General features: G+C 73.1%; 56 protein-coding genes (1 of these 56 running past the window's edge). 19 read left to right on the plus strand and 37 right to left on the minus strand.

From position 1 onward, the window contains the following. Nucleotides 1-88: 88 nt before the first annotated feature. From AC2TEW_RS11390 to AC2TEW_RS11420, 7 genes are all read right to left on the minus strand, one after another. On the minus strand, nucleotides 89-1207 hold the full coding sequence (locus AC2TEW_RS11390) for a hypothetical protein (RefSeq protein WP_484623253.1): 1119 nt from the start codon (nucleotides 1205-1207) through the stop codon (nucleotides 89-91). Nucleotides 1208-1389: 182 nt separating this feature from the next. Next, nucleotides 1390-1881, minus strand: coding sequence for a DUF3180 domain-containing protein (locus AC2TEW_RS11395; RefSeq protein WP_484623254.1), 492 nt, complete (start codon nucleotides 1879-1881; stop codon nucleotides 1390-1392). Between the two features lie 208 nt (nucleotides 1882-2089). Next, on the minus strand, nucleotides 2090-2689 hold the full coding sequence (folK, locus tag AC2TEW_RS11400; protein WP_484623255.1) for a 2-amino-4-hydroxy-6-hydroxymethyldihydropteridine diphosphokinase: 600 nt from the start codon (nucleotides 2687-2689) through the stop codon (nucleotides 2090-2092). Between the two features lie 61 nt (nucleotides 2690-2750). Continuing rightward, entirely contained in the window at nucleotides 2751-3110 is a 360-nt protein-coding gene (gene folB, locus AC2TEW_RS11405) for a dihydroneopterin aldolase (RefSeq protein ID WP_484623309.1), read from the minus strand. Between the two features lie 226 nt (nucleotides 3111-3336). Continuing rightward, nucleotides 3337-3840, minus strand: a complete 504-nt coding sequence (locus AC2TEW_RS11410; RefSeq protein ID WP_051812962.1) for a nuclear transport factor 2 family protein — start codon at nucleotides 3838-3840, stop codon at nucleotides 3337-3339. Between the two features lie 3 nt (nucleotides 3841-3843). Continuing rightward, nucleotides 3844-4701, minus strand: coding sequence for a dihydropteroate synthase (gene folP, locus AC2TEW_RS11415; protein ID WP_484623256.1), 858 nt, complete (start codon nucleotides 4699-4701; stop codon nucleotides 3844-3846). Between the two features lie 105 nt (nucleotides 4702-4806). After that, the gene (locus AC2TEW_RS11420) at nucleotides 4807-6675 is read right to left on the minus strand and encodes a phosphatidylglycerol lysyltransferase domain-containing protein (protein ID WP_484623257.1); all 1869 of its coding nucleotides are present in this window, start codon (nucleotides 6673-6675) and stop codon (nucleotides 4807-4809) included. Between the two features lie 565 nt (nucleotides 6676-7240). Between AC2TEW_RS11420 and AC2TEW_RS11425 the strand changes: the two genes are divergently transcribed. Then, on the plus strand, nucleotides 7241-8434 hold the full coding sequence (locus AC2TEW_RS11425) for an alpha/beta hydrolase (protein WP_484623258.1): 1194 nt from the start codon (nucleotides 7241-7243) through the stop codon (nucleotides 8432-8434). A 199-nt stretch (nucleotides 8435-8633) separates the two neighbouring features. On the opposite strand, the gene folE is transcribed toward AC2TEW_RS11425, so the two are convergent. The 6 genes from folE to dacB all read right to left on the minus strand — a co-directional run bounded on the left by folE (nucleotide 8634) and on the right by dacB (nucleotide 16517). Next, the gene (gene folE / locus AC2TEW_RS11430) at nucleotides 8634-9239 is read right to left on the minus strand and encodes a GTP cyclohydrolase I FolE (RefSeq protein WP_033821760.1); all 606 of its coding nucleotides are present in this window, start codon (nucleotides 9237-9239) and stop codon (nucleotides 8634-8636) included. 201 nt (nucleotides 9240-9440) lie between these two features. Beyond that, on the minus strand, nucleotides 9441-11480 hold the full coding sequence (ftsH, locus tag AC2TEW_RS11435) for an ATP-dependent zinc metalloprotease FtsH (protein ID WP_484623259.1): 2040 nt from the start codon (nucleotides 11478-11480) through the stop codon (nucleotides 9441-9443). Nucleotides 11481-11714: 234 nt separating this feature from the next. After that, complete coding sequence (gene hpt, locus AC2TEW_RS11440; protein WP_199520378.1) at nucleotides 11715-12269, minus strand: hypoxanthine phosphoribosyltransferase; 555 nt, start codon at nucleotides 12267-12269, stop codon at nucleotides 11715-11717. Between the two features lie 65 nt (nucleotides 12270-12334). Beyond that, on the minus strand, nucleotides 12335-13471 hold the full coding sequence (gene tilS, locus AC2TEW_RS11445) for a tRNA lysidine(34) synthetase TilS (protein WP_484623260.1): 1137 nt from the start codon (nucleotides 13469-13471) through the stop codon (nucleotides 12335-12337). 313 nt (nucleotides 13472-13784) lie between these two features. After that, complete coding sequence (locus tag AC2TEW_RS11450) at nucleotides 13785-14951, minus strand: zinc-dependent metalloprotease (protein WP_484623261.1); 1167 nt, start codon at nucleotides 14949-14951, stop codon at nucleotides 13785-13787. A gap of 126 nt (nucleotides 14952-15077) precedes the next feature. Further along, a complete protein-coding gene (dacB, locus tag AC2TEW_RS11455; protein WP_484623262.1) occupies nucleotides 15078-16517 on the minus strand; it encodes a D-alanyl-D-alanine carboxypeptidase/D-alanyl-D-alanine endopeptidase in 1440 nt (479 codons plus the stop codon). A gap of 76 nt (nucleotides 16518-16593) precedes the next feature. Between dacB and AC2TEW_RS11460 the strand changes: the two genes are divergently transcribed. Together AC2TEW_RS11460 and AC2TEW_RS11465 are read left to right on the plus strand one after the other, a co-directional pair. Continuing rightward, a complete protein-coding gene (locus AC2TEW_RS11460; RefSeq protein ID WP_484623263.1) occupies nucleotides 16594-17085 on the plus strand; it encodes an inorganic diphosphatase in 492 nt (163 codons plus the stop codon). Between the two features lie 218 nt (nucleotides 17086-17303). Further along, nucleotides 17304-17975 (plus strand): biliverdin-producing heme oxygenase, encoded by a 672-nt coding sequence (locus AC2TEW_RS11465; RefSeq protein ID WP_484623264.1) that lies wholly within the window; start codon nucleotides 17304-17306, stop codon nucleotides 17973-17975. A 156-nt stretch (nucleotides 17976-18131) separates the two neighbouring features. Here the strand turns inward: AC2TEW_RS11465 and AC2TEW_RS11470 are convergent, their stop codons facing one another. Further along, nucleotides 18132-19667, minus strand: a complete 1536-nt coding sequence (locus AC2TEW_RS11470; RefSeq protein ID WP_484623265.1) for an HtaA domain-containing protein — start codon at nucleotides 19665-19667, stop codon at nucleotides 18132-18134. A gap of 35 nt (nucleotides 19668-19702) precedes the next feature. Then, nucleotides 19703-21175, minus strand: coding sequence for an HtaA domain-containing protein (locus AC2TEW_RS11475; RefSeq protein ID WP_484623266.1), 1473 nt, complete (start codon nucleotides 21173-21175; stop codon nucleotides 19703-19705). A 170-nt stretch (nucleotides 21176-21345) separates the two neighbouring features. Between AC2TEW_RS11475 and AC2TEW_RS11480 the strand changes: the two genes are divergently transcribed. The 3 genes from AC2TEW_RS11480 to AC2TEW_RS11490 are packed head-to-tail and all read left to right on the plus strand — an operon-like array spanning nucleotide 21346 to nucleotide 24295. Beyond that, on the plus strand, nucleotides 21346-22353 hold the full coding sequence (locus AC2TEW_RS11480) for a heme/hemin ABC transporter substrate-binding protein (protein ID WP_484623267.1): 1008 nt from the start codon (nucleotides 21346-21348) through the stop codon (nucleotides 22351-22353). Then, the gene (locus AC2TEW_RS11485; RefSeq protein ID WP_484623268.1) at nucleotides 22350-23408 is read left to right on the plus strand and encodes a FecCD family ABC transporter permease; all 1059 of its coding nucleotides are present in this window, start codon (nucleotides 22350-22352) and stop codon (nucleotides 23406-23408) included. The genes AC2TEW_RS11480 and AC2TEW_RS11485 overlap by 4 nt, the downstream gene beginning before the upstream one ends. Continuing rightward, a complete protein-coding gene (locus AC2TEW_RS11490; RefSeq protein ID WP_484623269.1) occupies nucleotides 23405-24295 on the plus strand; it encodes a heme ABC transporter ATP-binding protein in 891 nt (296 codons plus the stop codon). The genes AC2TEW_RS11485 and AC2TEW_RS11490 overlap by 4 nt, the downstream gene beginning before the upstream one ends. Nucleotides 24296-24304: 9 nt before the next feature. On the opposite strand, the gene AC2TEW_RS11495 is transcribed toward AC2TEW_RS11490, so the two are convergent. The 3 genes from AC2TEW_RS11495 to AC2TEW_RS11505 form a co-directional block, all read right to left on the minus strand. Beyond that, the gene (locus AC2TEW_RS11495; protein ID WP_484623270.1) at nucleotides 24305-24520 is read right to left on the minus strand and encodes a dodecin; all 216 of its coding nucleotides are present in this window, start codon (nucleotides 24518-24520) and stop codon (nucleotides 24305-24307) included. Nucleotides 24521-24639: 119 nt separating this feature from the next. Then, nucleotides 24640-25593, minus strand: coding sequence for an asparaginase (locus AC2TEW_RS11500; RefSeq protein ID WP_484623271.1), 954 nt, complete (start codon nucleotides 25591-25593; stop codon nucleotides 24640-24642). Between the two features lie 79 nt (nucleotides 25594-25672). Next, complete coding sequence (locus tag AC2TEW_RS11505; protein ID WP_484623272.1) at nucleotides 25673-26233, minus strand: RsiG family protein; 561 nt, start codon at nucleotides 26231-26233, stop codon at nucleotides 25673-25675. Nucleotides 26234-26597: 364 nt separating this feature from the next. On the opposite strand from AC2TEW_RS11505, the gene dtd reads away from it, so the two are divergent. Then, nucleotides 26598-27035 (plus strand): D-aminoacyl-tRNA deacylase, encoded by a 438-nt coding sequence (gene dtd, locus AC2TEW_RS11510; protein ID WP_484623273.1) that lies wholly within the window; start codon nucleotides 26598-26600, stop codon nucleotides 27033-27035. Between the two features lie 46 nt (nucleotides 27036-27081). Here dtd and ygfZ read toward each other — a convergent pair whose 3' ends face one another. The 3 genes from ygfZ to AC2TEW_RS11525 all read right to left on the minus strand — a co-directional run bounded on the left by ygfZ (nucleotide 27082) and on the right by AC2TEW_RS11525 (nucleotide 29243). Beyond that, a complete protein-coding gene (gene ygfZ, locus AC2TEW_RS11515) occupies nucleotides 27082-28047 on the minus strand; it encodes a CAF17-like 4Fe-4S cluster assembly/insertion protein YgfZ (RefSeq protein WP_484623274.1) in 966 nt (321 codons plus the stop codon). A gap of 60 nt (nucleotides 28048-28107) precedes the next feature. Further along, nucleotides 28108-28593 (minus strand): Fur family transcriptional regulator, encoded by a 486-nt coding sequence (locus AC2TEW_RS11520; RefSeq protein WP_484623275.1) that lies wholly within the window; start codon nucleotides 28591-28593, stop codon nucleotides 28108-28110. A gap of 65 nt (nucleotides 28594-28658) precedes the next feature. After that, entirely contained in the window at nucleotides 28659-29243 is a 585-nt protein-coding gene (locus AC2TEW_RS11525) for a heme-binding beta-barrel domain-containing protein (protein ID WP_033821770.1), read from the minus strand. Between the two features lie 272 nt (nucleotides 29244-29515). Here AC2TEW_RS11525 and AC2TEW_RS11530 point away from each other — a divergent pair, with 272 nt between their 5' ends. Beyond that, nucleotides 29516-29878, plus strand: coding sequence for a DsrE family protein (locus tag AC2TEW_RS11530; protein ID WP_033821771.1), 363 nt, complete (start codon nucleotides 29516-29518; stop codon nucleotides 29876-29878). A gap of 12 nt (nucleotides 29879-29890) precedes the next feature. Here AC2TEW_RS11530 and AC2TEW_RS11535 read toward each other — a convergent pair whose 3' ends face one another. The 6 genes from AC2TEW_RS11535 to AC2TEW_RS11560 form a co-directional block, all read right to left on the minus strand. Then, nucleotides 29891-30163, minus strand: coding sequence for a DUF3099 domain-containing protein (locus AC2TEW_RS11535; protein ID WP_033821772.1), 273 nt, complete (start codon nucleotides 30161-30163; stop codon nucleotides 29891-29893). A gap of 64 nt (nucleotides 30164-30227) precedes the next feature. Continuing rightward, nucleotides 30228-30518, minus strand: coding sequence for a DUF1416 domain-containing protein (locus AC2TEW_RS11540; RefSeq protein ID WP_033821773.1), 291 nt, complete (start codon nucleotides 30516-30518; stop codon nucleotides 30228-30230). Between the two features lie 35 nt (nucleotides 30519-30553). Next, complete coding sequence (locus AC2TEW_RS11545; RefSeq protein ID WP_033821774.1) at nucleotides 30554-31390, minus strand: sulfurtransferase; 837 nt, start codon at nucleotides 31388-31390, stop codon at nucleotides 30554-30556. Between the two features lie 218 nt (nucleotides 31391-31608). Continuing rightward, nucleotides 31609-31689: a putative leader peptide gene (locus AC2TEW_RS11550; RefSeq protein WP_350637490.1), complete on the minus strand. Its 81-nt coding sequence runs from the start codon at nucleotides 31687-31689 to the stop codon at nucleotides 31609-31611. 279 nt (nucleotides 31690-31968) lie between these two features. Next, complete coding sequence (locus AC2TEW_RS11555; protein WP_484623276.1) at nucleotides 31969-32640, minus strand: LmeA family phospholipid-binding protein; 672 nt, start codon at nucleotides 32638-32640, stop codon at nucleotides 31969-31971. A gap of 151 nt (nucleotides 32641-32791) precedes the next feature. After that, on the minus strand, nucleotides 32792-33121 hold the full coding sequence (locus AC2TEW_RS11560; protein ID WP_484623277.1) for a MoaD/ThiS family protein: 330 nt from the start codon (nucleotides 33119-33121) through the stop codon (nucleotides 32792-32794). Between the two features lie 681 nt (nucleotides 33122-33802). On the opposite strand from AC2TEW_RS11560, the gene AC2TEW_RS11565 reads away from it, so the two are divergent. The 5 genes from AC2TEW_RS11565 (at nucleotide 33803) to AC2TEW_RS11585 (ending at nucleotide 39416) form a co-directional block, all read left to right on the plus strand. Then, nucleotides 33803-34537: a response regulator transcription factor gene (locus AC2TEW_RS11565; RefSeq protein ID WP_033821776.1), complete on the plus strand. Its 735-nt coding sequence runs from the start codon at nucleotides 33803-33805 to the stop codon at nucleotides 34535-34537. Between the two features lie 132 nt (nucleotides 34538-34669). Then, nucleotides 34670-35713, plus strand: coding sequence for a LacI family DNA-binding transcriptional regulator (locus AC2TEW_RS11570; protein WP_033821777.1), 1044 nt, complete (start codon nucleotides 34670-34672; stop codon nucleotides 35711-35713). 126 nt (nucleotides 35714-35839) lie between these two features. After that, the gene (locus AC2TEW_RS11575; RefSeq protein WP_484623278.1) at nucleotides 35840-37060 is read left to right on the plus strand and encodes a S1C family serine protease; all 1221 of its coding nucleotides are present in this window, start codon (nucleotides 35840-35842) and stop codon (nucleotides 37058-37060) included. Nucleotides 37061-37146: 86 nt separating this feature from the next. Then, nucleotides 37147-37920: a response regulator transcription factor gene (locus tag AC2TEW_RS11580; protein ID WP_484623279.1), complete on the plus strand. Its 774-nt coding sequence runs from the start codon at nucleotides 37147-37149 to the stop codon at nucleotides 37918-37920. Beyond that, complete coding sequence (locus tag AC2TEW_RS11585; RefSeq protein WP_484623280.1) at nucleotides 37917-39416, plus strand: sensor histidine kinase; 1500 nt, start codon at nucleotides 37917-37919, stop codon at nucleotides 39414-39416. The genes AC2TEW_RS11580 and AC2TEW_RS11585 overlap by 4 nt, the downstream gene beginning before the upstream one ends. 115 nt (nucleotides 39417-39531) lie before the next feature. Here AC2TEW_RS11585 and AC2TEW_RS11590 read toward each other — a convergent pair whose 3' ends face one another. The 6 genes from AC2TEW_RS11590 to AC2TEW_RS11615 form a co-directional block, all read right to left on the minus strand. Then, nucleotides 39532-41349, minus strand: a complete 1818-nt coding sequence (locus AC2TEW_RS11590) for a bifunctional metallophosphatase/5'-nucleotidase (RefSeq protein WP_484623281.1) — start codon at nucleotides 41347-41349, stop codon at nucleotides 39532-39534. 275 nt (nucleotides 41350-41624) lie between these two features. Next, nucleotides 41625-42974, minus strand: coding sequence for an ATP-binding protein (locus AC2TEW_RS11595; protein ID WP_484623282.1), 1350 nt, complete (start codon nucleotides 42972-42974; stop codon nucleotides 41625-41627). A 19-nt stretch (nucleotides 42975-42993) separates the two neighbouring features. Further along, nucleotides 42994-44568, minus strand: a complete 1575-nt coding sequence (locus AC2TEW_RS11600) for an SCO6880 family protein (protein WP_484623283.1) — start codon at nucleotides 44566-44568, stop codon at nucleotides 42994-42996. Between the two features lie 7 nt (nucleotides 44569-44575). Next, nucleotides 44576-45850 carry a hypothetical protein gene (locus AC2TEW_RS11605; RefSeq protein WP_484623284.1) on the minus strand — a complete coding sequence of 425 codons (1275 nt, stop codon included), beginning with the start codon at nucleotides 45848-45850 and terminating at the stop codon, nucleotides 44576-44578. Beyond that, nucleotides 45840-46676 (minus strand): hypothetical protein, encoded by an 837-nt coding sequence (locus AC2TEW_RS11610; protein ID WP_484623285.1) that lies wholly within the window; start codon nucleotides 46674-46676, stop codon nucleotides 45840-45842. Before AC2TEW_RS11610 ends, AC2TEW_RS11605 begins: the two co-directional genes overlap by 11 nt. Nucleotides 46677-46779: 103 nt before the next feature. Next, nucleotides 46780-47130: a DUF8827 family protein gene (locus AC2TEW_RS11615; RefSeq protein ID WP_051812970.1), complete on the minus strand. Its 351-nt coding sequence runs from the start codon at nucleotides 47128-47130 to the stop codon at nucleotides 46780-46782. Between the two features lie 240 nt (nucleotides 47131-47370). Here AC2TEW_RS11615 and AC2TEW_RS11620 point away from each other — a divergent pair, with 240 nt between their 5' ends. Beyond that, a complete protein-coding gene (locus AC2TEW_RS11620; protein ID WP_484623286.1) occupies nucleotides 47371-48648 on the plus strand; it encodes a C40 family peptidase in 1278 nt (425 codons plus the stop codon). Nucleotides 48649-48797: 149 nt separating this feature from the next. Next, nucleotides 48798-49547, plus strand: a complete 750-nt coding sequence (locus AC2TEW_RS11625; protein WP_484623287.1) for a phosphatase PAP2 family protein — start codon at nucleotides 48798-48800, stop codon at nucleotides 49545-49547. A gap of 66 nt (nucleotides 49548-49613) precedes the next feature. Here AC2TEW_RS11625 and AC2TEW_RS11630 read toward each other — a convergent pair whose 3' ends face one another. After that, complete coding sequence (locus AC2TEW_RS11630) at nucleotides 49614-49928, minus strand: hypothetical protein (RefSeq protein ID WP_484623288.1); 315 nt, start codon at nucleotides 49926-49928, stop codon at nucleotides 49614-49616. A gap of 159 nt (nucleotides 49929-50087) precedes the next feature. Between AC2TEW_RS11630 and AC2TEW_RS11635 the strand changes: the two genes are divergently transcribed. After that, nucleotides 50088-50957 carry an SCO4651 family lipoprotein gene (locus AC2TEW_RS11635; protein ID WP_484623289.1) on the plus strand — a complete coding sequence of 290 codons (870 nt, stop codon included), beginning with the start codon at nucleotides 50088-50090 and terminating at the stop codon, nucleotides 50955-50957. Between the two features lie 148 nt (nucleotides 50958-51105). Next, nucleotides 51106-51294, plus strand: a complete 189-nt coding sequence (locus AC2TEW_RS11640) for a hypothetical protein (protein ID WP_082526716.1) — start codon at nucleotides 51106-51108, stop codon at nucleotides 51292-51294. Nucleotides 51295-51337: 43 nt separating this feature from the next. Here AC2TEW_RS11640 and AC2TEW_RS11645 read toward each other — a convergent pair whose 3' ends face one another. Continuing rightward, nucleotides 51338-51778, minus strand: coding sequence for a metal-sensitive transcriptional regulator (locus tag AC2TEW_RS11645; RefSeq protein ID WP_484623290.1), 441 nt, complete (start codon nucleotides 51776-51778; stop codon nucleotides 51338-51340). Between the two features lie 253 nt (nucleotides 51779-52031). Between AC2TEW_RS11645 and AC2TEW_RS11650 the strand changes: the two genes are divergently transcribed. After that, the gene (locus AC2TEW_RS11650; protein WP_033821786.1) at nucleotides 52032-52652 is read left to right on the plus strand and encodes a DUF47 domain-containing protein; all 621 of its coding nucleotides are present in this window, start codon (nucleotides 52032-52034) and stop codon (nucleotides 52650-52652) included. Between the two features lie 5 nt (nucleotides 52653-52657). Next, the gene (locus tag AC2TEW_RS11655) at nucleotides 52658-53653 is read left to right on the plus strand and encodes an inorganic phosphate transporter (RefSeq protein WP_484623291.1); all 996 of its coding nucleotides are present in this window, start codon (nucleotides 52658-52660) and stop codon (nucleotides 53651-53653) included. Nucleotides 53654-53890: 237 nt separating this feature from the next. Here AC2TEW_RS11655 and pstB read toward each other — a convergent pair whose 3' ends face one another. Then, nucleotides 53891-54667: a phosphate ABC transporter ATP-binding protein PstB gene (gene pstB, locus AC2TEW_RS11660; RefSeq protein ID WP_033821788.1), complete on the minus strand. Its 777-nt coding sequence runs from the start codon at nucleotides 54665-54667 to the stop codon at nucleotides 53891-53893. 41 nt (nucleotides 54668-54708) lie between these two features. Further along, nucleotides 54709-55229, minus strand: the final stretch of a protein-coding gene (gene pstA / locus AC2TEW_RS11665; protein ID WP_484623292.1) for a phosphate ABC transporter permease PstA. It continues 550 nt past the right edge of the window; the window shows 521 of its 1071 coding nt (coding positions 551-1071); the start codon falls outside the window, past its right edge; its stop codon occupies nucleotides 54709-54711.

Consider the following 55229-nt stretch of genomic DNA (forward strand, 5'->3'; position numbering starts at 1 on the left):
CACCTTTGTTTTGGGGAGCAGTGGGGGTTTCCCGCCCTCTGGGGGTCCGGCCCACCGCCCGTCCGTCGTGCGCGCCGCGCCCGGCCGCTCAGGCCCGGCCGGACCTCAGCTCGGGCAGCTCCAGCAGCTCGGTCTCGTCCTCCGGGGTCAGGTCGACCACCTCGGGGCGGCCGTGGTCCGGCTCGGCCTCCTCGGAGCGCCGGGCCGGCTGCTCGGCCGGCTGCTCGCCCGCCAGGGCCGGCGGCACGGCGTAACGGGCACTCGCGGCGAGCGCCTCGTCGCCGACCACGTCCGCCAGGTCGCCCACCGAGGGTGCCGGGGCGGCGGCCCGGACCGCGGCCGCGCGGGCCGCGCCCTGGCGGCCGAAGAAGCTGAAGCCGGAGCCCCGGCCGCCACCCGCCTGGGCGGGGCGCGGCCGCTGCCGCTCGGCACCGCCCGCCGCCGCCGTCGCGGCGGGGGTGAGCCCCTGGCCCGCCGTGGCGGCGCCGGGGGCCGCCAGCACCGGCCGCTCGGGGGCGGCGGCGACCGCCGGGCGCTCGGCGCGCTCACGGACCGGGGCCGCCGGGGCCGCCGGGGCCGTCCGGGCCACCGCGCCCGCGGCGACCAGCTCCGGCAGGTAGGGGCGGGTCGCGAGCGCGGCCCGGCTCTCGCTCTCCCGGCGCGCCTCGGCCGCGCCGGCCTTGCGCTCCAGCTGCCGCAGCACGGCCGCGGCGCGCACGTACGCGGCCGGGGTGACGGGGTGGGCGGGCCGGGAGGCGGCCAGCGCGCGCTGGGCCGCCTCCGCCTCCTTGAGCGCCTGCTCGGCGACGGCCACCGCGCGTTCGCGCAGCAGCCGGGCGATCTGGGTCTCGGCCTTCGCCAGCCGCGACTTCTCCGCCGTCAGCCGGCGTCCGAACCTGGTCGCCCGCTCCTCGGCCACCTCGGCCGCGTACTCGGCCTCGGCGAGCTGCTCCTCGTACCGCTCCTCGGCCCGCAGCCGCTGGACGATGGCGAGCTGGGCGGCGGCCCGGGCGGCCTTGTCGCGCTGGCGCAGCACCATGCCGAGGCCGATCGCGGCGAAGACCGCCGCGACACCCACCGACCGGGCCACGATCTGGTCCGGACTCGCCACCAGGGCGGCGAGCGCCGCGATGACGAGAACACCGGTGGCGGCCGGGGGCAGCGACCGGCCGAGGAACGAGGAATGACGGTGGCGTCCGCGAGACATGCCAAAGAAACTAGCGTGCGAATTGGGCCGCTGTCAGCCGCGCCACTCATTCAGCCCTTGACATTTCCGCGCCACTACTCCGCGCCCCGACCGGACTACGGTCGGCGACCGGCGCCGGGCGGGCGGGCCCGGGCGGGACCGGTCCGGACCGGGCGGCGGCGGACGGCGGTGGGCGCCCGGGGTCAGCGGTGGGCGGCGGGACGGCCGGGCGGGGCGCCGTTGTGGTCCTCGGGGAGCCGGCAGATGTGCTGGAGCCAGAGCGCCACCGCGATCACCGCCGCACCCGCCAGGACCGCGAAGCCGGCCGTGATCGCCTGCGAGCGGCGGACCGCGATGTCCAGCTGGCCGAGCAGCACCACCCCGATGCCCGCGTAGACGCCCGACACCACCGCCGACACCAGCGCGCTGGCCTGGCCGAGCACCAGGGCCCGGGCCGCCCCCAGCGGGTCGACGCCCTTGGCGTCCGGCCGCCGCTCGCGCACCGCCTTCAGGCGGGACCGCAGCGAGAGCGCGGTCGCCAGCAGGACCACCGCGATCCCGGCGAGCACGATGGGCGCGAAGACCGGCACGCCGGGCAGCGTGCCGCGCGCGTCCCACACCTTGGCACCGGCCCAGGACAGCACCGCGGCCACTGCGGCGATACCGAGCAGCAGGCGGAGACGGAGCGGCTTCACGCGGAGGGGGTCCTTCCCGACGATCCCGGCGGCCGGGGGCGGGCCCCCGGCCAGGACACCGTACCGGGCCGAGCCCCCGCAGTACTTACTCGTACGGCCGTGACCGGTCGAAGGTTCCCGGGCCGCCCGCGGGCGGGGCCACCGGGCCCGCGGGCGGCCGGCGCACGGCCGCCCGGCGCACGGCCACCCGGTACCGGACGCGGACGCCCTACTCGGGGAGGGTGAGCCGGATGTCCTCGCGGCGCCACACCACCTGGCCGGGCTGGCCGGCCAGCGCGTCCAGCAGCGGGCCGACCGGGCCCTGGCCCGGCACCTCGGCGGACGGGTCGGCGTCCTGCCAGGGCGCGAGCACGAACGCCCGCTGGTGCGCCCGCGGGTGCGGCAGCAGCAGGACCGGGTCCTCGCTCACCACCCCTTCGTAGGACAGGATGTCGACGTCCAGGGTGCGCGCGCCCCAGCGGACCTCGCGGACCCGGCCGAAGGCGTCCTCGACCGCGTTGGCGCGGTCCAGCAGGTCGCGCGGCGGCAGGCTGGTGCGCAGCACGGCGACGGCGTTGAAGTAGTTCGGCTGCTCGGCGGGGCCGCCGAGGGCCTCGGTCTCGAACACGGCGGACACCGCGGTGATCCTGATGCCGGGGGTGTCCGCGAGCGCGTCCACGGCGCCCTGCAGGGTCTCCAGCCGGTTGCCGAGGTTGCTGCCGAGGGCGACCACGGCGGAGCGCGTGGTGTGCAGGGTGGATTCGGCGCAGTCCACCCGGCGCTCCAGGTCGAACGTGGTCGGCGTGGCGGTCGGGTCGCTGGTGCTCATCAAGATCCCTCTGCTCGGGGCGGCGGGAGGCTGCGGCCGCTGGAGATGGGGGCGGCGCACGTCATGCGCGGCCCCGGTGAATGGTGACGGTGACGTCGTCGAACGGGACGGTGATCGGGGCGTCCGGCTTGTGCACGGTCACCTCGACCTCCTCGACGGCCTCGTGGGTGAGGCACTGGTCCGCGATCCGCTGGGCGAGGGTCTCGATCAGATCGACCGGCTCACCGGCGATGACGGCGGTGACCTCCTCCGCGATGACGCCGTAGTGGGCCGTGCGCGTGAGGTCGTCGCCCGCGGCGGCCGGCCGGGTGTCCAGGTGGAGCACGAGGTCGACGACGAAGGTCTGGCCCTCGATCCGCTCGCGCTCGAAGACGCCGTGGTGGCCCCGGGCACGCAGGCCCCGCAGGGTGACGCGGTCCAGCAAACGAATCACTTCTCCCAGATTCGGCCCCTGCGCAGGGCAGGGTGGTGGCGGGCTCCGTCGCCCGCTGCCCCCGAATCTACCCGCGAGCAAGGACACCGCCTGACCGTCTACCCGGCACGGCGGGGCGCCACGCACGCCGAATCGGCGATTGACGTGAACGTTCGGTGCCGCCCGGCGGACATCCGCGCGGCCTACGGCACCCGCTCGGGTACGGCCGCCCGGGTCAGTCCTCGTCCTCGTCGTCGCCGCTGGTCAGGACGGGTGAGCCGTGGTGCGACCAGAGCCGCCAGCCGTCGGCCGTGCGGCGGAACAGGTTGGTCGAGACGACCTTCCCGCCGACCAGCGGGCCGAGCTCGCCCTCCTCCTCGGCCTCGCCGCCGGAGAGGATGTTCTCGGTGCAGGTGACCAGCGCCACGTCACCCTGGACCTCCACCTCGACGTCGGTCAGGAAGAACTGGATGTACTCCGTGTTCATCATGATCAACATGTACGAACGGGTGACCTGCGCCCGCCCGCGCAGCACCGGCCAGCCGGGGTGCACGCAGACCACGCCGGTCTTGTCGTCCGCGTCGGACGGGCCCAGCCAGATCGACTCGACGGCCTCCAGGTCGCCGGTCTCCAGCGCCTCGTAGAGGGCCCGGTTGGCGGCCAGGACCGCCTCGCGGTCCGACTCCGGAGCCGCGGCCGGGTTGCTGCTCCGGTCGTTGCCGCTCGCCGCTTCTGCCACGCCTTACCCCCTCTGTGCGGCCCGTTCCCAGGCCGCGACCACTCGTACGGCGTCGGCCGTGCCGGCGACGTCGTGCACCCGGACGGCCCAGGCGCCGGCCCGGGCGGAGAGCACCGACACGGCCGCCGTGGCGTCGTCGCGCTGCCGGGCCGGGCGAGGCTCCCCGGTTTCCGGGTTGGCGAGCAGCGTACCCAGGAAGCGCTTGCGGGATGCGGCGACGAGGACGGGGCGGCCGAGCGCGGTCAGCGCGTCGAGCCGACCGAGCAGCGCCCAGTTGTGCTCGCTGGTCTTGGCGAAGCCGAGGCCCGGGTCGAGGATCAGCTGCTCCTCCTTGACGCCCGCGGCCAGCAGCGCCGCCATCCGGGCGGCCAGCTCCGCGGTGACGTCGGCGACCACGTCGCCGTAGACCGCGAGGCTGTCCATGTCCGCCGACTGGCCGCGCCAGTGCATCACCACGAACGGCGCGCCGGTGGCGGCCACCACCTCGGCCATCGCCGGGTCGGCGAGGGCGCCGGAGACGTCGTTGACCAGGCGGGCGCCGGCGGCGACGGCCTGCTCGGCGACGCGGGCCCGCATGGTGTCGATGGAGACCGTCACCCCGGCGGCGGCCAGCTCCCGGACCACCGGGACCACCCGGCGCAGCTCCTCCTCCTCGGTGACCCGCTGCGCGCCCGGGCGCGTCGACTCGCCGCCGACGTCCACCAGGTCCGCCCCACGGGCCGTCAGTGCCAGGCCGTGGGCGACCGCGGCGGCCGGGTCGAGCCACAGGCCGCCGTCGGAGAAGGAGTCGGGGGTGACGTTGACGACGCCCATGACGGCGCAGCGTCCGAGTGCGGGGAGACCGGGGAGAGGGTTGTTCATGGGGTCATTATCGAGCGGCGGGTGGGGGGAGGAGCGAAAACGGACGACGGATGACAGATTCTGAAATCTGTCATCCGTCGTCCGTTTTCCGTCCTTCGGTGCCCGTCAGGCCGCCTCGGTCACCGCACCGACCGTCGCCGTCTCCGGCATCAGCCCCTGCCGCTGCCGCTTGCGTCCGAACCGCGGCATCCCCAGCGTGATGAAGGCCTCCGCCTGCATCGCCGCGAAGCCGATCCGCGGCAGGTCCCGGGTCTGCGGGTAGACCAGGAACCGCGGCTCCCACTCCGGCTGGAACTTGGCGTTGAACTTGTACAGCGACTCGATCTGGAACCAGCGCGAGAGGAACACCAGCAGCCCGCGCCAGGCGCGCAGCACCGGCCCCGCGCCGATCCGCTCACCGCGCGCCAGCGCCGAGCGGAACATCGCGAAGTTCAGCGACACCCGCCGCACACCGAGCGCCGGCACCTCCTGCAGCGCCGCCACGATCAGCAGCTCGTTCAGGCCCGGATCGGCCTCCCGGTCACGCCGCATCAGCTCCAGCGAGATCCCGTCCGGCCCCCACGGCACGAAGTGCAGCACCGCCTTGAGGTCGTCGCCCGGCGCGCCGGAGGCGGCCGTACCGGCGTCGCCCTCGGCCGACTCGGGCGCCTTGTGCGCGGTGACCACCACGCAGTCGTCGTCCCCGATGTCGCCGAAGCGTCCGAGCGCCATCGAGAACCCGCGCTCGGTGTCGGTACCGCGCCAGCGTGCCGCCGCGTCCGCGATCTGCCGCTTCTCCGCCTGCGTCAGGTCGCCGACCCGGCGCACCTTGCAGGAGTAGCCGTTGCGCTCGATCCGCTTGACCATCTGCCGCACGTTGCGCATCGCGCGACCCGACAGCGAGAAGGCCGAGGTGTCGACGATCGCCTCGTCGCCGAGCTCCAGCGCGTCCAGCCCCGCCTCGCGGGTCCAGACCTCGCCGCCGACCTCGCTGCACCCCATCACGGCCGGCACCCAGGCGTGCTCGCGCGCCTCGGCCATGAAGACCTTGATCGCTCCGGGCCAGGCCTCCACGTCACCCACCGGGTCCCCGGAGGCCAGCATCACGCCGGACACCACCCGGTAGGAGATCGCCGCCTTGCCGGAGGGCGAGAACAGCACGCTCTTGTCCCGGCGCAGCGCGAAGTACCCGAGCGAGTCCCGCTGCCCGTGCCGGGCCAGCAGCTCGCGGACCCGGACCTCGTCCTCGGGGGTCAGCTCGGGCTCGGGCTTCTCCGGCCGCAGCGCCAGGTACCCGGTGGTGAAGGCGGTCAGCAGCCCGAGGGCGCCGAGCGAGTACGCCACCAGGTCGCTGATCCGGTCGCTGCCGTACCGGATCGGGCCGTCGAAACCGAACAGCCCGTAGAGCGTCTCCTGGAAGCGTTCGACCAGGCTCGGGTCACCGAGCTCGGACTTCGGGTGGACCGAGACGATCAGCAGGCCGAGGCCGATGCTGACCATCCCCATCACGACCAGGTTGGCCACCGCCCGCCAGCGGGTGCGCGGGTCGGCCTTCGCGTAGAACTCCCTGCGGTGCACGAGCACCACGGCGAACAGCACCAGTGCGACCACGCACGGCCCGGGCTGGTGCCAGCGCAGCGCCTGCAGCGCGGCGCCGAGCGGCAGCAGGACGCAGACCGCCCGCCAGGCCCGGCGCTTGCGGCGGCGCAGGGCGTGCGCCAGCAGCACCAGCAGGATGCCGATCATCAGGGTGCCGACCGCGGCCAGCGTGGTGGTCGTCCCGGGCAGCTGCCCGGCGAAGGTGTGCACCTTGGTGTGGCGCAGCTTGGGGAAGACCGCGCTGCAGATGTCCAGCAGCCCGATCAGCAGGCAGGCGTAGCCGATCGCGCCCGGCAGCCAGGCGCGCGGGACGGAGGCGGCTTGGGTACGGAGCGTCTGCAGACCCCGGCGGCGGGGCTGCTCGGACGACGGCTCAACGGACACGGGAACGCTCATGGAAGCTCAGCCTAGAGGCTGTCCGGGACTGTCCTGTCACTCCGGAGGAGGAACTGTGATGGACCTTCATGGCTATTCCTTGGTCTGGCAAACCGCACGTCAAGAAAGCCCCAACGGCCGGTACGGACCGGCCCGGGACGCGGGGCTCCCCGGCCGTCGGAGCCTGGGGACGGGTGATGCCGGGTCCGCTCCGGACCGGCGGGACGGCCGGTCCGGGACGCACTTCGGCAGCGCGAAAAACAGGAGACAGGTGCCACCGGCGATGGCACCGGCATGGGTCCAGCATGGCCGCACCGGCACCGAAAGACCCCCGCCGACGCGTTTCCACACGGTGGACGACGCATTCTAGGGGTTCGGTTGCGCCCGTTCGCAGGCGGCGACCCCCCGGCCCGCGACCGACGCCCCACCGACGCCCCACCGGCGCCCCACCGGCGCCCCACCGGCCCCGCCGGCACCGGTCGGCCCACACCTGACGCCCGGTCAGACCAGCCCCGCTGGCCGCACCCCACCACCCGGCGCACGATGAACCCTGGCCCGACAACTTCCCCAGGGAGGGCGACCCCGGATGAAACTGACCAGCACCGCGCTGGTGTACTCGCTGAGCGTACTGGCCGTCGTCGGCCTGGTCGCCACCCTCTGGCTGTGGCCCCGGCTGGCCGGGCAGCGCCCGCTCCCGATGCTCGGCCGGCTCGGCCTGCTGACCGTGGTTCAGGTCTCGGTGCTGGCCGTGCTCGCGCTCTCGGTGAACAACTCCTTCGGCTTCTACACCTCCTGGGACGACCTGCTGCGCCCCGGCGGCGCCCCGCTCGCGCTGGCCGGGTCCTCGTCCCCCCGCGGCGCCCCGCCCGACCCCGCGAAGCTGGTCGAGCCGACCACCGAGGGCGGCATGGAGACCGTGAAGGACCTGCTCCCGCCGGGCACTCCGGAGGAGGTGGGCAAGGTGGAGTCGGTCCGGGTGAACGGCCCCGAGTCCGGCCTCTCGGACCAGGTGTTCGTCTACCTGCCCCCGGAGTACTTCTCCCCGCAGTACGCCAAGGTGCGCTTCCCGGCCGTGCTGGCGATCGGCGGCTTCCCCGGCACGTCCCTGCACCTGCTCGACAGCCTGCAGCTGCCGCAGACGGAGTCCGCGCTGCACAAGGCCGGGCGGACCCTGCCCGCCGTCGTGGTGATGGCCCGCCCGACCGTCGCACCGCCCCGCAACACCGAGTGCGTGGACGTCGTCGGCGGTCCGAAGACCGAGACCTGGTTCGGCAAGGACCTGCCGACCGCGATCCGCTCCGCCTACCGGGTCGGCCACTCGGAGGCCACCTGGGGGGTGCTCGGGTACTCCACCGGCGGCAGCTGCGCGCTGCGCCTGGCGATGCGGCACCCCGAGTACTTCTCCGCGGCGGCCGCCCTGCACGCGGACTACGAGGTGCCCAACGACAGCTTCACCGGCGGGGACCTCTTCCACGGGGACACCGCGCTGGCCAACCAGTCGGACCTCACCTGGCGGCTGCAGAACCTGCCGGCCCCGCGGACCTCGCTGCTGGTGGTCAGCACCAGGACCGAGGAGAACTACAAGGCGACCGAGGACTTCCTCGCGGTGGCCAAGCAGGTGGCCGACGCCCACCCCGAGTTCAAGGTCGAGTCGAACTTCCTGGACGACGGCGGCCACAACTTCGACGCCTGGAAGCGCGAGCTGCCGGCCGCCCTGGAGTGGATGAGCGACCGGCTGAGCACCTTCGAGTGGATCAGCGAGCGCGACGGCGCCCAGTAGCGGATCCTCCCCACCACCCGGCAGTGGGAGGGCTGCTTGTAGCTGACTAGGATCTCTATGAGGCGTGTTGGACGACGACGTTGGGCGGATCCCCCCCACCACGCGGCGTGGCCCGGCCGCTTCGAAGCGGCCGGCCACTGCCGTCGGGTGTACGGGCCATCGCCGTCGGGTGTACCGACCGCAGGCCGGCCCGGCCGGGTCAGCGGCCGATGATCAGGCTCATCGCCTCGGCACGGGTGGCCGGGTCACGCAGCTGGCCGCGGACGGCGGAGGTGGTGGTGGTCGCGCCGGGCTTGCGGATGCCGCGCATCGACATGCACATGTGCTCGCACTCGATCACCACGATGGCGCCGCGCGGCTCCAGGATCCGCATCAGCGAGTCGGCGATCTGGCTGGTGAGCCGCTCCTGCACCTGGGGGCGGCGGGCGAACACGTCGACCAGCCGGGCCAGCTTGGACAGCCCGGTGATCTTGCCGGTGACGGCGGGGATGTACCCGACGTGGGCGACGCCGCGGAACGGCACCAGGTGGTGCTCGCAGGTGGAGAACACCTCGATGTCCTTGACCAGCACCAGCTCGTCGTGGCCGAGGTCGAAGGTGGTGGTCAGGACGTCCTCCGGGCGCTGCCGCAGCCCCGCGAATATCTCCTGGTAGGCCCGGGCAACGCGGGCCGGGGTCTCCAGCAGGCCCTCGCGGTCCGGGTCCTCGCCGACCGCGATCAGCAGTTCGCGGACCGCGTTCTCGGCACGCTTCTGGTCGAAGGGCCCCACGACGGCTTCGCCCTCAAGGGTCACCGGGTCGATCATTCGTGCCTCGCTTGGCAGACGGAGTGGAGGGGGACGGTCCGGCGGAGGCGGTCCGACACGAGCGGTCGGGCCGGGGCCCACCGGGCCCGGTATCGGCCCGACATCGGGCCGAGCAGCACGGATGCCGCGCCTCCAGGGTACAAACCCCGGTGACGCGGCATCCATTCCGTACGGCCGGCCCGCGGTGGCGGGCCGGGTGGCTCAGCTCTCGGCCGGGCCCTCGGGCAGCTTGTGCACGTCCACCGACGGGGAGTCGACGGCCGGCACGGCGATGCCGTTGCTGAGCGCCAGCTCCTTCGGCGACTGCACCGGCGGGCGGGTGGAGGGGGTACGCCGGGAGGAGCCCGTCCAGGCCGGACGGTGCGGGCGCTTGATCACGTGGGTGAAGACCTCCGCGATCTGCTCCTTGTTCAGCGTCTCCTTCTCCAGCAGCTCCAGGACGAGGTTGTCGAGCACGTCGCGGTTCTCGACCAGGATCTCCCAGGCCTCGTTGTGCGCCGTCTCGATCAGCTTCTTGACCTCCTCGTCCACCAGCCCGGCGACCTCTTCCGAGTAGTCGCGCTGGTGACCCATCTCACGGCCGAGGAAGGGCTCGGACTCGCTGGAGCCGAACTTGATCGCACCCAGGCGCTCGCTCATGCCGTACTGGGTGACCATGGCCCGCGCGGTGGCGGTGGCCTTCTCGATGTCGTTCGAGGCGCCGGTGGTCGGGTCGTGGAAGACCAGCTCCTCCGCCGCCCGGCCGCCCAGCATGTAGGCCAGCTGGTCGAGCATCTCGTTGCGGGTGGTGGAGTACTTGTCCTCGTCCGGCAGCACCATGGTGTAGCCGAGCGCCCGGCCCCGGGACAGGATGGTGATCTTGTGCACCGGGTCGGAGTAGTTGCACGCCGCCGCCACCAGGGCGTGGCCGCCCTCGTGGTACGCCGTGATCTTCTTCTCCTTGTCGGACATGATCCGGCTGCGCTTCTGCGGGCCGGCCACCACGCGGTCGATGGCCTCGTCCAGGATGAGGTTGTCGATCAGCTTCTTGTCCGAGCGGGCGGTCAGCAGGGCCGCCTCGTTCAGGACGTTCGACAGGTCGGCACCGGTGAAGCCGGGGGTGCGCTTGGCGACGGCCGAGAGGTCGACGTCGGGCGCGATCGGCTTGCCCTTCTGGTGCACCTTGAGGATGTCCAGCCGGCCCTGCAGGTCGGGCCGGTCGACCGCGATCTGCCGGTCGAAGCGGCCCGGGCGCAGCAGCGCCGGGTCGAGGATGTCCGGGCGGTTGGTGGCGGCGATCAGGATGACGCCGCCCTTGACGTCGAAGCCGTCCATCTCGACCAGCAGCTGGTTGAGGGTCTGCTCGCGCTCGTCGTGGCCGCCGCCGAGGCCCGCGCCGCGGTGCCGGCCGACGGCGTCGATCTCGTCGACGAAGATGATCGCCGGCGCGTTCGCCTTGGCCTGCTCGAACAGGTCGCGGACCCGGGAGGCACCGACACCGACGAACATCTCGACGAAGTCGGAGCCGGAGATCGAGTAGAACGGGACGCCCGCCTCGCCGGCCACGGCGCGCGCGAGCAGGGTCTTGCCGGTGCCGGGCGGGCCGTAGAGCAGCACACCCTTGGGGATCTTGGCACCGACGGCCTGGAACTTCGACGGCTCCTGCAGGAACTCCTTGATCTCCTGGAGCTCCTCCACCGCCTCGTCCGCGCCGGCCACGTCGGAGAACGTGGTCTTCGGGGTGTCCTTGGTGAGCAGCTTGGCCTTGGACTTGCCGAACTGCATGACCCGGGAGCCGCCGCCCTGCATCTGGTTCATCAGGAACAGGAAGACCAGGACGATGATGACGATCGGCAGCATCGACAGCAGCAGACTCATGAAGGTCGACTGCTTCTCGGGGCTGATGGTGTAGTTGTCGGGCAGCTGACCGGACTTGAACTGGTCCTGCAGCGTGTTCGACACGTTCGTGGCCTGCGTGTCGGACACGTAGGAGGCCTGGAACTTGGCGCCCGAGGGCTGCTTGCCGGAACCGTTGGCCGGGAGCTTCTGCCCGTCCTTGAGCTGGATCTTGATCAGATTCGAGTCACCAGTGGTGATCTCCGCCGACTTCACCTGGTTGCCGTTGATGGCGGCAATCACCTGGCCGGTGTCCACCGTCTTGTAGCCGCCCGAGTCGGAGACGACCTGCATCAGCACAACGACGGCGAGAGCGGCCAGCACGATCCACATGATCGGCGCACGGAAGTATCGCTTGACGTCCATCCATGCGGGGCGTTGCCGCCCCGTCCCTCCTGCCACTCAACGGCGCTGCGCGGCCGAGGGGCCGCGGGCGCATACCGGGTATGTGCTCATGAGAAGAGCGGTTTATTGGACCGTACCGCAGTCCCACTCGCCTGCGGCGAGAGCACGACGACACGACGTATTTTCCTACCCCGGCTCAACGGGTGGGAACGGTGCACCGTTCCCACCCGTAGCCCGAACGGTTCAGCGGGTCGTTCAGCCGCCGTAGACGTGCGGCGCCAGGGTCCCGATGAAGGGCAGGTTGCGCAGCTTCTCCGCGTAGTCCAGGCCGTAACCGACCACGAACTCGTTCGGGATGTCGAAGCCGACGTACTTGACGTCGATGGTGACCTTCGCCGCATCCGGCTTGCGCAGCAGGGTGCAGACCTCGAGCGAGGCCGGGCCGCGCGAGCCCAGGTTGCCCAGCAGCCAGGACAGGGTCAGGCCGGAGTCGATGATGTCCTCGACGATCAGGACGTCCCGGCCGGCGATGTCGGTGTCCAGGTCCTTGAGGATCCGCACCACGCCGGAGGACTTGGTGCCCATCCCGTACGAGGAGACGGCCATCCAGTCCATGGTCACCTGCGAGTGCAGGGCCCGGGCCAGGTCGGCCATCACCATCACGGCGCCCTTCAGCACGCCGACGATCAGCAGGTCCTTGCCGGCGTAGTCGCGGTCGATCCGCTCGGCCAGCTCGGCCAGCTTGGCGTCGATCTCGTCCTTGCTGATGAGCACCTTCGCCAGGTCGGCGCCCATGTCGTTCTGATCCACCGGGGATACGTCCTCAAACGTTCGGGGTCTGGGTTCGGCGGCGGCCCTGGGACCGGCGGACGGGCTCACGCCCGCCGGTCGCCCTGTCGCCGAAAGACCAGCGTGCCACACCGGCGGACGGCTTCCACTCCCCCGGGTAGGTGCAGCGGGCCCTGACCGCGCCAGCCGGTGACCAGCAGGTCCACCGCTTCGAGGTGACGGGCGAACAGGTCCCCGGCCGGGCAGCCCGCGCGCAGCGCCGCCCGGCGCAGCACCCGGCGGCGCACGGCGGGGGGCAGCGCGGTGAGTTTGCCGACGTCCAGGGCGCCTTCGGCGGTCCGCAGGTCCGGCTCGGCGAGGGCGGCCCACTGGTCGAGGGCGTCGGCGTCGTCGCGGAACAGGCGGGCGGTCCGGGCCAGCGCCTCGACCACACCGCCGCCCAGGTGCTTCTCCAGCACCGGCAGGACTTCGTGGCGGACCCGGGACCGGGTGTAGGCGGGGTCGGTGTTGTGCGGGTCGTCCCAGACCGGGATCGCCTGGGCGGCGCAGGCCTGCCGGGTGGCGGCGCGGTCCAGTTCCAGCAGCGGGCGGCGGTAGCGGCCCTTGTGGGCCGGCATCCCGGCCAGCGAGCGGGCGCCGGAGCCGCGGGCCAGCCCCAGCAGGACCGTCTCGGCCTGGTCGTCGCGGGTGTGGCCGAGCAGCACGGCGAGCGCCCCGAGCCGGTCGGCGGCCTCGTCGAGGGCGGCGTAGCGGGCGTCGCGGGCGGCGTTCTCCGGGCCGCCGTCCCGGCCGACCCGGACGGTGACCGCCTCGACCGGCTCCAGCCCGAGCTCGCCGAGGCGTTCGGCCACCTGCCCGGCGCGCTCGGCCGACCCCGCCTGCAGGCCGTGGTCGACGGTGACGGCGCCGACCCGCAGGCCGAGCTTGGGCGCCTCGAAGGCGGTGGCGGTGGCCAGCGCCATCGAGTCGGCGCCGCCGCTGACCGCGACCAGCACCAGCGGGGAGCCCGGCGCGGCGGGCGTGCGGGGCAGGCCGGAGGGGTGGCGGCGGGCGTTGCCGATCAGGGTGGTGGCGCCGGCCAGCGCGGCCTCGGGCGCGGTGGCCGGCCGCAACCGGGGGGCGCGGGGCGGCGAGCCGGGTACGACGCCGGCCTCGGCGGCGAGCTCGGCGAGGGTACGGCGGACGGCGAGGCGTATCGCCGCGACAGCAGGATGTGGGCCCACGGGGATGCACTCCTTGGCGGAGGGGGGAACGGGCAGGCCGGAGGCAGCGCCGCCGGGTACGGGGAGACCCGGTCAGCTCTCTGTCACCATGCGCTCACAGATGGTCGCAGAATCCGGTCACCGGCTACGCCACCCGCGCCACCGGTACGACCACCGTCCCACGTACGGGTGAATGGAAAAACGTTCATTCGGACTCCGTCTGTACGGCTGAGCCACCCTGGTGGGCGTCCGGCGCCACCCGTTCGGCGGGCCCGGCCCGGCGGACCGGTTGACCGGCCGCGGGCACCGGGCACCGGGCACCGGGCGCGGAGGTTCAGCCGACCACCCGGGCCACCCAGGCCGCCGGGTCGTGGATCTCGTCCTTGGTCGGGAGGGTGTTCGGCGAGGTCCAGACCCGGTTGAAGCCGTCCATCCCGGCCCGGTCCACCACACCGCGGACGAACACCGCGCCGTCCTGGTACTGGCGCAGCTTGGCGTCCATCCCCAGCAGCCGGCGCAGCACCAGGTCGAGCCGGCCGGCGCCGCGGTCCCGGCGCTGCTGGAACTTCTCCCGGATCTCGGCCACCGAAGGCACCACGGCCGGGCCGACCCCGTCCATCACCACGTCGGCGTGGCCCTCCAGCAGCGACATCACCGCGGTGAGCCGGGAGAGGATCTCGCGCTGCGCGGGGGACTGGACGGCCTCCAGCAGGGTGCCGGGCCCCGAGCCGTCGCCGCGGCCGCCGAGGCCCGGGACGGCGCCGCCGAACGCCTCCCTGGCCCGCTCCAGCAGCGCGCCCGGGTCGACGTCGGCCTGCGCCAGGAAGGCCTGCACCTCGGACTGGATGTGGTCGCGCAGCCAGGGCACCGCGGTGAACTGGGTGCGGTGGGTCTCCTCGTGCAGGCAGACCCAGAGCCGGAAGTCGTGCGGGTCGACGTCCAGCTCGCGCTCGACGTGCACGATGTTCGGCGCGACCAGCAGCAGCCGCCCGGGGCCCGGCAGGTCCGGCCCGCGGCGGGGCTTGTCGAACAGGCCGGCCGGGCTGTCCGGCGGCGCCGGCAGCTCGGCGGGGGCGAAGGTCTCGTACTGGCCGAGCACCTTGGTGGACAGGAACGCCAGCACCGCGCCGACCTCGACGCCGGTGGCCTTCTCCCCCAGCGAGCCGATCATCGCCGTGCCGGCGCCGTCGCCCCGGCGGGCCTGCAGCTTGTCCACCAGCGGCTGGACGATGGTGCGGAAGCCCGCCACGTTGGCCCGCACCCAGCCCGGCCGGTCGACCACCAGCACGGGGGTGGCCGGGGCGTCCGCCAGCACGCTGGAGTTCATCCGGGTGAACGCCCGGACGTGCTCCTCGGCCTCCAGCGCGTGCCGGCGCAGCTCGGCGACGACGGTCCTGGCCTCTTCCCGGGAGACCGCCGGGCCGGGCCGGACCAGCCGGGTCGCCGTCGCGACCGCGAGATCCCAGTCGACCATGTCTGCCCTGCCGCTCGCGCTCGTCATGCCCTCACGGTACGTGCTGGGGCGCGCCCGGGGGAGGGAGCGGGCACCGGGACACCCCAGGGCCGGGCCCGGCGCCGTCCCCGCGGGCCCCGGCGCGGGCGCAGGGAGGGCGGCGGGGACGGGGCGTCAGTGGCAGCCGCACCCGGCGAGCTTGGCGACGATCCGGTCGACGGCGGCCCGGGCCTGGTCGGCCCCGGCCGGCGTCCTGGTCATCATCGCGAACACCAGGACCCGCCCGTCGGTGTCCACCACGGTGCCGGCCAGGGTGTTGACGAAGTCCAGGGTGCCGGTCTTGGCCCGGACGATGCCGGACGCCTCGGCCGCGCCCGACCTGGGCCCGAACCGGCTGAGCAGGGTGCCGGTGAAGCCGGCGATCGGCAGGCCGGTGAGGACCGGCCGCAGCTCCGGGTGGTCGGGGGCGGCGGCCAGCGAGAGCAGCTTGACCAGGGTGGCCGGCGGGATCAGGTTGGCCTTGCTCAGCCCGCTGCCGTCGTTGAGCTGCAGGCCGGCGGTGGACACCCCGAGCTTGGCCAGCGCCTGGGTGACGGCCCCGGCGGCGCCCGGGAAGCTGGCGGGCTGCTGGGCGGCGATGGCGACCTGCCGGGCGACGCCCTCGGCGATGGTGTTGTCGGAGTGGGTGAGCAGCCGTTCGATCAGCCGGGCCAGGGTGGGCGAGGCGACGTCGGCGAGCGGCTTGGCGTCGGCGGCCGCGGCGGCCTGGGCGGGGCGGCCCTGGACCGTGACGCCCTGCGCCTTTAGCTGGGCCACGAAGGCGTCCGCCGCCTGGGCGGCCGGGTCGGTGACCCGGGCGGGCGCCTCGGACAGCGACCTCGGCTCGACCTTGCCCTCGTCCACCATCAGCGGGCTGACCGGCGCGACGTTGTAGTCGTCGTTCTCCATGTGCCGGAGCTGGCCGGTGTAGAGCGAGGTGTCGTAGCCGAGCTTCACCGAGGTGACGCCGGCCGCCTTCAGCGCGGCGGCGGTCTGCGCGGCCAGGTCGGTCAGCGAGGCGGGGGCGTTGTCCGGGTCGACCGGGAGGCCGCCGATCTGCACCTGGTCGGCGGGGAGCGCGGTGAGGGTCGGGTCGCCGCCGCCGACCAGGGTGATCTCGTCCGGCTTGGCGCCGGTGACCACCCGGGTGTGGATCCGGTGGTCCGCGGGGAGCAGCGACAGCGCCGCGACCGAGGTGGCGAGCTTGGTGGTGGAGGCCGGGGTGGCCGGGGTGTTCTCGCCGGAGCCGTACAGGAACGTGCCGGTGGCGGCGTCGCCGACGGCGAAGTTCAGGGTGCCGAGCGACTTGTCCTGCAGCAGCGGCGCGAGCGCCTGCTGCAGGCCCTGGGTGGTGGGCAGGGTGTCGGCGGCGTCGGCCACCGGTGCCAGCACGGCGCTGCCCGGCGGCGGCGCCGCCTCGGCCGACGGCTTCGCGCTGCCGGCGGCCGGCGGGGGCGACGGTGCGGCGAGCGCCCGCTGCGTGCCCGCCGTCAGGCCCGAGGTAACGAGCGCCGCCCCCAGTACACCCGCGACGGCCGCCCTGCGCCCTCGCCCCACCCCAGCACCAGCGTTCACCGACAGGCCCCTTTCCTGAGCACACCTTGACGTAGGAGACACTTGGATTCTGTCAGTACCTACCTTGGAGGAACCGTTGGAGTTCGACGTCCTGATCGAGATCCCGAAGGGCTCGCGGAACAAGTACGAGGTCGATCATGAGACCGGCCGCCTCCGCCTGGACCGCATGCTCTTCACCTCGACCCGCTACCCGGCCGACTACGGCTACGTCGAGGGCACCCTGGGCGAGGACGGCGACCCGCTGGACGCCCTGGTCATCCTGGACGAGCCGACCTTCCCCGGCTGCCTGATCAAGTGCCGCGCGATCGGCATGTTCCACATGACCGACGAGGCCGGCGGCGACGACAAGCTGCTCTGCGTCCCGGCGACGGACCCGCGCTGGGAGCACCTGCGCGACATCCACCACGTGTCGGAGTTCGACCGCCTGGAGATCCAGCACTTCTTCGAGGTCTACAAGGACCTGGAGCCCGGCAAGTCGGTCGAGGGTGCCAACTGGGTCGGCCGCGTCGAGGCCGAGGCCGAGATCGTCGCCTCGATCCAGCGGCTGAAGGACCAGGGCGGTCACTGAACCGCCGTCCCCTCGGCCCGCCGAGGTGGCCCGGAAGGCCGGGGTGAGCTGCGTGCTCACCCCGGCCTTCCGCGTTGTCCGGCGCCTTTCCGCGCCGCCCGGCGCCTTTCCGGTGCCTTCCCGGCGTTTACCGACAGGGTGTCGGCAAGATGTTGACTTAGGTAACCCTAACCAGAACAATCGGGGGGACAGTCGACCCGGACCCCGGAGGCCACCGCATGTCCAGCTCCGAGCAGCCCGTCCCGTTCTCCACCGTGCTGCGCACCGCGAGCAGCGAGGAGCACGCGGCCGCCGAGACCTCGTCGTTCATGGCCCACCTGCTGGGCGGCCGGCTCGGCGTCGAGGCGTACGCCGAGCTGTCGGGCCAGCTCTGGTTCGTCTACCGGGCGCTGGAGGGCCGGGCCGCGGCGCTCGCCGGGGACCCGGTGGCCGGACCGCTGATCGACCCGGCGCTGATGCGGACCGCCGCGCTGGAGCGCGACCTGGCCCACCTGCTCGGCCCCGACTGGCGGGCCGGCCTCACCCTGCTGCCCGCCACCGCCGCCTACGCGGCCCGGCTGGAGGAGCTCGCCGAGCAGTGGCCGGGCGGCTACCTCGCCCACCACTACACCCGCTACCTGGGCGACCTGTCGGGCGGTCAGATCATCCGCGGCGCCGCCGAGCGGACCTGGGGCTTCGAGCGCAAGGGCGCCGGGGTGGAGTTCTACGTCTTCGCCGAGGTCGCCAACCCGGCCGCCTACAAGCGGGAGTACCGGGAGAAGCTGGACGCGGCGGGCCTCGCGATGGACGAGGTCGAGCGCCGCCGGGTGGTGGAGGAGTGCAAGCGGGCGTTCACCCTGAACGGCGCGCTCTTCGCCGACCTGGGCTCCCGGTACCCGCTGAGCGCCTGACGGACCGCCGCGACGGCCGATCCCCCGGCGGGCTGCCCGCCGGGGGATCGGCCGTTGCGGCGTCGGGCCGGCCGACGTCACGTCAGCGGGTGCCGGGCCGGCCGGTGTCACGTCAGCGGGTGCCGGGCCGGCCGGTGTCACGTCAGCCGCGTCGGGTCAGCCGGCGTCGCCGGTGCGGCGGCGGCGCAGCAGGAAGGTGGTGCCGCCGCCGAGCAGCAGCAGCCCGGCCGCGGTCGCCACCAGCGGGACGAACGGGGTGTCGGTGCCGGTGGAGGCGAGCACGCCGCCGGTGCCGTACGTGGTGTCGGAGCCGCTGGTGACGGTGACGCCGGTGACGGCCGGGGTGGCGCTCGCCGACGGGCTCGGCCGGTCGGTGGCCGGGGCGGACGGGTCGGCGCCCGGCAGCACGGCGCCCTTCTCGAAGGCGAGCGCGATGGTGACCGGGTCCAGTGCGGCGCCGGCCTGGTAGAAGCCGCCGAAGGCAGGGGCGCCCTGCTCGGTGAGGGTGGCGGGCAGGGCGGTCAGCGTCACCACGCCGTCGACCGGGGTGAAGCTCGCCTTGGAAAGGTCCAGCTTGGCCACCGGGACGGCGGTCAGGGTGCTGGTGGAGCCGTCCATGCCCTTGGCCTTGACGTCCGCGACCAGGAAGGCCCCCGCCTGGTCGACCTTGAGGGTGAGCTTCTCGAAGGCCAGGTCGAGCTGGTAACCGGAGCCGTTCGGGTGGCCCAGGAAGCGCACCGAGCCACCGAAAGCGGTGGTGACGCCGTGGGTCGCGGTGTCGTACGCGCCGGTGCCGCCGCCGAAGCGGTAGCCGGCCGCGCCGCCGCCGAACTCGACCTTGCCGGCCGCCGCCGGGGAGGCCAGGTAGGTGCGGAAACTCTCCTTGAAGCCCCAGCTGAGCGCGCCGTCGAGGATCGGCAGCTTGGTGGGGGCGGGCACGCTCGCCGAGGCCGAGGCCGACGCCGAGGCGGGGGCGGATGCGGAGGCGCTGGTGGAGGCAGAGGCGGAGGCACTCGTGGAGGCCGAGGCGCTCGCCGACGAGGAGGGCGTGGTCGGCGGGGTGGCCGTCAGCAGCAGGTTCAGCGGGTCCATCACGGTGCCCGCCGGGTAGAAGCCCGCGAAGACCTTGGCGCCCTCGGCCGTCAGCGCGGTCGCCGTGTCGCCGCCGGCGGTGGTGTCGCGGCCGACCGGGAAGGTCACCAGCGGGACGTCCTGGCGGCTGACGATCTCGCTGGTGGGCGAGCCCGCCGGGGTCTCCCTGGTGGCGGTGTCGGCGGTCAGCGTGCCGGTGGTGCCGGTGGTGCTCAGCTTGAGGTCCGTCAGGGTGATGTCGAGCGCGCCCTGGTGCGCGGTCAGGTGCACCCCGCCGGTGAAGGCGGCGGACAGGGTGTGCGTCCCCGTGTCGTAGCGGCCCGAGCCGAGGCCGAAGTGCAGGGCGCCGGCGGCGGTGCGGGTGGCCCCGCCGGTCGGCTCGATCTTCCCGCCGTCCGAGGCGGGGCCCTCCAGGTAGGCCCGGAAGCTCGCCTTGATGCCCCAGTCCAGCGAGCCCTGGTCGTAGACGACCTCGCTCGGGCCGGCGCCGAACGCCAGGCTCGGGGCGCCGAGGGCGGTGAGCCCGAGGCCGACGACGACGGCCAGCGCGGCGAGCGGGGTCCGGTTGCGCCGACCGGGGTGCAGGGGACGGGAGTTCATGGAACAGGTGCTCCTTGTGACGGGGGATCGGGGGATCAGGAGGTGCGGCGACGGCGCCGCAGGTGGAGCCCGCCGGCCACCGCGAGCGCCACCACGAGCAGCGCGCAGACGGCCAGGACGGCGGGCAGCGCCGAGGAGCCGGCGGCGGTGGCGGTGGCCACCGGGGAGGCCGCGGGCGCGGACGGCGCGGGGGTGGCCGGGGGTGCGCTGCCGATGTCGGGCAGCGGCGGCAGGACGGCGGCCGGATCGAGCGCGACGGCGAAGCTCAGCGGGTCCATCGCGGTGCCCGCCGGGTAGAGCGCGCCGAACGCCTCGGCGCCGCCCTCGGTGAGCTGCAGCGGCAGTTCGACGGCCTTCAGCAGCCCGCCCTCGGCCTTGAGCCCGGCCGGGTCGAACCCGGCGAGCACGACCTCGGACGGCTGCCGGGTGCTCCCGTCCGGGGTCCGGCCCGAGACGTGGGCGGCGAGCGTTCCCTTGCCGTCGGCGACCGTGACGACCGGGTCGGCGAAGGTCAGGTCGAGCCCGTAGCCGTCGCCGCCCGGCAGCCCGCGGAACTGCACCCGGCCGGTGAAGGCGGCGGTGAGCGCACCGGTGGCCGGGTCGTACGAGCCGTGGCCGGCGTCCCAGCGGAAGAACGCGCCGCCGTCGGCCGCGCCCTCGGCGAGCTGCCAGCCGCCCTTGGCGATCACGCCGGTGACGTAGTCGCGGAAGGTCCGCCGGACACCCCAGTCGAGCGCTCCCCGGGTGAACGCGGTCGGCCCGGTGGCGGTGGCGGCCGGGGTAGCGGCGTCGGAGGCGGCCGGGGTGGCGGGTGCGGCACTCGGGGTCGCCGTGGCGGCCGGGGGTGCGGTGGTCCCGGCGGGCGGCCGGGTGGGCTGCGCGGCGGGCAGGTTGACCGAGACGGTGACCGGGTCCAGGGCGGTTCCCGCGGTGTAGAAGCCGCCGAAGGCCTTGGCACCGGCGGCGGTCAGGGTCGCCGGGACGTTGCTGACGGTCAGCGTCCCGGCGGCGCCGCGCAGGTCGGCGCTGCCGAGGGAGAGGTCGGCGAGCCGGGCCTGGTTCGCGTTGGAGACGGCACCGGTGTCCTTGTCCTTGCTGCTCACGTCCGCGTACAGGCCGGCGCCGCCGCGGCCGTCCGCCTTCAGGACGAAGTGGCCGAGCTGGAGGTCGAGTTGGTGGCTGCCGTCCGGGTTCGGATGGCCGACGAAGCGCACCCCGCCCGAGAAGGCGGCGGTCAGCGCGCCGGTGGCCGGGTCGTAGGAGCCGGTCGCCGAGTGGAAGCGGAAGGCGCTGCCGCCGACCGTGGCGGCGCCCCCGGTCAGGCTCCAACTGCCCTGGGCGATGGGCCCGGTGACGTAGCTCAGGAAGGACTGCTTGATCCCCCAGTCGAGTCGGCCGCCGGACACCGCGCCGTCGGCCGCACCGGCCGCCGGCGAGCTCGGCAGCAGCGCGGCCAGCGCGGCCACCAGGGCGGCGGCGAGGCGGCGCAGCCGTTGCGAAAGGGGCATGGCGGAGCTCTTCTCGACGGAGGGGGACAGGGCGGAACCGGGGATGGCGGCGACCCACCCCCTTGCGCATCCAAGGTAAGGCTAACCTAATATATGCGTCCGGGGCCGCGGTCGGTCAACAGTTCCCACCGGACCGGCCGCGGCGACAACGGTCAACGAAGGGGCCGCAGTTGAGCAGCACCACCAGATTCCGGGCCCGCGCGCTGGCCACCGCGGCGCTGCTGCTCGCGGCGGTGTCCTGCACCGGCGCCACCGACCGGACCGGCCATCCGGACCACCCGGCGGCCGCCGTCGCCGACCGCGTCGAGCCGGTCGCCACCACCGCCACCCCGCAGCTGCCCGCCACCACCGCCTCCGCCGACGGCCGCCAGGTCACCGTCGCCAGCGCCGAGCGGATCATCCCGCTCAGCGGCAGCCTCTCCGAGATCGTCTTCAGCCTGGGCCTCGGCCCCAAGGTGGTCGCCCGGGACGTCTCCACCACCTTCGAACAGGCCGCCGCCCTCCCGGTGATCACCCAGGCCCACGACGTCTCCGCCGAAGGCGTGCTCTCCCTGCACCCGACCGTCGTCCTGGCCGACCGCTCCACCGGCCCCGCCGAGGCCGTCGACCAGATCCGCGCCGCCGGCGTCCCGCTGATCGTCCTCGACGACGCCAAACGGCTCTCCGACGTGGACGCCCGGATCACCGCGGTCGCCACCGCGCTCGGCGTCCCCGCCGCCGGCCAGGAGCTGACCGCCCGCACCGACGCCCGCACCCAGGAGGTACGGGCCTCGGTCACCACCACCGGGACCAGGCCCAAGGTCGCCTTCCTCTACCTGCGCGGCTCCGCCTCGGTCTTCCTGCTCGGCGGCGCGGACTCCGGCGCCGGCTCGCTGCTGGACGCGGTCGGCGCCGTCGACGCGGGCGCCGCCTCCGGCCTCACCAGGGACTTCACCCCGCTCACCAGCGAGGCCCTGGTCAAGGCCGCACCCGACGCCATCCTGGTGATGAGCAAGGGCCTGGAGTCGGTCGGCGGGGTGGACGGCCTGCTCAAGCTCCCCGGCGTCGCCCAGACCCCGGCCGGCCTCGACCGCCGGGTGGTCTCGATCGAGGACGGCATGCTGCTCAGCTACGGCCCGCGCACCCCGCAGGTGCTCCGCTCGATCGCCGACCAGCTGGCCGGCAAGGCCGCCGGGTGACCGCGGCCGCCGTCCCGGTACGCCGCCGCCCGCACCGCACCACCGTGCTGACCGCCGGGCTGGCGGTGGCCCTGCTGGCCACCGCCCTGCTCGCGGCCGGCGTCGGCGCCTACCGGATCCCGCTCGGCGACATCCTCGCCTCCCTGACCCACCGCCTCGGCCTCGGCGGCCACGCCCTGGACCGGGTGCCGGAGTCGGTGCTGTGGAACGTCCGCCTCCCCCGGGTCGTCCTGGCGCTGCTGGTCGGCGGCTCGCTCGGCTGCGCCGGCGCCCTGATGCAGGGCGTGTTCGGCAACCCGCTCGCCGAGCCCGGCGTGATCGGCGTCTCCTCCGGCGGCGCGGTCGGCGCCGTCGCCTGCATCGTGCTCGGCCTGGACTCGCTCGGCAGCTGGACGGTCACCGTCTTCGCCTTCGCCTCGGGCCTGCTGACGGTCTTCGCGGTGTACGCGCTGTCGCGCTCCAGCGGCCGCACCGAGGTGGTCACCCTGGTGCTCACCGGCGTCGCGGTGAACGCCTTCTGCGGCGCGCTGATCGGCATCTTCCTGTTCACCGCCGACAGCGCCGCGATCAACCAGGTCACCTTCTGGCAGCTCGGCTCGCTCTCCCAGGCCACCTGGGGCAAGGTGCTCGGCATCCTGCCGTTCGCCGTGGTGGGCCTCGCCGTCGCACCGCCGTACGCCCGCTCGCTGGACCTGCTGGCACTCGGCGAGAAGCCGGCCCGCCACCTCGGGGTGGACGTGGAGCGGATGCGGCTCACCCTGATCACCGTGGTCGCGCTGCTCACCGCGGCGGCCGTCTCGGTCAGCGGGGTGATCGGCTTCGTCGGCCTGATCGTGCCGCACCTGCTGCGGATGGCCGCCGGGCCCGGCCACCGCTTCCTGCTGCCCGCCAGCGTCCTCGGCGGTGCGCTGGTCCTGGTGGCGGGCGACCTCGCCGCCCGCACGCTCGCCCGGCCCGCCGAGCTCCCGCTCGGGGTGCTGACCGCGCTGATCGGCAGCCCGTTCTTCTTCTGGCTGCTGCGCCGCACCAGGAGCCGCCAGGGAGGGTGGGCATGAGGGTCTTGGGCCTGCGGAGAGTACGGACGCGTCGCGTACCCGAACGGCCCGCCCCGGGGGCCGCGGTGCTGCGCGCGACCGGGCTGCGGCTCGCGCTCGGCGGCCGGGAGCTGCTGGCCGGGGTGGACCTGACGGTCCGGGCGGGCGAGGTGCTGGCCCTGCTCGGGCCGAACGGCGCCGGCAAGTCCACCCTGCTCGCGGTGGTGGCCGGCGACCTCGCGCCGGGCGGCGGCGAGCTGCTGCTGGGGGGCCGTCCGCTGGCCGGCCTCACCGTCGCCGAACTGGCCCGGCACCGGGCGCTGCTGCCGCAGTCGGCCGAGCTGTCCTTCCCGTTCCCGGCGGGCGAGGTGGTCCGGATGGGCCGCGCGCCCTGGTCCGGGACCCCGGCCGCGGCGCAGGACGAGGAGGTGGTGGCCGAGGTGCTGGCGCTGACCGAGACGACCCGGTTCGCCGAGCGCCCGTTCACGGCCCTGTCCGGCGGCGAGCGGGCCCGGGTGGCGCTGGCCCGGGTGCTCGCCCAGCGGGCCGCGCTGCTGCTGCTGGACGAGCCGACCGCCGCGCTCGACCTGCGCCACCAGGAGCTGGTGCTGCGCCTGGCCCGGCAGCGGGCCGCGGCCGGGGACGCGGTGGTGGTGGTGCTGCACGACCTGTCGCTGGCCGCGGCCTACGCCGACCGGGTGATGCTGCTGTCGGCCGGCCGGGCGGTCGCCGACGGCCCGGTGCACGAGGTGCTGACCGGGCCGCTGCTGAGCGAGGTGTACGGCCACCCGGTGGAGGTGCTGGCGCACCCGCGGACCGGGGCGCCGCTGGTGCTGCCCGACCGCGAGCGGGCCGACCGGGAGCAGGCCGGGCGGGACCGGGCCGGGCGCGAGCAGGCCGGGCGCTGAGCCGCCCGCTCAGCCCTCGTCGTCGAGCCGGAACCCGACCTTCAGCCCGACCTGGTAGTGCTCGATCCGGCCGTCCGCGATGTGCCCGCGCACCTGGACCACCTCGAACCAGTCCAGGTTGCGCAGCGTCTGCGACGCCCGGTCGATCGCGTTCCTGATCGCCTGGTCGACGCCCTCGCCCGAGGAGCCGACGATCTCGGTGACGCGGTAGATGTGGTCCGACATGGCACTCTCCTGAGCTGTCCGGTACGGCGCGGTTGACGGCCCCCCGGTCCACCGTGCCGCACCGGCCCGGGCCGCGCGCGCCAAAGCCGCCCGCCCGGGCGTCGGCCCCCGCGCGGGCATCAGAAGGCCGCGCGGACCTCGCCGACCACCTGGCCGCCGCCGTGCAGCGGCTGGGCGCCGATCCGGGTCAGCACCTCGTGCTCGATGCCGAGCCGGCGCAGTGCGGCGGCCAGCACCGGGCCGCGGGCCCGCTCCGCGCCGTCCTCGATCTTGAAGGCGAGCGCCCGGCCGTCCGCCAGGGCGACCGCCTGGACGGACTCGGCGCCCATCTTGGACAGCGTCCCGGGGATGGCCCGCATCAGCCAGGTGTCGGCGCGGCGGGTCCCGGCCACGTACTGCGGGTGGGCCCGCATCGCATCGGCGACCCGGCGGCCGGGGGTGCCCGGCGCGGCCAGCAGCAGCGAGCGGTAGCCGCGGGCCAGACCGGTCAGCGAGACGGCGTGCAGCGGGGCGCCGCAGCCGTCGGTGCCGACGTGGGCGGGCTGCTCGCCGGTGGCCTCGGTGAGTGCCTCCAGGGCGAGCAGCTGGACCGGATGGCCGGGGTCGAGGTAGCTCGCGGTGTCCCAGCCGTTGGCGGCGCAGGCGGCCAGCCAGCCGGCGTGCTTGCCGGAGCAGTCCATCAGGATCGGGCTGCGCGAGCCGCCGCGGCGCAGCAGGTCCTCGGCCTCGGTCTCGTCCAGCGGGAGGTCGGCCGGGGTGCGCAGGTCGGCCTCGGTCAGGCCGGCACCGGCGAGTATTCGCCGTACCGCGTCGAGGTGGAACGTTTCCGCGGAGTGGCTGGAGGCGGCCAGCGCCAGCAGTTCGCCCTCGATCGCCAGCCCGGCCCGCAGGGTGGCCACCGCCTGGAACGGCTTGGCGGTCGAGCGGGGGAAGACCGGCGCGTCCGGGGTGCCGAGGGCGTACTCGACCGAGCCGTCGGCGGCCAGGACGACCAGCGAACCTCGGTGGCGGCCCTCGGTGAAGCCGGAGCGGACGACCTCGGCGAGAGCGGGCAGAGCGGCGGACTGCGGCATGGGGTTGACTCCAGTTCCAGGGGCACAGGGTGAGGGTGGCCCGGCCGCCGACCCGCTCCCCGGCCCCCGTCGGGCGGCCTCACCCCCCGGTGAGCAGGTCGTCGACCCGTGCTTCCCCCTCACGGTACCTGCGGGTGATCTCGGCGCTGCAGTCGTCCGCGGTCCGCTGCAGCGCCAGGCGGCGGCCGGAGACCCCGCGCTCGTACTCGGCCAGCCGTTCGACGGCCACCAGCAGGTCGCCGGTGGGGTGCGCGGCGAGGTCGGCGAGCTGGACGTCTCCCATCAGCTCGTCCGCCTCGGTGGCGGCCTGCTCGCCGCGCGGCGGGCCGAGGGTGAGGTGCCGGGCCGGGCGGCGGACGGAGGAGGGCGAGTCGGCCAGGATGGCCGGCAGCCGGTCCAGCAGCGGTCCGGCGTCGAAGGCGACCATCGCAGCGTCGTCGAGCGGGACCTGCCGGCGGTTCAGCTCGGCCCGCAGGATGTCCATCCGGCCGTGCAGCAGCCGGCGCAGGTACGAGAGTCCGGCCTCCTGCTCCTGGGCGTCGCGCCGCAGGGTGCGCAGCTCGTCCAGCCCCAGTTCCCCCAGGCTCACCGGGCCGAGCCCGTCCGCCTGCTCCTGGGCCGTACCGCTCGCGTCCATCATCCAACCACCTGCCGTGATCCGATCCCGCCCTGACTCCGGTACGGGGGCCGTACTGGAGCACGTCCGGCCGGCCCCGGGGGTTCCCCGGGTACGCCGGTTCCACCCGCCCGGGCGACACCGGCCCGGCGGACGGTGCACGAACCGCTCGCGGCACCGGCGGGCCGGCGCACCGCGCGGCGCCGTCCGACAGCGTGCCACCCCGGGCCGGGCATGTGCACGCCTGAGCACCCGAACGGCCCCGTGGCGAACGGGGGTGGCTGATACGACCGGAGCAATCCGCAGGCAGGCCCGCGCCGCAAGGGGCGCAGAGCGCACCACCCCGGCGCGCGCCGAAGTTCCGCACGCCTGGGGCAGAATGGCGGGCATGCGAGCAGTGGTACAGCGGGTGGCCGAGGCCGCCGTGACGGTGGACGGCGAACCGGTCGGCGCGATCGAGGGGCCCGGGCTGTGCGTCCTGGTCGGGGTGACCCACCAGGACACCCCGGCCCAGGCCGCCCAACTGGCCCGCAAACTCTGGTCGCTGCGGCTGTTCGACGGCGAGGACGGCGTCGAGCGGTCCTGCTCCGACTTCGGCGGACCACTGCTGGTGATCAGTCAGTTCACGCTGTACGGCGACGCCCGCAAGGGCCGCCGCCCCACCTGGAACGCGGCCGCGCCCGGCCCGCTCGCCGAACCGCTGGTCGACGCCGTGGTCGCCGAACTGCGGTCGCTCGGAGCCGAGGTGGCGACCGGCCGGTTCGGCGCGGACATGAAGGTCTCGCTGGTCAACGACGGCCCGTTCACCGTGCTGCTGGAGGTCTGAGCCGCCGGAGGTCTGAGCCGCCGGAGGTCCGGGCCAGCCCCCGCGCTCAGGCGGGGACGATCACGTCCTGGGTGGCCGGCACGGTACCGGCCAGCAGCACGGCGTCCACCGGGACGTTGCGCTTGACCAGGGCGAGCGCGATCGGCCCGAGCTCGTGGTGGCGGACCGCCGTGGTGACGAAGCCGAGCGGGCGGCCCTCGCCGCCGTCGGCGGCCAGCCGCACCTCGGTGCCGTGCGCGGGCAGCTTCTCCTCGGTGCCGTCCAGGTGCAGGAAGACCAGGCGGCGCGGCGGACGCCCGAGGTTGTGCACCCGGGCGACCGTCTCCTGGCCGCGGTAGCAGCCCTTCTGCAGGTGCACGGCGCTGCCCAGCCAGTCCACCTCGTGCGGGATGGTGCGGTGGTCGGTCTCGAACCCGAGCCGCGGCCGGTGCCCCTCGACCCGCAGCGCCTCGTACGCCCAGACCCCGGCCGCCGGGCCGTAGCCCGCGGTGAGCCGGGCCAGCTCGGCGCGCGGCAGGAAGAGGTCCCGCCCGTACGGCAGCTCGCGGACCGCGGCGGCGCCCTCGGCGGAGGCCGTGGAGCCGGCCGGCAGGTGCACCAGCGCGTAGTCGGCGCCCGCGTCGGCGATCTCCACCCGGTAGAAGAACTTCATGCTCTCCAGGTAGCCGATCAGGGCGGCCGCGGTGCCCGGCTCCACGTGCACCCAGGTGGTCGTCCCGTCGTCCACCAGGTACAGCGCGTGCTCGACGTGGCCGTTGGGCGACAGCACCAGGGCCTCGGTGGCCAGCTGCGGCGGCAGTTCGCTGACGTGCTGGGTGAGCAGCAGGTGCAGCCAGGCCAGCCGGTCGGCACCGGTCACCGTGATCACGCCGCGGTGCGAGAGGTCGACGAAGCCGCGGCCCTCGGCGAGCGCGCGCTGCTCGCGGAAGATGTCGCCGTAGTGGGCCGCGACGCCCTCGTCGGCCCCCTCGGCGGGGACGGCACCGGGCAGGGCAAGCAGCGGGCTCTTCATACCGGCCAGCTTACGTCCGCCGGTCAACCGGGCCGCGCCGGGCCGCCCGCCGCGGCCGGCTCAACCCGCCTGCTGCTGCTCCCGCTTCGCGGTGCAGTCGGCGCAGCGGCCGAAGATGGCGAAGTGCTTGAGGTCGGTGTCGAAGCCGTGCTCGGCGCGCAGGCTCTCGATCAGCGGCGCGGCGATCGCGGTGTCGGTCTCGGTGATCTTGTCGCAGTCCCGGCAGACCAGGTGCAGGTGGGTGTGGCGGCCGGCCAGGTGGTAGGTCGGGGCGCCGTGGCCGAGGTGGGCGTGCGAGACCAGGCCGAGCTCCTCGAGCAGCTCGAGGGTGCGGTAGACGGTGGAGATGTTGACGCCGCTGGCGGTCCTGCGGACCTGGGAGAGGATCTCGTCCGGGGTCGCGTGGTCGAGGGTGTCCACCGCCTCCAGCACCAGTTGGCGCTGCGGCGTCAGGCGGTACCCGCGCTCGCGCAGGTCGGCCTTCCAGTCGGTGGGGGTGTCGGTGTTGGCCACGGTGTCGTCCTGCCGGTCGAGGTCGTGAGACAAGTGTAGGGACCGACCGCGTGGTCGGTCCCTCATCTTGCGGCCCCGCGTCCCGGGCCCGGCGGAACTCAGCGGAAGAAGGCGATGCCGTCGTCCGGAAGGTCCGCGATGTCCTGGATCAGCTTGGCCGGGTTGAGCACCTTCTTCAGCTGCGCCGACATGTAGGGCCGCAGCGGCACCTCGGGGGCGGCCTTCTCGCCGACCCAGAGCAGTTCCTCGCCGACCAGGCCGAACAGGCGCTTGCCACCGCTGTACGGCGCCGAGCCCTCGATCCGGGCGACCGCGTCGGTGGCCAGGTCGATCTGGGGCTTGCCGTCGTGCAGCTTGCCGTACCAGATCTCCACGGTGCCGTCGTCGCGGACCGAGGAGACCTCGATCTCGCGCTCGCCGCTGCTGCCGTGCTGGTTGGTGGTGACCCGCCAGAAGGCGTGCTCGTTCTCCAGCGGGCTGACCTTCTCACCCTCGTCGTTCAGCACCCAGGTGCGGGAGCGGAACTCCAGGAAGGCGCGGCCGTCGTGCCGGAAGACGACCTCCTGGCCGAAGTTGCACTTCTCGCTGCCGGGGAAGTCGAAGACGCCCGCGCCCTCCCAGGTACCCAGGAGGAAGGCCAGCGGGACGACGTCCTTGTGGAGGTCGGAAGGGATCTCGATCATGGTCCTGGACTCTGTCGTCGGGATGGGTTCGCCATCAACCGTACGGCAGTCGGGGTCAGCGCTGGCCCTGGTAGAGCTTCATCACGGAGAAGATCGCGAACCAGGTGATCAGCACTGCCATCAGAGCCAGCAGGCAGTCGAAGAAGATTTCGAGACCGGACACGGGGTGCTCCCATTGACGGCGTTGGCATACAGGGCGGACGCGGCCGAGTCTATCCGGCGGTGATCCCGCGCTCACGGTGAGCCCCACCACGTCCGGCTAGGGTGTCGCCATGTCGAAGAAGCTGGTCATCAAGGTCACCGCCGGGGCCGACGCGCCGGAGCGCTGTTCGCAGGCGTTCACGGTGGCCGCGGTCGCGGTCGCCAGCGGGGTCGAGGTCTCGCTCTGGCTGACCGGGGAGTCCTCCTGGTTCGCCCTGCCGGGCCGGGCCGCGGAGTTCGAGCTGCCGCACGCGGCGCCGCTGCCGGACCTGCTGGAGTCGGTGCTGGCGGCCGGCACCGTGACGCTGTGCACCCAGTGCGCGGCGCGCCGCGGGATCGAGGAGAAGGACACCGTCGAGGGGGTCAGGATCGCGGGCGCGCAGGTCTTCCTGAGCGAGATCATGGCCGACGGGGTGCAGGCGCTGGTCTACTGACCGGCTCCCGGTTCAGGGCCGCCGCTCGTGGTCGGGGTGGTCCCGGTCGTGGCCGGGGTCGTCCCACTTCGGGTCGTCCCAGCGCGGGTCGTTCCACCAGTCGTCCTCGGGGTCGCGCCGGTTGGCGAGGATCGCCGCGAGCGGCGGGATCACCATCGCGACCACGCACATCCCGATCGCGGCCGGCACCGACCAGAACCGCACCGCGCCCCAGGCCAGCACGAACAGGGCGAGGCAGACCCCCATCATCACGAAGTAGCGCACGTGGCGCCGGTGTGCCCGCACCCTTCCAGGGTATGACCGAGGACCCCCGCCGGGGCAGGGGTCCTCGGGCCGTTCGGCGGTCGTCTCAGACCGCGATCACGATCTCGGTGGGCTCGCCCTGGGAGGCGACCACCACCCGGTCGACGGTCGCGCCGGGGACCAGGGCGCGCAGCGTCCAGGTGCCGGGGCGGGCGAAGAACCGGAACTGTCCGGACGCCGAGGTCGGCACCTCCGCCGTGAAATCGCCGTTCTGGTCGAGCAGGCGCACGTAGCCGTGCACCGGCTCCTCGTCGCGGGTCACCGAACCCTGGATGATCGTCTCGCTGGCCACGTCAACTCCTGCCAGGTCGGGGCCGCCGGCCTTCGCACCGCACATGTCTGTCTTCCCTCTCTTACCGGTGGAGCCGGGGCTCAGTTGTCGCCGAGCGCGATCGGCACGCCGACCAGGCTGCCGTACTCGGTCCAGGAGCCGTCGTAGTTCTTGACGTTCTCCTGGCCCAGCAGCTCGTGCAGCACGAACCAGGTGAGCGCGGAGCGCTCGCCGATCCGGCAGTACGCGATGGTGTCCTTGGCCAGGTCGACGCCCTCGGCGGTGTAGAGCGCCTTGAGCTCCTCGTCCGACTTGAAGGTGCCGTCGTCGTTGGCGTTCTTCGCCCACGGGATGTTGCGCGCGGTCGGCACGTGGCCGGGGCGCTGCGACTGCTCCTGCGGCAGGTGGGCCGGGGCGAGCAGACGGCCGGAGAACTCGTCGGGCGAGCGGACGTCGACCAGGTTCAGGCTGCCGATCGCGTTCACGACGTCGTCGCGGAAGGCGCGGATCGAGGAGTCCACGGGCTGGGCCGTGTACTGGGTGGCGGCCCGCTCGGGCTGCTCGACGACCAGCTCGCGGGAGTCCAGCTCCCACTTCTTGCGGCCGCCGTCCAGCAGGCGGACGTCGCCGTGGCCGTAGAGCTTGAAGTACCAGTAGGCGTACGAGGCGAACCAGTTGTTGTTGCCGCCGTAGAGCACCACGGTGTCGTCGTTGGCGATGCCCTTGGCGCTCAGCAGCGCCTCGAAGCCCGCCTGGTCGATGAAGTCGCGGCGGACCGGGTCCTGGAGATCCTTCTTCCAGTCGATCCGGACGGCGTTGCGGATGTGGTTCTTGTCGTACGCCGAGGTGTCCTCGTCGACCTCGACGACGACGACCTTCGGGTCGTCCAGGCGGGCCTGGACCCAGTCGGCGTCTACCAGGACGTCGCTGCGGCTCATGGTGGTTTCTCCATCCGGGGGCGGTTGGCGGAAGAGGCTGTTCAGGGGGTGCCCGGCCGATCCCGTCCGGACATCTGTCCGAATGGTGGGACAGGGCGGAGTGCGGGAGGCCTGGGACCGGTAGAGCTGGTGCGGAGTGCGCGAACGCCGCCCACTATCGCGGGTCGGGTCGTCGCAGCGGTTCGGGCGAGCCGGAGATACCGGTCAGAACTGCCCGGTCAGCGCATTCGACACAGGCAGGTGGACACGCGGCACAGGTCTACCGCCCGCCGCTTCGTGAGATCCGCCTGTCGCTTCATGTCGACGATGCTAGGGACCTCCCGGGCCCGCTGTCATCAGCGTGTCGAATGCTGAGATCAGAATGACCGCATCATGGGATTACGCCCTGAACCGCCGCCGCCCCGCCCGGCCGGACCGTCCCCCCGGCCGCCCGGACGCCCGTACGGCACCGCTCCGCGGGCCGGCGCTGGACAGCGCGTCTCGCGGAGCGGGACGGCGGGTGGCCGCCGGGAGACCCGGGACGGGAGGTGCGGAACGGGACGGCGGCCGGCCGAGCGGGCGGGCGGCCGATCAGGCGGTCAGCCGATCAGGCGGACGTCGGTGCCGCGGAAGTCCAGCAGCAGACCGTCCGGCTCCGGGGTCACCCCGGCCAGGCCCAGCCCGGCCGGCAGCCGGCTCAGGGTGAAGCTGCGCGGGGCCAGCAGGTCCTTCACTCGGCCGTTCAACGCCGCTGCCACACCGGTCAGTTGGAAACCGTCGGCGATCACCGTGTTGCCCTCGCTGTGCACCTTGCCCTCGCCGATCGAGAAGCCCGCCACCGAGGCCTTCACCTTGCCCGGTCCGCCGTACGACAGATCGAGGCGGTCCGCCCCCTGCACCAGCTTGGCCGCGTCCGGGTACGAGATCAGGCCGCTGCCGGTCGCACTGCGCACCGTGGCGCTGCGGTACGAGTCGCCGACCGAGACGCCGGAGAGCGAGGCCCGGAACGAGCGCACCGCCACCTGCTGCCGGCCGTCGCTGACCTGCACGTCGTCGGCGGCGAGCTTGACGCCGTCGAACTCCCCCGACAGCGCCTGGGTGAGGAAGGGGAACCCCTCGATCGTCACATCGGGCCGGCTGCTCAGCCGGCCGCTGCTCACCAGCCGGTCGGCGGCCTCGTCCTCGGCCACCCCGACCGCCGTCCGGTCCGCCCCGACCAGCAGGCCGGCCAGTACACCGAGTCCGATCGTCAGCTTCAGCCAGCCCCGCATCTCACTCCCCCGTGGGTCGTTGGCGCCGTCCGGCGCGGTACCGCATCCTCGCAGCCGTCCACCCGTCCGTCCGCAGATACGACGATCACCCCGGGTGCGGTGGTTCCTGGACCCGGCGCGGGCCGGTGGACCGGCCCGCCGGCCGGGCCGCTCAGCCGCCCGCGAAGGGCGGCAGCACCTCGACCGAGCCGCCCGCCCGCAGCGGCACCTCGGCGTGGTCCCGGGTGCCCACCGGGTCGCCGTCCACCAGGTACGAGCAGACGCCGAGCAGGCGCAGCAGCCCCGGCCGGTCCGCGTGCCGGGCCCGGGCCTGGTCCAGCGCCTCGGCGAGGGTGGCGGCCAGGTAGGGCTCCTCGGCGGTCCCGGCCTCGGCCTTGGCCGCGGCCCAGTAGCGGAGGGTGCCGCTCACTCGTACGGGTGAGCCGGGTGCGGTGCGTCCGGCGCCCTGCGCAGCGGTCCGGGCCTCGGTGGTCGCGGTCATGGCAACCCCTTCCAGTGGTCCTCGCCCGGTGCGGCGGCCGGCTCCTGTGCCGGGCCACCCACGCCAAAGGTGTACACGTACCGTGCGGCCGGTGCGGCTCCCATGATGACCCCACCCCCCGCCCCGGCGGCAACAGCCCAGGTCGCGACCGGTCGCCGCGGGGCGGCGCGGAGCCCGTCCGGCCGCGGCGCCTGGTGGCGCAGCTCACGCCCGCGGGCCCCCGGAACCGGGCGCCGCGGCGCGTTTCGGCCTCCCGCGCCGGGGTGTGGTCGGCTATTCTCGTGGCGTGAGGGATCCGGGCAGAGTCGCCCCCGGGTCCTTTTGTGCTTTCAGGACGCCAGTACGGACGTCCTTGCGAACGGCGCCCCACCCGCGCCGGTACGCGAGGACCGCCCCGCGGGGCGGCACAACGGAGTGCCGCCGGCCTGCCGGGGTGTCGCAATCGGCGCCGGGCCCCGCCCGGCGCGGGCACAGACCGGAAGGTTCGCGGATGGGCAGGGCAGCTGCGGAGCACCAGGGGTTGCGGGACCCCCGGCACACGCCCCGCACCGCCGTGCGCGCCGACGAATCCGCCGGATCTCGCCCTGCCGACGTTCCCCCACCCCGCTCAGCAGCTGCGCCGGACCGCCACGGCACCCGCCGCACTGCGACCGCGACGACCCGGAAAGGGGACTACCGGGTATGAGTTCTCTCCTCCTGCTCACCAACGCCCTCCAGCCGTCCGCCGAGGTACTCCCGGCCCTGGGCCTGCTGCTGCACAACGTCCGGGTGGCGCCGGCCGAGGGCTCCGCCCTGGTCGACACCCCCAGCGCCGACGTCATCCTGGTCGACGGCCGGCGCGACCTGCCGCAGATCCGCAGCCTGTGCCAGCTGCTGCGCTCGACCGGCATCGGCTGCCCGCTGATCCTGGTGGTCACCGAGGGCGGCCTGGCCGCCGTCACCGCCGAGTGGGGCATCGACGACGTCCTGCTGGACACCGCCGGCCCGGCCGAGGTCGAGGCGCGGCTGCGGCTCGCCACCGGCCGCCTCCAGGTGGTCTCCGACGACAGCCCGATGGAGATCCGCAACGGCGACCTGTCGGTCGACGAGGCCACCTATTCGGCGAAGCTCAAGGGCCGGGTGCTGGACCTCACCTTCAAGGAGTTCGAGCTGCTGAAGTACCTCGCCCAGCACCCCGGCCGGGTCTTCACCCGGGCGCAGCTGCTGCAGGAGGTCTGGGGCTACGACTACTTCGGCGGCACCCGCACGGTGGACGTCCACGTCCGGCGGCTGCGGGCCAAGCTGGGGGTCGAGCACGAGCAGCTGATCGGCACCGTGCGCAACGTCGGCTACCGCTTCGTGGTGCCGGACAAGGCGGACAAGGGCGAGCGCCCCGGGAGCGAGCTCCCGCACGCCCCCGCCGCCCAGCAGGCCTGAGCGGCCGGCCGACGGGGACGGACCCCGTCGGCCGCCCGGGATGTCCGGATCTGTACCGATCGCGGTCGGCCGGTCACGAAGCGCCGTGACGCAACTCATGGCGTCGCCGCGCGACCCGCGTAGACTCCCTGCGTGGCCAAGGTGACGCGCGACGATGTAGCCCGACTGGCTGGGACCTCGACCGCGGTCGTCAGCTACGTGATCAACAACGGTCCGCGCCCGGTCGCGCCCGCGACCAGGGAGAAGGTCCTGGCTGCCATCGAGCAGCTCGGGTACCGGCCCAACAGCGTGGCCCAGGCGATGGCCTCCCGGCGGACCAACCTGATCGGCATGGTGGTGCCGGACGCCCGGCAGCCGTTCTTCGCCGAGATGGCACACGCCGTGGAACGGGCCGCCTCCGAACGCGGCAAGCTGGTCCTGATCGGCAACTCCGACTACGTCGACGACCGCGAGGTCCACTACGTCCGCGCCTTCCTCGGGATGCGGGTGTCCGGCCTGATCCTGGTCAGCCAGGGTCCCTCGCAGCGGGCCGCGGAGGAGTTCGCCGCGATGGAGGGCGCGAAGGTGGTGCTGCTGCACCGCCGGCCGGAGGCGATCGACGACGTCGCGGTGGTCACCGACGACGTGGGCGGCGCCGAGGCGGCCGTCCGCCACCTGCTGGAGGACCACGGGCACCCGTACGTGGTCTGCTTCGGCGGACCGGTGGAGTCCCCCGCACCCGGCGACCCCGTGATCGACCACGTCGAGGGCTGGCAGCGCGCCATGGAGGCGCACGAGCTCGAGGTCGAGCCGAACCTGGTCGACGCGCCGTTCCACCGCTACGGCGCGTACGAGGTCGCGGTGAAGCTGCTGCGCTCCCCGGGCCGTCCGACGGCGATCTTCTGCTCCACCGACGACCAGGCGATCGGCGTGCTGCGGGCGGCCCGCGAGGTCGGCCTGCGGGTGCCCGAGGACCTGGCCGTGGCCGGGTTCGACGATATCCCGGAGGCCGCGCTCGCCGACCCGCCGCTGACCACCGTGGCCTCGGACCGGGACGCCATGGCACGGGCCGCCGTGGACCTCGTCCTCGACGACTCGCTGATGGTGCCGGGCTCCGGCACCGAGCGGGTCCGCAAGTTCCAGTCCCGGCTGGTGATCCGCCGTTCCTGCGGCTGCGGGGCCCCCGACCAGCGGTGATGCCCGCAGCCGGGCCGGCGCGCCGAAAACGCCGCTGACCTGGCTTTATGAGAACCGAACAGGCTTCTCGGGAGCCTCTGACCGCACTCTCACCGGATTCTCATGCTCCGGGCGGACGTTGTGTCCATGAACGAGCAGCAGCGCAGCAACCCCGAGCAGCACCACGACGGCCCGTCCGCCCCCCGGACCGGCCACCACGGGTACGGCCAGGACCCGTTCCGCCAGGACGCGCCCGGGCACGACGCGTACCAGGGCCAGGGCTGGGCGCCGCCGCAGCCGGCCGAGCCGCCCACCGCGCACGTGCTCGAGGGCACGGTGCTGCGGGACGACGGACCCGGCGGGCACGACGGGCAACAGCCCTGGGGCGGCGCGGCGCAGCCGCTGCCCGCCGCGGCCGGGGCCGGCGCCCCGGGCGGCACCACCGGCGGCGCCCACCGCGGCGGCCGGGCCCGGCGCGGCCTGCTGAAGAGCCGCCTGGCGCTGGTGGCCGCCGTCGCCACCGTCGCCGCCCTGATCGGCGGAGTGACCGGCGGTGTGCTCGCCGAGGCCCACGGGGACGGCGCGAGCGCCGCCTCCACCCTGGTCAGCCCGGTCTCGGCGAAGTCCGACGGCACCGCCAACGTCGCCGCCGTGGCCGCCGCCGTCTCGCCGAGCGTCGTCCAGATCACCGTGAACACCACCTCCGGCACCGCGACCGGCACCGGGGTCGTGCTCACCGCGGGCGGCCAGATCCTCACCAACTACCACGTGATCTCCGGTGCGGTCGACGAGAACGGCCGGATCACCGTCACCTTCAAGGACGGCAAGACCGCCACCGCCACCGTCACCGGGACCGACAAGTCGCTGGACGTCGCGGTGATCGACGCCGCCGGGGTCGGCGGCCTGACCCCCGCCGCGCTCGGCGACTCCACCGACGTCCAGGTCGGCGACTCGGTGGTCGCCATCGGCAACCCCGAGGGCCTGACCGGCACCGTCACCTCCGGCATCATCAGCGCCAAGGACCGCAAGGTCTCCGTCCAGGTCGACGAGGGCTCCACCCGGGGCAACGGCGGCTTCGGCTTCCCCAACCTGCCCGGAATGACCGGCAGCCGCTCCGGCTCCACCGGCGACACCGCCACCTACCAGGCCCTGCAGACCGACGCCGCGCTCAACCCCGGCAACTCCGGCGGCCCGCTGCTCAACGCCAACGGCCAGGTCATCGGCCTCAACTCGGCGATGTACTCCTCCGCCGGCGCCGGCTCCACCGCCGACTCCTCCGGCGCGGGCAGCGTCGGCCTCGGCTTCGCCATCCCGATCAACGACATCAAGCAGGTCCTCCCGCAGCTGCAGGCCGGCCAGAACCTGTAGCCGCCGACCGCCCCGGCTCCACCCCGGGACAGCCTCCACCGCAGGACAATGGCCACACCGTACGGACTCAGAAAGGGCCCGAGCCGATGATTCCCCCCGCCGACGACCGCACCCCTGCCGAGGCCGCGGGCCCCACCGCCCGCGTCCTGGTGGTCGACGACGAGCCCGCCCTGCGGGACGCCCTGGAGAGCAGCCTCGCCTTCGAGGGCTACGAGGTGGCCACCGCCACCGACGGTTTCGAAGCCCTGGAGGCGGTCGAGCGCCAGCGGCCCGACCTGGTCCTGCTGGACATCATGATGCCGAGGATGGACGGGCTGACCACCGTCCGCCGGATGCGCTCGCGCGGCGACGCCGTCCCGGTGCTGATGCTCACCGCCCGCGACGCCGTCGGCGACCGGGTCACCGGCCTCGACGTCGGCGCCGACGACTACCTGGCCAAGCCGTTCGAACTGGACGAGCTGCTCGCCCGGGTCCGGGCCCTGCTCCGGCGCAGCGCGCTGGCCAGCGAGGCCGCGGCCCGGGCCTCGGTGGAGAGCGACGCGAGCGAGGTGCTCGCCTTCGCCGACCTGCGGATGAACCTGGCCACCCGCGAGGTCACCCGGGAGGGCCGCCCGATCGAGCTGACCCGCACCGAGTTCATGCTGCTGGAGATGTTCCTGTCGCACCCGCGCCAGGTGCTGACCCGCGAGCAGATCCTCAAGGCGGTCTGGGGCTTCGACTTCGAGCCGTCCTCCAACTCGCTCGACGTGTACGTGATGTACCTGCGCCGCAAGACCGAGCAGGGCGGCATGCCCCGGGTCATCCAGACCGTGCGCGGGGTCGGCTACGCCCTGCGCAGCGCCACCGGCGCGGCGGCGTGAGCGACGCCGTCCCGCCGAAGCCCGCCCACCCGCCGAGGTTCCCGGGCCGGCTCACCCGCTGGTACCGCAGCCGCTCACTGCGCAGCCGGCTCGCGATGCTGACCGCGGCGGCGGTCGCGGTGGCCATCGCACTGTCGGCGCTGGCCTGCTGGTTCCTGGTCAGGGACCGGCTGTACGAGCAGGTCCACAACAGCCTGGCGGAGGCGCCGACCGATCCCTTCTTCAACAGCCCTCCCCGTCAGGACAGCCCCTACTGCGCGTCGACCCCGGCGGCCGCGCTGGCCCTGGCCAAGACCGGCACGGACCGGCACCGGCCGCTGAAGTGGGACATCGAGCTGGTCGCGGCGGACGGCTCCGCGTGCTTCCCCGAGGGCGCCACTCGCGCGCTCCAGACGGACCCGGCCGACCTCACCACCCTGACGTCCGGCAGTCCCCGGTACCGGGACGGGCACTACGCCGACGGCACGGCCGCCAAGGTGCTGGTCTTCCCCGTCAACGTGCTCCAGCCCGGCCAGCCGCCCAGGCCCTACGTGGCCATGGTGGCGCTCCCGGTGAAGTCGGTGCAGGACTCGCTGAACAACCTCGCGCTGATCCTGATCGGCGTGGTCGGCGTCGGCACGGTCGGCGCCGGCTTCATCGGCCGGCTGGTCGCCCGGTCCGCGTTGAAGCCGGTGGACGACCTGACCGGGGTGGTCGAGCACATCGCCCGTACCGAGGAGGTCGGCACCACCATCCCGGTGCACGGCAGCGACGAGATCGCCCGGCTGGCCACCTCGTTCAACTCCATGTCCACCGCGCTCGCCAACTCCCGCGACCGCCAGACCCGCCTGATCGCCGACGCGGGCCACGAACTGCGCACCCCCCTCACCTCCCTGCGCACCAACGTCGACCTGCTGATCCGCAGCGACGAGACCGGCCGGGCGCTGCCGCCCGCCACCCGGGCCAAGATGCTGGGCAACATGAAGGCGCAGATGCAGGAGCTGACGCTGCTGATCGGCGACCTGCTCCAGCTCTCCCGCCCGGACACCCCGAAGCCCGGGCAGAACGTGACCGTGCTCGCGCTGCACGAGATCGCCGAGCGGGCCGTGGAGCGGGCCCGGCTGCGCGGGCCGGGCCTGGCCTTCGAGCTGGCCATCGAGCCCTGGTACGTGCACGGTGACGGGCCCGCGCTGGAGCGGGCGGTGATCAACCTGCTGGACAACGCCGTGAAGTACAGCCCGCCGGGCGGCTCCGTGGACGTCGCGCTGCGGGCCGGGAAGCTGACGGTCCGCGACCACGGGCCGGGCATCGAGCCGGAGGAACTGCCGTACGTCTTCGACCGCTTCTGGCGTTCGCCGTCCTCCCGGCAGCTGCCGGGTTCGGGGCTGGGGCTGTCGATCGTGGCGCAGGCCGTCCGGGACAGCGGCGGCGAGGTCTCGCTCGGCCCGGCCGCGGACGGCGGTCCGGGGGCACAGGCGACCATCCGCCTGCCGGGTCAGCCCGACCGGCCGGAGTAGAGCGGCGGGGCAGACCGGCCGGGGCAGAGTGGCCGGACCGGATCCCGGATCAGAGTCCGGAGACGCGCGAGGGCGGGACACCCGAGGGTGCCCCGCCCTGTGTGCGGCACGAGCGTCAGTCGTTGTCCGTGCCGGTGCCGATGATCTTGATCCGGTCCTGCGCCGGGACCTTCAGCGGGGCGTCGGCCTTGCTGTTGGCGCCCAGGTAGGCGGCGAACAGGTCGAGGTCCGAGACGCCGACCAGCTTGTCGGTACCGGCCGCGAAGGCCGGGAAGCCGTCGCCGCCGCCGGCCAGGAACTCGTTGGCCGCGACGCGGTACGAGGCGGCCGGGTCGATCGCGGCGCCGTTCAGCTTGACCGTGTCGACCAGGACGCGGGCGGCGCCGGTCTTGGTCATGTCCAGCGTGTAGGTGAAGCCCGCCGAGTTCTGCAGGATCTTCGGCGCGGCCTCGTTGACGCCGCTGACCTGCTGCTGGAGCAGCTGGACGAGCTGGGCCCCGGTCAGCGTCTTGACCTGCATCATGTTGGTGAACGGCTGGACGGTGAACGCCTCGCCGTAGGTCACCACGCCGTCGCCCTCGCTGCCGGAGGCCTTGTAGACCAGGTCGGAGCGGATACCGCCGGGGTTCATGAAGGCGATCTGCGCGCCGCCCTTGTCCTTGGGGGCGAGCCCGGCCAGCTGCGCGTCGGCGATCACGTCACCGAGCGGCTTCTCCAGGTCGGCCGAGCCGCGGCCGTTGATGTCCGCGCCGATCCAGCCGAGCGGGCGGTTGGCGATCGGGGCGGCCAGCTTGTTGTAGTAGTCGATCAGCTTGGTCATGTCCGCGGCCTTGGGCACGTCGCGGCGGACGATGTGGTTGGCGGCGGTGACCGACGGGCGCACGATCGCGCCGGAGCGCTTGTCGAGCTTGAGGTCGATCTCGGTGTAGAGCCGGCCGAAGGAGGCGGCGCTGGTGAGCGAGCGCGGCACGCCGTTGGGGTCCGGGATGCTGCACGCGTACGCGTTGTGGGTGTGGCCGGTGACGATGGCGTCGACGGCCGGGTCGATCTTCTTGGCGATGTCCACGATCGGGCCGGAGACACCGGCGCCGCCCGCGCCGCAGTCGAAGTCGTAGACCGGGCTGGCCGGGTAGCCGCCCTCGTGGATCAGCGCCACGATCGAGTTGACGCCCTTGCGCTTGAGCTCGGCGGCGTACTTGTTGATCGTGGTGACCTCGTTGCCGAACTTCAGGCCCTTGACGCCCTCGGCGGTCACGATGTTGGGCGTGCCCTCGAGCGTCACCCCGATGAAGCCGACCTTGACGCCGTTCACGCTGGTCACCCAGTACGGGTCCAGGATCGGCTTGTTGGTCTTCTCGTTGGTGACGTTGGCGGCCAGGTACTCGAAGTCGGCGCCCTTGAACTTGCGGCCCTTGACGTAGCAGCCGTCGGTCGGGTGGCAGCCGCCGTTCTGGAGCCGCAGCAGCTCCTTGGAGCCCTCGTCGAACTCGTGGTTGCCCACGCTGGTGACGTCGAGGCCGAGCTTGTTCATCGCCTCGATGGTCGGCTCGTCGTGGAACAGGCCCGACATCAGCGGGCTGGCGCCGACGATGTCACCGGCCGCCACGGTCAGCGAGTTCGAGTGCCCCTTGCGGGCCTCGCGCAGCGCCGTGGCCAGGTACTCGATGCCGCCGGCGGGGGTGGAGACGACCTGCTTGGTGACCGGGTCGATCTCCTTCACGGTGCCCGAGGAGCCCGCCGGGGGCTCCAGGTTGCCGTGGAAGTCGTTGATGGCCAGCAGCTGGAGGTCGACGACCTTCGGCTGGTGGTGACCGTGGCCGTAGCCGTGCGCCTCGGCCACACCGGGCACGAGGACGGAGCCGAAGAGGCCGGCGGCTGCGGCGGCGGCGTAGGCCGCCTTGCGGTATCGACCGGTGAGACCGGTGCTGGGCATGAGGGATCCCCTGGACCGTCGGGGCCCCGGTGTGGGCCGGGGCCGGGCTGGCAGGTGCCGATTGACCAGTGAAGCCTAGGGTCAACGCGCGTAGCTGTCAGGACCCTGTAAGTAACAAGAGGGTTTCCTGCGAACGGCATGAAGACGAGCAACCGGCACCATCCCGACGGGGACTGACACGCCGTCCGACTCCGTCCGCCCCGCCCGGCACCTGACGCACCATCCGCCGCCCGATCCGCCGCCTTCCGTCCCGGACGCCGGGGCTCCGGCCCGGGTCAGCGCCGGGGCTCGGCCGCCAGGTGCTGCTCGGCGCGCTCGCGCTCGGCGACCGCGTCCTCGGTCATCGCCCGGTCGGTGTACACCAGCGGGCGCTCGGCCTCGGTGATGATGTGCTTGACCACCTGCACGTTGCCGTTGACGTCCCACACCGCGATGCCCGGCGACAGGGTCGGAATGATCTCCACCGCCCAGCGCGGCAGACCCAGCACCCGGCCGGTGGCCCTGGCCTCCTCGGCCTTCTGCATGTAGATGGTCCGTGTCGAGGCCATCTTCAGGATCGCCGAGGCCTCCTTGGCCGCCGCCCCGTCCACCACGTCCGACAGGTGGTGCACCACCGCGACGAAGGACAGGCCCAGCCGGCGCCCGAACTTCAGCAGCCGCTGGAACAGCTGCGCCACGAACGGGCTGTTGATGATGTGCCAGGCCTCCTCCACCAGGAAGATCCGCTTCACCCGGTCCGGCCGCAGCCAGGTGTGCTCCAGCCAGACCCCGACGATCGCCATCAGGATCGGCATCGCGATCGAGTTTCGATCGATGTGCGAGAGGTCGAAGACGATCAGCGGCGCGTCCAGGTCGATGCCGTCCGTGGTCGGCCCGTCGAACATGCCCCGCAGGTCACCGTCGACCAGCCGGTCCAGCACCAGCGCCACGTCCAGACCCCAGGACTGCACGTCGTCGACCGCGACCCCGAGCGACTCCACCGAGGACAGTTCGGGGCTGCGCAGGGTGTCGATGATGTCGGTCAGCACCGGCTGGCGGTGCGTCACCGAGGCGATCACGTGCGCGTGCGCGGCCTTCAGCGCGAAGCCCGCCCGCTCGTCCAGCCCGTGCCCCATCGCCACCTCGATGATGGTGCGCAGCAGCGACAGCTGGCCGGTGGTGGTGATCGACGGGTCCAGCGGGTTGAGCCGCACCCCGCCGTCCCGGGCGGACATCGGGTCGAGCCGGATGGACTTTATGCCCAGCGCGTTGGCGATCAGGTTCCACTCGCCGACCCCGTCCTCGCCCTGCGCGTCCAGCACCACCACCTGTCGGTCCCGGAACCGCAGCTGGCGCAGCACGTACGTCTTCTCCAGCGCGGACTTGCCGTTGCCGGACTCGCCGAGCACCAGCCAGTGCGGCGCGGGCAGCTGCTGGCCGTACAGCTGGAACGGGTCGTAGACGTACCCCTTGCCGCTGTACACCTCGCGGCCGATGATCACGCCGGAGTCGCCGAGCCCCGGCGCGGCGGTCGGCAGGTAGACCGCCTGGGCCTGGCCGGTCGAGGTGCGGACGGGCAGCCGGGTGGTCTCCACCTTGCCGAACATCAGGCTGGTGAAGGCCTCGGTGAGGTTGCCGATCGCCATGACGGTGCCTCCTGCGGGGTCAGCGGCGGATGCCGGTGGCGAACGGGAGGGTGTTGACGAAGGCCCGGTGGTGCTCCCGGTCGCACCACTCCAGCTTCAGGTAGCTCTTGCCCGCCGACGCCCGGATGGTCCGCTTGTCGCGGGCCAGCGCCTCGGGGCTGCGGGCCGACACCGTCAGGTAGCCGACCAGGTTGACGCCCGCCGCGCCGGAGGCCAGGTCGTCACCGCGCTGGTCGACCCGGCCGGTGTGGGCCAGGTCGCGCGGGTCGACGGTGCGGTTCATCTTGGCGGCGCGGTTGGCCTCGGCCTCGTCGTTGGTCTTCTCGGTCAGCATCCGCTCGATCGCCACATCGGTCGGCTCCAGGTCCATGGTGACCGCCACGGTGCGGATCACATCCGGGGTGTGCACCAGCAGCGGGGCGAGGAAGTTGACGCCGACCGGGGTCAGCGGCCACTCCTTGATCCAGGCGGTGGCGTGGCACCACGGCTCCCGGGTCACCGACTCCCGGGTCTTGGCCTGCAGCAGCTGCGGGTGGGTGGCGTCCAGCTCGGCCGGCCAGGCGTTGCGCCGGCTCATCGCCTGCAGGTGGTCGATCGGGTGGTCCGGGTCGTACATGGAGTGCACCAGCGAGGCCAGCCGGGCCTGGCCGAGCGGCTGCCGGACCCGGATGTCCGCCTCCGCCAGCCGGGCGCAGATGTCGGTCAGCTCACGGGCCATCACGGCGGCCAGCCCGTCGTCGTCCTTGGTCCGCCGGCCGGTCGCGTCCCGGCCCATCGCGTGCGCCTCCGCGGCCAGGTCCCGGGTGTAGTGCATGCAGGCCACCAGGTACGCCCGGTGCTGCTCGGACGAGGTCGAGACCATCGACTGCAGCTGGTCGTACGACTCCTTCAGCCAGCGCGGGGCCTCCTGCGCACCGCGCCGCTCCACGTCCTTGGCGTGCGCGTCCGGGTCGGCGGGCAGCGTCCGGGCCAGGATCTGCAGCCGGGTGACGAAGCCGTCCCCGTTGGCCACGTGCTTGAGCAGCGTGCCGAACCGGTCGACCAGCGCCTCCTGGTCCTCCGAGTCGCGCAGGCCGACGCCCGGCCCCTCGATCTCGATCGCCGCGGTCACCGTCCGGCGCTCCAGGTGCATCAGCACCGCGACCTCGTCCGGTCCGAACGGGGCGCTCAGCCAGCGCAGCCGGCCCACCCCGGGCGGCGGGCCGACCTCGATCTCCCGGCCGTCCAGCCGGGTCCCCGCGTCGATCACGTCCGACTTCCAGACCGCCCGGCCGCTACGCAGGGTCCGCCGGTAGCTGCGGTTGATCTCCGCCCACTTGTAGAAGGTGCGGCGCCGGTACGGCACGTAGACCGCCATGATGGCGAGCAGCGGGAAGCCCACCAGGCCCGCGATCCGCAGCGGCAGGACCGGCATCAGCAGGCCCCACATCATGCCGATGAAGGCCCCGAAGATCACCAGCACGATCTCGCCGGTCTCCCGGTTGCGCCCGATCGGCGCGTTGGGCCGGGCCTTGCCGATCAGATACGTGCGGCGCTGGTGGACGTACGGCTGGGCGTACTGGGCTCCGTACTGGCCGAGCGGTTCGCTGCTCACCGACCCGTCACCCTCCCTTCGCTGCGTTGCTGTCACGGTTCATGGGCGGGGACTGCGGCGGGGGCGCGGCGGCCGCCGGGGTGCGGCCGGCGTGCGCGGCGATGCCGGGCGCGACCGAGCCGCCGCCGGCGCCGGAGGAGGCGTTCGCGGTCTGCGGGCCGCCCCGGGAGCCGTGCGTGGAGATGCCCTGCTTCACCAGGTTGGCCGGGCCGCTGATCATCGCCGAGCCGGCCGAGACGGCACCGGCCCGGGCGTTGCGCAGCTGGAGCATCTCGTCGCCGAGGCCCGGGACGAAACGGTAGACGGCGGCGCTGGCGAAGATCGACAGGAACAGGATGGCCAGCCCGGACAGCACCCGGGCGAAGTCGTCGTCCGCCCCGGCGCCGGTGGCGACCGCGCCGGCCAGCCCCAGGATGATCACGATGATCGGCTTCGCCAGGTCGACCGCCAGCATCAGCCCGGCCCAGCGGCGGACGTGCTTCCACAGCTGCTTGTCCACCAGCCCGGCGTACACCGCGGTGCCCAGCAGCGCGCCGACGTACAGCATCGCGGCGCGGATCAGCAGCTCGATCCAGAGCACCGCGGCGGCCAGCACGGCCACCAGCGAGACGATGATCAGGATGAGCGGGCCGCCGCCCATCGTGCCCTTCTCCAGAGTGTCGGCGAAGCCGCCCAGGTAGGTCCCGGTGTCCGACTTGGTACCGGCCGCGATCGCGGCGGTCAGCCCGTCGGTCACGCTGACCAGGGTGAACAGGATCAGCGGGGTGAAGGCCGAGGCCACCACCGTCAGCCACAGGAAACCGATCGCCTCGGCGAAGGCCTGGCCGAGCGGCGCGCCGCGGACCGCCCGCTTGGTGACGGCCAGCAGCCACAGCACCAGCGTGATGATGGTCGACCCGGCGAAGACCACGGCGTACTGCTGCAGGAAGGCGGCGTTGGTGAAGTCGACCTGGGTGGTGCCGTCGATCGCGCCGGACAGCTTCCGTACCACCCACGCGGCAGCCTGGGCGCAGCCCTTGGCGAGCGACCCGAGCGGGTCGGTGACGCTCGCCACGCTGCCGCTGCCCGGGACCACCGTCGCGCCGGCGGGGGCGCACAGCTGGTCCGCGCCCAGCACCGTGGCCTCCTGCCCGGCGCACTTGGAGCCGGACGGGCTGGGGGCCGGGGTGGGATCGGCGAAGACCCGCTGGGCCGTGACCAGCGCGGCGAGCTGGATCAGCGCCATCGCGCCGCCGAGGGTGGCCGCGCGGGGAAGGAAGCGAGGGGGACCGTCAGCGGGCATAGCGGAAGCCTCCGAACTGCTGGACGGCGTTGGTGATGGCCTCTGCGGTGGCCGCCTGCTGGTCACCCGGCACCGGGGCCGGGCCGGAGGCGCGGGAGAAGTCGGTGACCTTCCAGTCGCTGCCGGTCCAGCGCATGGTGACGGTGAGTGTGTACCAGTCCTGGGAGACCGGCTTGGTGGAACTGTCCCCGGCCAGTCCGTACAGCCCCGTGCACCAGACCTCCACCTTGGTCGCGGTGTCCGCGGAGTTGGTGGTCCTGGTGCCGACCGGGACGCTGCGGCTGACGAAGGTCAGGCCCTTGGGGGCCTTGCCCTGGGCGTCCAGGCCGAAGCCGGCCACGGTCTCCGGGCCGAAGGCCTTGTCGAGCCGCTCCTGGAGCTGCGGGGTGACGCTGGGGTCGGTGACGGTGGCGACCAGCGCGTGCCGGCTGTCGGCCCGGAACATCTCGGCGCCGCCCAGCGCCACCGCGTAGTTGGCGGCGGCCGACTGCGCGCCCTGATCGGTGTGCGGGAAGCCGCTGGCGACCCCGCCCGAGGTGGTGGTGACCGGTTCCCGGCCGGTCGCCGCGGTGTTGGCGGGGGCGGGCCCGCCCTTGCCGTCGGAGTCCGCGCCGGCGCCGTCGGCCGAGGTCTGGGAGCGGCCCGTCCCGGGGTCGGGCTTGCCGCGGTTGGCGACCGAGATCGCGAGGACCAGGAGGGTGACCACCACCAGGACGGCCAGCAGGGTCCGCAGCGGGCGCGGCTGACGGCCGTTCATCTGGTGGGAGGACTGTTCGGCGACCGGTAGCCGCGTGCGGGTGTGCGGCTGGTCGTCGGACAACGGCACGGCGGCCCTCCTGGTGCGGGGAGCCCTGGTGGGGCTCCGGTGGTGAAATACGACAGCCCCAGCAGACGCGGCAGGCCGCTCCGCCGGGACGACTATCTGACTGTCAGATGGCCATGCCGTAGACAATGGTGAACAGGGTGCCGAGCGATCCGATGATGAACACGCCGGTCAGCCCGGCGATGATCAGCCCCTTGCCCTGTTCGGCGCTGAAGGTGTCCCTCATCGCGGTGGCGCCGATCCGCTGCTTGGCCGCCCCCCAGACCGCCAGGCCCAGGCAGGCCAGGATGGCCACGGCCATGATGACCTCCACCATCACCCGGGCCTCCGAGCCCAGGCTGGAGAACGGCCCCCAGTCCGGCGCGATCCCGCCGATGATGGTGTCGATATTGGCTTTCTTCGGCGGATCCTCCGCCAGGTACCCGATCACCTTGCTGTCCACGCTGCTCAGGTTCATTTCCATCTCACCGCCCGATCAGGCAAATTCAAGGCCCCGAACCAGGGTCGAGCGAAGGGGCCGGTCCTATTCTTGGCCAGATCTGATGTCGACTTGGCTACTTCTCGCGGATTGGTCGTGCGGGATGGGACACGTACGACAGGATGTCCACCGTACGAAGGATACGGCTCACTGTATGTGTTCGCGATGATTGCGCTGAGCAACGCCTTCCTGGACACTGCTGACTGACGCTTCGTCGGGATGGTGCTGATGGTACTCCGCAAGGCACGCGCCGCCGCTGCCGCTGCGGCAGTTGTGACGCTCGGATTCGTCGGCCTGGTCACCGTGGGCACGTTCGCCGCGAGCGGCACGCCCCAGCAGGCCGGGAACAACCTCGCGCTCTCCAGCGGCACGGTGCCCGCGGCCTACCAGCCGCTGATCCAGAAATGGGGCACCCTCTGCCCCGAGATCTCCCCCCCGATGCTGGCCGCCCAGCTCTACCAGGAGAGCGGTTTCGACCCGGGCGCCCGCAGTCCCGCCAAGGCCTACGGGATGGCCCAGTTCCTGGAAGGCACCTGGGCGACCTACGGGACGGACGGGAACGGCGACGGCAGGCGGGACATCTGGGACGCCTCCGACGCCATCGCCTCCGCCGCCACTTACGACTGCGCCCTCGCCAAGGACGTCTCCAAGGTCCCGGGTGACCGCCAGGCCAATATGCTCGCCGCCTACAACGCGGGCCCGTACGCGGTGATAAACGCCGGCGGCATCCCCGCGTACAAGGAGACGCAGGGCTACGTCCGCAGCATCCAGGCACTGGCCCGCAGCTTCACCGCACCCACCACCGGGAGCGCGGTCGGGCTCTCCCGGCAGGCGGCCGGCGCGATCTACTTCGCCCAGACCAAGCTCGGCACCCCGTACCTGTGGGGCGGCGAGGGACTGCCCTCGCAGAACGGCCGGTTCGACTGCTCCGGCCTCACCCAGTCCGCGTTCGAGAGCGTGGGCATCAAGCTGCCCCGGGTCGCCAACGACCAGTGGTACGCCGGCGAGCACCCCTCCCGGGACCAACTGCGGCCGGGCGACCTGGTCTTCTTCGCCAACGACCTGACCGACCCGCGCTCCATCCACCACGTCGGCATCTACGTCGGCGGCGGCTACATGATCGACGCACCGCACACCGGCGCGCTGGTCCGCTACGACACCATCGACCAGCGGGACTACATCGGCGCCACCCGGGTCACCCCGGACGGCGCGGAGGCGCTCCCGGTCCGCGGCGCCGACGGCAGCATCACCGGCGGCGGCGGCCCGAGCGGCGGCAACCAGTCCACCGGCGGCGCGAGCCCGGCCCCGGCCACCGCCGCGAGCCCGATCGCGAATGCGAATGCGAACGCCAAGGCCGGCACCGGCCCGGCCGGCCCGGCCGCATCGGCACCTCCCGCCTCTCCCGCCGCAAAAGCCACCCCCGCAGCACCCGCCACACCTGGCGCATCCACCGCACCCGTCACACCCGCCACCGGTCAACCACCGGCAAAGGTCTGACCCGCCGAAACCTCTCCGTGTGCGCGTCAAGTGGACGGTGAGTCAAGTTTCCATAACAGCGCCGGTGCCCGGAAACCTGGACACCGCCTCCGGCGTTCTTGCACGGTGGGCCGGACGTGGCCCACCGTGACGAGAGAGGGAGGTGTGGCGTGTCGACGCTGCTCGCCGACACGGTCGATCCCGATCTCGACCTGCTGCGCGTCGTCAACGGCCTGGCGGTCGCCTCGCCGGACTGGCTGACAAAAGTGGTCTCCTGGGTCGGCGAGTACGGCATCCTGCTCGGCCTCGCGGCCGTCCTGCTGACCGCCTGGCTGCAGGCCCGCCGGGGGCCCCGCGCGCCGGTCGCCGTGGCCGGGCTGCTCTGGGCGCCGCTCTCGGTCGCCCTCGCCGAGCTGGCCAACCTCCCCATCTCGGCGATCGTCGACCGGCCGCGCCCGTTCGTCGACCACCCCGAACTGGACGTCCTGGTCGAAGGCAAGGAGGGCACGCTGTCCTTCGTCAGCGACCACTCGGCGATGTCCATGGGCATCGCGGTGGCGCTGATGCTGGTCAACCGCCGGCTCGGCCTGGTGGCGGGGGTGCTGGCCCTGCTGCAGGGCTTCTGCCGGATGTACATGGGCGTCCACTACCCGACCGATGTGATCGGCGGCTACGCGCTGGCCACCGCCGTGGTGCTGCTGCTGGCGCCGATCGCGATGGCCGTGCTGGTCCCGCTCTGCCATGCGGTGGCCCGGACGGCCGCCGCGCCGCTGATCGTCGCCGGTCCCCGGCCCGAGCGCCCCTCGCGCGGCCGCTCCGCCCGTGGCCGCCGCCGGTCGGCGTCCGGTCGGTCCCGGTCGGCCGCCGCCACCCGGGAGAGCGCGGCGGACCACACCCCCGAACGCGACCTGGCGGCCTGAGACCCCATCTGCACCCGAGGCACCCGAGGTGCCGGAGGTGCCGGAGGCACGAGGCCTGCCACGGCGTCAGCCCTGCTGCCCCGCCGGGCGCTCGCCCAGGTGCTCGCTCAGGTGATCCCCCAGGTGCTCGCTCAGGTGCTCGGCGGCGTCGCGTCTGGCCCGGTCCCGGGAGCGCCGGGCGGGGGCGAACCAGCCGCAGCTGCAGCTCGCGAAGGCGAAGGACCCGCGCTCATCGACCGAGACCCGGTGCTCGGCGGCCGGTACCGGCTCGGACGGGTCACGTCCCGGCTCGGACGGCCCGGGCACCCGGCCGGACGGTCCGGGCTCCCGCTCGGACGGCTCGGGTGGCGCTCCGGACGGGGCCGGCAGCTCGCTGTACACGTGCCTCACGGTAACCCGATCCGCACCCGGCGCGCGACGACTTGCGCGCGCCCCCTTTGGCGTAACCCCTGAGCCGTCGGCTCGTTTGCCGGTGAAGAGCTCTGCCCACCCGGGGTGGTGGCTTGCCGGGCACCGTCGCCCGAGGGGGTTGTGTCGAGAGTGAAGAAGCCGATCAAGAGCCGCCGCCGGTCCGTGCCGCCCGTCCGGTCCGCCGCCGCGGTCGCGGTGCTGGCCGCCGCACTGGCCGCCTGCGGCGGTGCCACGCACCCGCAGGGCAGCTCAGCGGACCAGCTGTCCGCCGATCCGCTGACCGCCGTGCGCAGCGCCGCCGACATCACCGGCCGCACGGGCTCCGTCCGCGTGACCACCGAGCTGGTCACCGAGTCCGCGGACAAGAAGGCCGTCTTCACCGGCGTCGGCGGGTACGACTACGTGAAGCGGATCGGCCGGATGGAGATCACCGTCCCGCCCGGGGCCGCGACCACCGGCACGATCGTCGAGGTGGTCCTGCCGGGCACGGTCTACCTGCAGAACAGCGGCGCCAAGATCCCGGCCGGCAAGTTCGTCAAGCTGGACGTCCGCCAGCTGCCCGACGGGAACCTGGTCAGCAGCGGCGCCACCGATCCGGCCGTGGCCGCCGGCGCGCTGCGCGGTGTCCAGCGGGCCGACCTGGTCGGCACCGAGACGGTGGACGGCGTGGAGCTCCAGCACTACAAGGGCACCCTCGACCTCGCCAAGGCCGCGGACGCCACCGGCGGGCGCGGTGCGGACTCGCTGCGGATGGGCGCCCAGACGTTCACCGTCAAGGAGGTCCCGTACGAGGCCTGGCTGGACGCGCAGGGCAGGCTGCACAAGGTGGTGGAGACCTTCGACTTCACCGGGGTGGCCGGGTCGAAGGCGGCGAAGGACCAGGTCAAGGTGGTCTCGACGGTCTCGCTCGGGGAGTTCGGCAAGCCCGTCGAGGCGGCCGAGCCCGCCGCGGGCGACATCTACGCGATGCAGGGGTCCGAGTCGCCGTCCGCGAAGTAGTCCGCGGTGCCGCACCCGTCCCGTCGGCGTCCCACCCGTTTCGGCGGCAGAGATGACCCGTCCGTGCCATGTGGGCGGGCGCCGAGCTGCCTACGCTGGACAGCCGGGGCTGCCATGGGGACCGGCAGGCGGCGCTGAAGGGGTGGTGGTGCAGGTGGCGTCCGCGGACGGCCGGGCAGGCGGCCACGACGAGACCGCGCTCGACGAGATCGAGCTGGCCGGGGAGCTGATGATCGCCGCGTCCACCAGCGCGGAGGACCGGCTGGCCACCGAGCAGATCGACGAAGTGCTGCTCGACCGCGCCCCCGAGCCGCGTCCGGGCGGACCGGGCGGCTGACCCGGGTCGGCCTGCGGCCGGGCGGCCGCGGGCGCGCGGCCGTTCAGGACCGCAGCAGCCGGGCGACGGCCGCGGTGGCCTCCGCCACCTTGGCGTCCAGTTCCGCCCCGCCCTCCTCGGCCGCGGCGGCGACGCAGTGCCGCAGGTGCTCCTCCAGCAGCGACAGCGCGAAGGACTGCAGCGCCTTGGTGCCGGCCGAGACCTGGGTCAGGATGTCGATGCAGTAGACGTCCTCGTCGACCATCCGCTGCAGGCCGCGGATCTGCCCCTCGATCCGGCGCAGCCGCTTGAGGTGCTCGCTCTTCTGGGAGCTGTAGCCGTGCGGGCCGTGCCCGCCCGCCGCCGGTGCCGGGTGTCCGCCGGCCGCCGGGTGTCCGCCGACGCCCGCCCCGCCGCTCTCGTGGTCGTGGTCGTGGTCCGCCGGGCCGGGGACGCCGTCGCCGTGCGCCGGTCCGTCCTCGGTGCGCGTCGGGGTCGTGGTCATCCGGCTCGCCTTCCGTCCTCGCTGCTCGGCGGCGCGGCTGCCCGCGCCGTGCCTGAGCTCCCAGTGTCCAACACCGGGGGCCGGGACGGTGTTCCGCCGTCCGGGCGGGCGGTTCCCGGCCCGGTGCTGCAGGGCAGGGGCAAACCGGCCGAGTTTGAGCCACACTGAGGCGTCACGTCAACCCCCGTTTGCACAGTTCTGACACCTTGCGCCTAGCATCGTTCAGTCCCGCCCCCGCACATCGGAGATTTCCGTGCGTTTTAGCCTGACCCCGAAGGAGACGAGCTTCTACGACATGTTCGCCGCGGCAGCGGAGAACCTGGTCGTGGGATCGAAGCTCCTGCTGGAACTGTTGGGAGCCGACGTGTCGGCCCGCGCGGACATCGTCGAGCGCATGCGCGCCGCCGAGCACGCGGGCGACGACACCACCCATGCGGTGTTCCACCAGCTGAACTCCTCGTTCATCACGCCCTTCGACCGCGAGGACATCTACAGCCTCGCCTCCTCGCTGGACGACATCATGGACTTCATGGAGGAGGCCGTCGACCTGGTCGTCCTCTACGACATCGAGACCCTGCCCAAGGGTGTCGAGCAGCAGATCGAGGTGCTGGCCCGGGCGGCCGAGCTGACCGCCGGCGCGATGCCGCACCTGCGGTCGATGGAGAACCTCACCGAGTACTGGATCGAGGTCAACCGGCTGGAGAACCAGGCCGACCAGATCCACCGCAAGCTGCTCGCCCACCTGTTCAGCGGCCAGTACGACGCGATCGAGGTGCTCAAGCTGAAGCAGGTCGTCGACGTCCTGGAGGAGGCGGCCGACGCGTTCGAGCACGTGGCCAACACGGTGGAGACCATCGCGGTCAAGGAGTCCTGACCGGCGTGGACACCGCAGCACTCATCGCCGTCCTCGGCGTGGCCTTCTTCTTCACGTACACCAACGGCTTCCACGACTCCGCGAACGCCATCGCGACCTCGGTCTCCACCCGGGCGCTGACCCCCAAGGTCGCGCTGGCGATGGCGGCCGTGATGAACCTGGCCGGTGCCTTCCTCGGCAGCGGCGTGGCGCACACCGTCTCCAGCGGCATCATCGAGACGCCGACCGGCCGGCAGGGGATGGGCATCCTGTTCGCCGCACTGGTCGGCGCGATCGCCTGGAACCTCACCACCTGGTACTTCGGTCTGCCCTCCTCGTCCTCGCACGCGCTGTTCGGCGGCATGGTCGGCGCGGCGCTGGCCGGCGGCACCGAGGTGATCTGGTCCGGCGTGCTGGACAAGATCGTCATTCCGATGTTCGTCTCGCCGGTGGTCGGCCTGATCTGCGGCTACCTGGTGATGCTGGCGATCCTGTGGATCTTCCGCCGGGCCAACCCGCACCGGGCCAAGCGCAACTTCCGGGTCGCGCAGACCGCCTCGGCCGCCGCCATGGCCCTGGCCCACGGCCTGCAGGACGCCCAGAAGACCATGGGCATCGTGGTGATGGCCCTGACCATCTCGGGCCACCAGTCGACCGGCGACATCCCGATCTGGGTCAAGGTCTCCTGCGCCACCGCCCTGTCGCTGGGCACCTACGCGGGCGGCTGGCGGATCATGCGGACGCTCGGCCGGAAGATCATCGAGCTGGACCCGCCGCAGGGTTTCGCGGCCGAGGCCACCGCGTCGACGATCATGTACATCACCTCGTTCGTCTACAAGGCGCCGATCTCCACCACCCATGTGATCACCTCCGCGATCATGGGCGTGGGCGCCACCAAGCGGCTGCGCGCGGTGCGCTGGGGGGTCGCCAAGAACATCGTGCTCGGCTGGTTCATCACCATGCCGGCCGCCGCGCTGGTGGCCGCGCTGATCTACGCGGTCGTCCACGGGGTCTTCGCCTGACCCCACCACCGGCCGCACCGCCGAACCGTCTGCACCGCCGAACCGTCTGCACCGCCGGACCGGCCGCACCGCCGGACCGGCGGGCAAGCGGAAGGGCCCGCCCCCACGTCTCGGGGGCGGGCCCTTCTCATTGCTCCGCGGCGGCACCGCCATGCAGCGCCGCGGAGCAGTCACTCGCCGCCGGTCCCGGGCGCCGGTCGGCGCCCGGTTCCGGGACGGGGCTCGCGGCCGGTCCGATCAGCCGAAGCGGCCCGAGATGTAGTCCTCGGTGGCCTGGACCGACGGGTTGGAGAAGATCCGCTGGGTGTCGTCCAGCTCGATCAGCTTGCCCGGCTGGCCGACACCGGCCAGGTTGAAGAAGGCGGTGCGGTCGCTGACGCGGGCCGCCTGCTGCATGTTGTGGGTCACGATGACGATCGTGTACTGGGTCTTCAGCTCGCCGATCAGGTCCTCGATGGCGAGGGTGGAGATCGGGTCGAGGGCCGAGCAGGGCTCGTCCATCAGCAGGACCTGCGGCTCGACCGCGATGGCGCGGGCGATGCACAGACGCTGCTGCTGGCCGCCGGAGAGGCCGGCGCCCGGCTTGTTGAGGCGGTCCTTGACCTCGTTCCAGAGGTTGGCGCCCTTGAGCGACTTCTCGACCACGCCGTCCAGCACGGACTTCTTCTTGACGCCCGCCAGCTTCAGACCGGCCACCACGTTGTCGTAGATGGACATGGTCGGGAACGGGTTGGGCCGCTGGAACACCATGCCGACCGAGCGCCGCACGGCGACCGGGTCGACGTTGGAGCCGTACAGGTTCTCGTCGTCGAGCATCACCTTGCCCTCGACCCGGGCGCCGGGGATGACCTCGTGCATCCGGTTCAGGGTCCGCAGGAAGGTGGACTTGCCGCAGCCGGAGGGGCCGATGAAGGCCGTCACCGAGCGGGGCTCGACGGTCATCGAGATGTCCTCGATGGCCTTGGTGGTGCCGTAGAACGCGGACAGTCCGCTGACGTCGATGCGCTTTGCCATGATCTTTCGTCTTCTCTCGTCGTCTCGTACGTCAGTCGGTGTCAGTGCCCGGCCTTGGGCGAACGCCAGCGGGCGATGCCGCGCGCGACGAGGTTGAGCCCCATCACGAAGGCGATCAGCACCAGCGCGGCACCCCAGGCGCGGTCGTAGCCGTACTCGTTGTTGACCACGGTGTACTGCTGCCAGATGTACAGCGGCAGGGACTGCTGCGGGTCACTGAACGGGTTGTTGTTGATGACGTCACTGCCGAACACCAGCATCAGGACCGGCGCCGTCTCGCCCGTGATGCGGGCGACGGCCAGCATCACGCCGGTGGTGATACCACCGATGGCGGTCGGGATGACGATCCGGACGATGGTCTTCCACTTCGGCACACCGAGTGCGTACGAGGCTTCGCGCAGCTCGTTCGGGACGAGCTTGAGCATCTCCTCGGCGGAGCGGACGACGACCGGGATCATCAGGATCGCCAGCGCCAGGCTGCCGGAGAAGCCCGAGTAGCCCTGCTTGAACATGGTCCAGATCGAGAAGATGAACAGACCGGCGACGATCGACGGGACACCCG

It is taken from the genome of Kitasatospora sp. NEAU-CNBT7 (genome assembly GCF_057220535.1).

Bases quoted from the DNA above. Each gene is read 5' to 3' on its own strand.
- pstB (WP_033821788.1), bottom strand. From the start codon at position 54,667: ATGGCAAAGCGCATCGACGTCAGCGGACTGTCCGCGTTCTACGGCACC.
- AC2TEW_RS11605 (WP_484623284.1), bottom strand. From the start codon at position 45,850: ATGCCCGCTGACGGTCCCCCTCGCTTCCTTCCCCGCGCGGCCACCCTC.
- AC2TEW_RS11390 (WP_484623253.1), bottom strand. From the start codon at position 1,207: ATGTCTCGCGGACGCCACCGTCATTCCTCGTTCCTCGGCCGGTCGCTG.
- AC2TEW_RS11500 (WP_484623271.1), bottom strand. From the start codon at position 25,593: ATGCCGCAGTCCGCCGCTCTGCCCGCTCTCGCCGAGGTCGTCCGCTCC.
- AC2TEW_RS11505 (WP_484623272.1), bottom strand. From the start codon at position 26,233: ATGATGGACGCGAGCGGTACGGCCCAGGAGCAGGCGGACGGGCTCGGC.
- ygfZ (WP_484623274.1), bottom strand. From the start codon at position 28,047: ATGAAGAGCCCGCTGCTTGCCCTGCCCGGTGCCGTCCCCGCCGAGGGG.
- AC2TEW_RS11495 (WP_484623270.1), bottom strand. From the start codon at position 24,520: ATGTCGGACCACATCTACCGCGTCACCGAGATCGTCGGCTCCTCGGGC.
- AC2TEW_RS11450 (WP_484623261.1), bottom strand. From the start codon at position 14,951: ATGACGAGCGCGAGCGGCAGGGCAGACATGGTCGACTGGGATCTCGCG.
- ftsH (WP_484623259.1), bottom strand. From the start codon at position 11,480: ATGGACGTCAAGCGATACTTCCGTGCGCCGATCATGTGGATCGTGCTG.
- AC2TEW_RS11530 (WP_033821771.1), top strand. From the start codon at position 29,516: ATGTCGAAGAAGCTGGTCATCAAGGTCACCGCCGGGGCCGACGCGCCG.
- AC2TEW_RS11550 (WP_350637490.1), bottom strand. From the start codon at position 31,689: ATGAAGCGACAGGCGGATCTCACGAAGCGGCGGGCGGTAGACCTGTGC.
- AC2TEW_RS11540 (WP_033821773.1), bottom strand. From the start codon at position 30,518: ATGTGCGGTGCGAAGGCCGGCGGCCCCGACCTGGCAGGAGTTGACGTG.
- folP (WP_484623256.1), bottom strand. From the start codon at position 4,701: ATGAACAACCCTCTCCCCGGTCTCCCCGCACTCGGACGCTGCGCCGTC.
- AC2TEW_RS11555 (WP_484623276.1), bottom strand. From the start codon at position 32,640: ATGCGGGGCTGGCTGAAGCTGACGATCGGACTCGGTGTACTGGCCGGC.
- AC2TEW_RS11595 (WP_484623282.1), bottom strand. From the start codon at position 42,974: ATGGCGATCGGCAACCTCACCGAGGCCTTCACCAGCCTGATGTTCGGC.
- folK (WP_484623255.1), bottom strand. From the start codon at position 2,689: ATGAGCACCAGCGACCCGACCGCCACGCCGACCACGTTCGACCTGGAG.
- AC2TEW_RS11575 (WP_484623278.1), top strand. From the start codon at position 35,840: ATGAACGAGCAGCAGCGCAGCAACCCCGAGCAGCACCACGACGGCCCG.
- AC2TEW_RS11465 (WP_484623264.1), top strand. From the start codon at position 17,304: ATGTCCAGCTCCGAGCAGCCCGTCCCGTTCTCCACCGTGCTGCGCACC.
- dtd (WP_484623273.1), top strand. From the start codon at position 26,598: ATGCGAGCAGTGGTACAGCGGGTGGCCGAGGCCGCCGTGACGGTGGAC.
- AC2TEW_RS11615 (WP_051812970.1), bottom strand. From the start codon at position 47,130: ATGAACCTGAGCAGCGTGGACAGCAAGGTGATCGGGTACCTGGCGGAG.
- AC2TEW_RS11490 (WP_484623269.1), top strand. From the start codon at position 23,405: ATGAGGGTCTTGGGCCTGCGGAGAGTACGGACGCGTCGCGTACCCGAA.
- AC2TEW_RS11580 (WP_484623279.1), top strand. From the start codon at position 37,147: ATGATTCCCCCCGCCGACGACCGCACCCCTGCCGAGGCCGCGGGCCCC.
- AC2TEW_RS11590 (WP_484623281.1), bottom strand. From the start codon at position 41,349: ATGCCCAGCACCGGTCTCACCGGTCGATACCGCAAGGCGGCCTACGCC.
- AC2TEW_RS11645 (WP_484623290.1), bottom strand. From the start codon at position 51,778: ATGACCACGACCCCGACGCGCACCGAGGACGGACCGGCGCACGGCGAC.
- AC2TEW_RS11620 (WP_484623286.1), top strand. From the start codon at position 47,371: ATGGTGCTGATGGTACTCCGCAAGGCACGCGCCGCCGCTGCCGCTGCG.
- AC2TEW_RS11425 (WP_484623258.1), top strand. From the start codon at position 7,241: ATGAAACTGACCAGCACCGCGCTGGTGTACTCGCTGAGCGTACTGGCC.
- AC2TEW_RS11545 (WP_033821774.1), bottom strand. From the start codon at position 31,390: ATGAGCCGCAGCGACGTCCTGGTAGACGCCGACTGGGTCCAGGCCCGC.
- AC2TEW_RS11470 (WP_484623265.1), bottom strand. From the start codon at position 19,667: ATGAACTCCCGTCCCCTGCACCCCGGTCGGCGCAACCGGACCCCGCTC.
- AC2TEW_RS11565 (WP_033821776.1), top strand. From the start codon at position 33,803: ATGAGTTCTCTCCTCCTGCTCACCAACGCCCTCCAGCCGTCCGCCGAG.
- folE (WP_033821760.1), bottom strand. From the start codon at position 9,239: ATGATCGACCCGGTGACCCTTGAGGGCGAAGCCGTCGTGGGGCCCTTC.
- AC2TEW_RS11475 (WP_484623266.1), bottom strand. From the start codon at position 21,175: ATGCCCCTTTCGCAACGGCTGCGCCGCCTCGCCGCCGCCCTGGTGGCC.
- AC2TEW_RS11560 (WP_484623277.1), bottom strand. From the start codon at position 33,121: ATGACCGCGACCACCGAGGCCCGGACCGCTGCGCAGGGCGCCGGACGC.
- AC2TEW_RS11525 (WP_033821770.1), bottom strand. From the start codon at position 29,243: ATGATCGAGATCCCTTCCGACCTCCACAAGGACGTCGTCCCGCTGGCC.
- AC2TEW_RS11420 (WP_484623257.1), bottom strand. From the start codon at position 6,675: ATGAGCGTTCCCGTGTCCGTTGAGCCGTCGTCCGAGCAGCCCCGCCGC.